52 protein-coding genes and 1 tRNA gene are annotated in these 56,145 nt (G+C 70.4%); 38 read left to right on the top strand and 15 right to left on the bottom strand.

The annotated features are described in order from the left end of the window. The coding region (locus ACFDS6_RS04110; RefSeq protein ID WP_375270837.1) for an ATP-binding cassette domain-containing protein at positions 1-848 on the bottom strand (848 nt) is incomplete at its 3' end. Positions 849-954: 106 nt separating this feature from the next. On the opposite strand from ACFDS6_RS04110, the gene ACFDS6_RS04105 reads away from it, so the two are divergent. The 5 genes from ACFDS6_RS04105 (at position 955) to ACFDS6_RS04085 (ending at position 3,809) form a co-directional block, all read left to right on the top strand. Beyond that, positions 955-2,397: a M20/M25/M40 family metallo-hydrolase gene (locus ACFDS6_RS04105; RefSeq protein ID WP_375270836.1), complete on the top strand. Its 1,443-nt coding sequence runs from the start codon at positions 955-957 to the stop codon at positions 2,395-2,397. A 140-nt stretch (positions 2,398-2,537) separates the two neighbouring features. Continuing rightward, positions 2,538-2,801 (top strand): hypothetical protein, encoded by a 264-nt coding sequence (locus ACFDS6_RS04100; protein WP_375270835.1) that lies wholly within the window; start codon positions 2,538-2,540, stop codon positions 2,799-2,801. Positions 2,802-2,831: 30 nt separating this feature from the next. Continuing rightward, positions 2,832-3,083, top strand: a complete 252-nt coding sequence (locus ACFDS6_RS04095; protein ID WP_375270834.1) for a hypothetical protein — start codon at positions 2,832-2,834, stop codon at positions 3,081-3,083. Positions 3,084-3,224: 141 nt separating this feature from the next. Beyond that, positions 3,225-3,668, top strand: coding sequence for a DUF4126 domain-containing protein (locus tag ACFDS6_RS04090; RefSeq protein ID WP_375270833.1), 444 nt, complete (start codon positions 3,225-3,227; stop codon positions 3,666-3,668). 68 nt (positions 3,669-3,736) lie between these two features. Continuing rightward, a tRNA-Ile gene (locus ACFDS6_RS04085) sits at positions 3,737-3,809 on the top strand. Here ACFDS6_RS04085 and ACFDS6_RS04080 read toward each other — a convergent pair. Together ACFDS6_RS04080 and ACFDS6_RS04075 are read right to left on the bottom strand one after the other, a co-directional pair. Further along, positions 3,778-4,809 (bottom strand): WalW protein, encoded by a 1,032-nt coding sequence (locus tag ACFDS6_RS04080; protein WP_375270832.1) that lies wholly within the window; start codon positions 4,807-4,809, stop codon positions 3,778-3,780. The two genes, ACFDS6_RS04085 and ACFDS6_RS04080, sit on opposite strands and share 32 nt — an antisense overlap. Next, positions 4,806-6,506, bottom strand: coding sequence for a sensor histidine kinase (locus tag ACFDS6_RS04075; RefSeq protein WP_375270831.1), 1,701 nt, complete (start codon positions 6,504-6,506; stop codon positions 4,806-4,808). The genes ACFDS6_RS04080 and ACFDS6_RS04075 overlap by 4 nt, the downstream gene beginning before the upstream one ends. 195 nt (positions 6,507-6,701) lie before the next feature. Here ACFDS6_RS04075 and ACFDS6_RS04070 point away from each other — a divergent pair, with 195 nt between their 5' ends. Next, complete coding sequence (locus ACFDS6_RS04070) at positions 6,702-7,163, top strand: Lrp/AsnC family transcriptional regulator (protein WP_375270830.1); 462 nt, start codon at positions 6,702-6,704, stop codon at positions 7,161-7,163. A gap of 48 nt (positions 7,164-7,211) precedes the next feature. Here ACFDS6_RS04070 and ACFDS6_RS04065 read toward each other — a convergent pair whose 3' ends face one another. Then, positions 7,212-8,486, bottom strand: a complete 1,275-nt coding sequence (locus ACFDS6_RS04065; RefSeq protein WP_375270829.1) for a hypothetical protein — start codon at positions 8,484-8,486, stop codon at positions 7,212-7,214. A 148-nt stretch (positions 8,487-8,634) separates the two neighbouring features. On the opposite strand from ACFDS6_RS04065, the gene yaaA reads away from it, so the two are divergent. The 4 genes from yaaA to ACFDS6_RS04045 all read left to right on the top strand — a co-directional run bounded on the left by yaaA (position 8,635) and on the right by ACFDS6_RS04045 (position 13,314). Continuing rightward, on the top strand, positions 8,635-9,390 hold the full coding sequence (gene yaaA / locus ACFDS6_RS04060) for a peroxide stress protein YaaA (protein WP_375270828.1): 756 nt from the start codon (positions 8,635-8,637) through the stop codon (positions 9,388-9,390). Further along, on the top strand, positions 9,387-10,070 hold the full coding sequence (locus ACFDS6_RS04055; protein WP_375270827.1) for an SDR family NAD(P)-dependent oxidoreductase: 684 nt from the start codon (positions 9,387-9,389) through the stop codon (positions 10,068-10,070). Before yaaA ends, ACFDS6_RS04055 begins: the two co-directional genes overlap by 4 nt. Before the next feature lie 110 nt (positions 10,071-10,180). Then, positions 10,181-12,955 carry a DNA gyrase subunit A gene (gyrA, locus tag ACFDS6_RS04050; RefSeq protein ID WP_375270826.1) on the top strand — a complete coding sequence of 925 codons (2,775 nt, stop codon included), beginning with the start codon at positions 10,181-10,183 and terminating at the stop codon, positions 12,953-12,955. Next, on the top strand, positions 12,952-13,314 hold the full coding sequence (locus ACFDS6_RS04045) for a DUF952 domain-containing protein (protein WP_375270825.1): 363 nt from the start codon (positions 12,952-12,954) through the stop codon (positions 13,312-13,314). Before gyrA ends, ACFDS6_RS04045 begins: the two co-directional genes overlap by 4 nt. Here ACFDS6_RS04045 and ACFDS6_RS04040 read toward each other — a convergent pair. Then, a complete protein-coding gene (locus ACFDS6_RS04040; protein ID WP_375270824.1) occupies positions 13,311-13,742 on the bottom strand; it encodes a DUF488 family protein in 432 nt (143 codons plus the stop codon). The genes ACFDS6_RS04045 and ACFDS6_RS04040 overlap by 4 nt on opposite strands. A 135-nt stretch (positions 13,743-13,877) precedes the next feature. Between ACFDS6_RS04040 and ACFDS6_RS04035 the strand changes: the two genes are divergently transcribed. The 3 genes from ACFDS6_RS04035 to ACFDS6_RS04025 are packed head-to-tail and all read left to right on the top strand — an operon-like array spanning position 13,878 to position 17,461. Then, positions 13,878-15,251: a glycosyltransferase family 39 protein gene (locus tag ACFDS6_RS04035; protein ID WP_375270823.1), complete on the top strand. Its 1,374-nt coding sequence runs from the start codon at positions 13,878-13,880 to the stop codon at positions 15,249-15,251. A gap of 12 nt (positions 15,252-15,263) precedes the next feature. After that, entirely contained in the window at positions 15,264-16,253 is a 990-nt protein-coding gene (locus ACFDS6_RS04030; RefSeq protein ID WP_375270822.1) for an aspartate carbamoyltransferase catalytic subunit, read from the top strand. Next, on the top strand, positions 16,250-17,461 hold the full coding sequence (locus tag ACFDS6_RS04025; RefSeq protein ID WP_375270821.1) for a dihydroorotase family protein: 1,212 nt from the start codon (positions 16,250-16,252) through the stop codon (positions 17,459-17,461). Before ACFDS6_RS04030 ends, ACFDS6_RS04025 begins: the two co-directional genes overlap by 4 nt. Positions 17,462-17,489: 28 nt before the next feature. Here ACFDS6_RS04025 and ACFDS6_RS04020 read toward each other — a convergent pair whose 3' ends face one another. Further along, positions 17,490-18,815 (bottom strand): tetratricopeptide repeat protein, encoded by a 1,326-nt coding sequence (locus ACFDS6_RS04020; protein ID WP_375270820.1) that lies wholly within the window; start codon positions 18,813-18,815, stop codon positions 17,490-17,492. 213 nt (positions 18,816-19,028) lie between these two features. Between ACFDS6_RS04020 and ACFDS6_RS04015 the strand changes: the two genes are divergently transcribed. From ACFDS6_RS04015 to ACFDS6_RS04005, 3 genes are all read left to right on the top strand, one after another. After that, complete coding sequence (locus tag ACFDS6_RS04015; protein ID WP_375270819.1) at positions 19,029-20,123, top strand: SPOR domain-containing protein; 1,095 nt, start codon at positions 19,029-19,031, stop codon at positions 20,121-20,123. 312 nt (positions 20,124-20,435) lie between these two features. Next, on the top strand, positions 20,436-21,668 hold the full coding sequence (locus ACFDS6_RS04010; protein WP_375270818.1) for a M20 family metallopeptidase: 1,233 nt from the start codon (positions 20,436-20,438) through the stop codon (positions 21,666-21,668). 13 nt (positions 21,669-21,681) lie between these two features. Continuing rightward, positions 21,682-22,200 (top strand): biliverdin-producing heme oxygenase, encoded by a 519-nt coding sequence (locus ACFDS6_RS04005; RefSeq protein WP_375270817.1) that lies wholly within the window; start codon positions 21,682-21,684, stop codon positions 22,198-22,200. Between the two features lie 18 nt (positions 22,201-22,218). Here ACFDS6_RS04005 and ACFDS6_RS04000 read toward each other — a convergent pair whose 3' ends face one another. Then, a complete protein-coding gene (locus ACFDS6_RS04000; RefSeq protein WP_375270816.1) occupies positions 22,219-24,333 on the bottom strand; it encodes a histidine kinase dimerization/phosphoacceptor domain -containing protein in 2,115 nt (704 codons plus the stop codon). Positions 24,334-24,572: 239 nt separating this feature from the next. Here ACFDS6_RS04000 and ACFDS6_RS03995 point away from each other — a divergent pair, with 239 nt between their 5' ends. Beyond that, on the top strand, positions 24,573-25,697 hold the full coding sequence (locus ACFDS6_RS03995) for a CaiB/BaiF CoA transferase family protein (RefSeq protein WP_375270815.1): 1,125 nt from the start codon (positions 24,573-24,575) through the stop codon (positions 25,695-25,697). A 19-nt stretch (positions 25,698-25,716) separates the two neighbouring features. On the opposite strand, the gene ACFDS6_RS03990 is transcribed toward ACFDS6_RS03995, so the two are convergent. Beyond that, complete coding sequence (locus ACFDS6_RS03990) at positions 25,717-27,012, bottom strand: sugar MFS transporter (protein ID WP_375270814.1); 1,296 nt, start codon at positions 27,010-27,012, stop codon at positions 25,717-25,719. 98 nt (positions 27,013-27,110) lie between these two features. On the opposite strand from ACFDS6_RS03990, the gene ACFDS6_RS03985 reads away from it, so the two are divergent. Beyond that, positions 27,111-27,647, top strand: a complete 537-nt coding sequence (locus tag ACFDS6_RS03985) for a (2Fe-2S)-binding protein (protein WP_375270813.1) — start codon at positions 27,111-27,113, stop codon at positions 27,645-27,647. Positions 27,648-28,002: 355 nt separating this feature from the next. On the opposite strand, the gene ACFDS6_RS03980 is transcribed toward ACFDS6_RS03985, so the two are convergent. Next, positions 28,003-29,331, bottom strand: a complete 1,329-nt coding sequence (locus tag ACFDS6_RS03980) for an MFS transporter (protein ID WP_375270812.1) — start codon at positions 29,329-29,331, stop codon at positions 28,003-28,005. A gap of 110 nt (positions 29,332-29,441) precedes the next feature. On the opposite strand from ACFDS6_RS03980, the gene cyoA reads away from it, so the two are divergent. The 10 genes from cyoA (at position 29,442) to ACFDS6_RS03930 (ending at position 38,753) form a co-directional block, all read left to right on the top strand. Next, positions 29,442-30,587 carry a ubiquinol oxidase subunit II gene (cyoA, locus tag ACFDS6_RS03975; protein WP_375270811.1) on the top strand — a complete coding sequence of 382 codons (1,146 nt, stop codon included), beginning with the start codon at positions 29,442-29,444 and terminating at the stop codon, positions 30,585-30,587. 6 nt (positions 30,588-30,593) lie between these two features. After that, the gene (gene cyoB, locus ACFDS6_RS03970; protein WP_375270810.1) at positions 30,594-32,600 is read left to right on the top strand and encodes a cytochrome o ubiquinol oxidase subunit I; all 2,007 of its coding nucleotides are present in this window, start codon (positions 30,594-30,596) and stop codon (positions 32,598-32,600) included. A gap of 3 nt (positions 32,601-32,603) precedes the next feature. Further along, positions 32,604-33,239, top strand: coding sequence for a cytochrome o ubiquinol oxidase subunit III (gene cyoC / locus ACFDS6_RS03965; RefSeq protein ID WP_375270809.1), 636 nt, complete (start codon positions 32,604-32,606; stop codon positions 33,237-33,239). Then, complete coding sequence (gene cyoD / locus ACFDS6_RS03960) at positions 33,236-33,682, top strand: cytochrome o ubiquinol oxidase subunit IV (RefSeq protein ID WP_375270808.1); 447 nt, start codon at positions 33,236-33,238, stop codon at positions 33,680-33,682. Before cyoC ends, cyoD begins: the two co-directional genes overlap by 4 nt. Continuing rightward, positions 33,679-34,365: an SURF1 family protein gene (locus ACFDS6_RS03955; RefSeq protein WP_375270807.1), complete on the top strand. Its 687-nt coding sequence runs from the start codon at positions 33,679-33,681 to the stop codon at positions 34,363-34,365. Before cyoD ends, ACFDS6_RS03955 begins: the two co-directional genes overlap by 4 nt. Positions 34,366-34,433: 68 nt before the next feature. Then, positions 34,434-35,663: an ATP-binding protein gene (locus ACFDS6_RS03950; protein WP_375270840.1), complete on the top strand. Its 1,230-nt coding sequence runs from the start codon at positions 34,434-34,436 to the stop codon at positions 35,661-35,663. Beyond that, positions 35,660-36,190, top strand: a complete 531-nt coding sequence (locus ACFDS6_RS03945; protein ID WP_375270806.1) for a response regulator transcription factor — start codon at positions 35,660-35,662, stop codon at positions 36,188-36,190. Before ACFDS6_RS03950 ends, ACFDS6_RS03945 begins: the two co-directional genes overlap by 4 nt. Before the next feature lie 78 nt (positions 36,191-36,268). Continuing rightward, the gene (locus ACFDS6_RS03940) at positions 36,269-36,841 is read left to right on the top strand and encodes a cysteine hydrolase family protein (RefSeq protein WP_375270805.1); all 573 of its coding nucleotides are present in this window, start codon (positions 36,269-36,271) and stop codon (positions 36,839-36,841) included. A gap of 44 nt (positions 36,842-36,885) precedes the next feature. Continuing rightward, complete coding sequence (locus ACFDS6_RS03935; protein WP_375270804.1) at positions 36,886-38,025, top strand: glycosyltransferase; 1,140 nt, start codon at positions 36,886-36,888, stop codon at positions 38,023-38,025. Further along, entirely contained in the window at positions 38,022-38,753 is a 732-nt protein-coding gene (locus ACFDS6_RS03930; protein WP_375270803.1) for a heparin lyase I family protein, read from the top strand. The genes ACFDS6_RS03935 and ACFDS6_RS03930 overlap by 4 nt, the downstream gene beginning before the upstream one ends. 21 nt (positions 38,754-38,774) lie before the next feature. Here the strand turns inward: ACFDS6_RS03930 and ACFDS6_RS03925 are convergent, their stop codons facing one another. The 3 genes from ACFDS6_RS03925 to ACFDS6_RS03915 form a co-directional block, all read right to left on the bottom strand. Beyond that, a complete protein-coding gene (locus ACFDS6_RS03925; RefSeq protein ID WP_375270802.1) occupies positions 38,775-39,497 on the bottom strand; it encodes a sugar transferase in 723 nt (240 codons plus the stop codon). 86 nt (positions 39,498-39,583) lie between these two features. Then, positions 39,584-40,780 (bottom strand): polysaccharide deacetylase family protein, encoded by a 1,197-nt coding sequence (locus tag ACFDS6_RS03920; RefSeq protein WP_375270801.1) that lies wholly within the window; start codon positions 40,778-40,780, stop codon positions 39,584-39,586. Next, positions 40,777-41,769: a GNAT family N-acetyltransferase gene (locus tag ACFDS6_RS03915; protein ID WP_375270800.1), complete on the bottom strand. Its 993-nt coding sequence runs from the start codon at positions 41,767-41,769 to the stop codon at positions 40,777-40,779. Before ACFDS6_RS03915 ends, ACFDS6_RS03920 begins: the two co-directional genes overlap by 4 nt. 117 nt (positions 41,770-41,886) lie before the next feature. Here ACFDS6_RS03915 and ACFDS6_RS03910 point away from each other — a divergent pair, with 117 nt between their 5' ends. The 8 genes from ACFDS6_RS03910 to ACFDS6_RS03875 all read left to right on the top strand — a co-directional run bounded on the left by ACFDS6_RS03910 (position 41,887) and on the right by ACFDS6_RS03875 (position 51,484). Next, positions 41,887-42,918 carry a lipid II:glycine glycyltransferase FemX gene (locus tag ACFDS6_RS03910; protein ID WP_375270839.1) on the top strand — a complete coding sequence of 344 codons (1,032 nt, stop codon included), beginning with the start codon at positions 41,887-41,889 and terminating at the stop codon, positions 42,916-42,918. After that, positions 42,911-43,567, top strand: a complete 657-nt coding sequence (locus ACFDS6_RS03905; RefSeq protein WP_375270799.1) for a GNAT family N-acetyltransferase — start codon at positions 42,911-42,913, stop codon at positions 43,565-43,567. Before ACFDS6_RS03910 ends, ACFDS6_RS03905 begins: the two co-directional genes overlap by 8 nt. Continuing rightward, entirely contained in the window at positions 43,564-45,165 is a 1,602-nt protein-coding gene (locus tag ACFDS6_RS03900; protein ID WP_375270798.1) for a lipid II flippase MurJ, read from the top strand. Before ACFDS6_RS03905 ends, ACFDS6_RS03900 begins: the two co-directional genes overlap by 4 nt. Continuing rightward, positions 45,162-46,256 carry a glycosyltransferase gene (locus ACFDS6_RS03895; protein ID WP_375270797.1) on the top strand — a complete coding sequence of 365 codons (1,095 nt, stop codon included), beginning with the start codon at positions 45,162-45,164 and terminating at the stop codon, positions 46,254-46,256. Before ACFDS6_RS03900 ends, ACFDS6_RS03895 begins: the two co-directional genes overlap by 4 nt. Before the next feature lie 61 nt (positions 46,257-46,317). After that, the gene (locus ACFDS6_RS03890; RefSeq protein ID WP_375270796.1) at positions 46,318-47,067 is read left to right on the top strand and encodes a polysaccharide biosynthesis/export family protein; all 750 of its coding nucleotides are present in this window, start codon (positions 46,318-46,320) and stop codon (positions 47,065-47,067) included. A gap of 31 nt (positions 47,068-47,098) precedes the next feature. Beyond that, positions 47,099-48,970 (top strand): hypothetical protein, encoded by a 1,872-nt coding sequence (locus ACFDS6_RS03885; protein ID WP_375270795.1) that lies wholly within the window; start codon positions 47,099-47,101, stop codon positions 48,968-48,970. Then, positions 48,948-50,285, top strand: a complete 1,338-nt coding sequence (locus ACFDS6_RS03880; protein WP_375270794.1) for an O-antigen ligase family protein — start codon at positions 48,948-48,950, stop codon at positions 50,283-50,285. The genes ACFDS6_RS03885 and ACFDS6_RS03880 overlap by 23 nt, the downstream gene beginning before the upstream one ends. Continuing rightward, complete coding sequence (locus tag ACFDS6_RS03875) at positions 50,282-51,484, top strand: glycosyltransferase (RefSeq protein ID WP_375270793.1); 1,203 nt, start codon at positions 50,282-50,284, stop codon at positions 51,482-51,484. Before ACFDS6_RS03880 ends, ACFDS6_RS03875 begins: the two co-directional genes overlap by 4 nt. Positions 51,485-51,497: 13 nt before the next feature. Here the strand turns inward: ACFDS6_RS03875 and ACFDS6_RS03870 are convergent, their stop codons facing one another. Continuing rightward, on the bottom strand, positions 51,498-52,388 hold the full coding sequence (locus ACFDS6_RS03870; RefSeq protein WP_375270792.1) for a JmjC domain-containing protein: 891 nt from the start codon (positions 52,386-52,388) through the stop codon (positions 51,498-51,500). Next, positions 52,385-53,491 (bottom strand): GNAT family N-acetyltransferase, encoded by a 1,107-nt coding sequence (locus ACFDS6_RS03865; RefSeq protein WP_375270791.1) that lies wholly within the window; start codon positions 53,489-53,491, stop codon positions 52,385-52,387. The genes ACFDS6_RS03870 and ACFDS6_RS03865 overlap by 4 nt, the downstream gene beginning before the upstream one ends. Positions 53,492-53,614: 123 nt before the next feature. On the opposite strand from ACFDS6_RS03865, the gene ACFDS6_RS03860 reads away from it, so the two are divergent. Together ACFDS6_RS03860 and ACFDS6_RS03855 are read left to right on the top strand one after the other, a co-directional pair. Continuing rightward, entirely contained in the window at positions 53,615-54,742 is a 1,128-nt protein-coding gene (locus tag ACFDS6_RS03860) for an SET domain-containing protein (protein WP_375270790.1), read from the top strand. Positions 54,743-54,927: 185 nt separating this feature from the next. Further along, positions 54,928-55,284, top strand: a complete 357-nt coding sequence (locus tag ACFDS6_RS03855) for a hypothetical protein (RefSeq protein WP_375270789.1) — start codon at positions 54,928-54,930, stop codon at positions 55,282-55,284. Between the two features lie 19 nt (positions 55,285-55,303). On the opposite strand, the gene ACFDS6_RS03850 is transcribed toward ACFDS6_RS03855, so the two are convergent. Continuing rightward, positions 55,304-56,145, bottom strand: an 842-nt coding sequence (locus ACFDS6_RS03850; RefSeq protein WP_375270788.1) for an ATP-binding protein, incomplete at its 5' end; no start/stop codon positions are given.

The following is a 56,145-nucleotide window of genomic DNA, read 5'->3' as shown; positions in this document are numbered from 1 at the left end:
GTCTGGCGCATCCAGGCGAGCTCGTCGGCGATCGCGCGCTGGCGTCCCGCCTCCTCGCGCTCTTCCTGCTCCAGCCGCTTCGACTTCTTCTCCAGATAGCCCGAGTAGTTCGACTCGTAGGTGTAGTAACGCCCGCGATCGAGCTCGAGCACCCAGTTGACGACATTGTCGAGGAAGTAGCGGTCGTGGGTGACGAGGATGACGTTGCCGGTATATTCCTTGAGGAAGTTCTCCAGCCACGACACGCTCTCGGCGTCGAGGTGGTTGGTCGGCTCGTCGAGCAGCAGGATGTCGGGCTTTTCCAGCAGCAGCCGGCACAGCGCGACGCGGCGCTTCTCGCCGCCCGACAGGTTGGTGACGGGCGAGTCGGACGGCGGGCAGCGCAGCGCCTCCATCGCCTGCTCCAGCTGGCTGTCGAGGCTCCAGCCGTCGGCCGCGTCGATCTTCGCCTGGAGCTCGCCCATCTCCTCCATCAGCGCGTCGAAATCGGTGTCGTCCTGCGGATCGCCCATCTCGGCCGAGATCGCGTTGAATCGTTCCACCATGTCGGCGACCGGACCCGCGCCCAGCCGAACGTTCTCGATCACCGTCTTGCTGTCGTCGAGCTTGGGCTCCTGCGGCAGGTAACCGACGCGCACGCCCTCCGCCGCCCAAGCCTCGCCGGTGAACTCGGTGTCGATCCCGCCCATGATCTTCATCAGCGTCGACTTGCCGGCGCCGTTCGGACCGATGATCGCGATCTTTGCGCCGGGAATGAATTGCAGGTGGATGTTGTTGAGCACGGGCTTGTTCGCGCCCGGGAAGGTCTTGGTCAGACCCTTCATGACGTAGGTGTACTGGACGGCCATGGGTCGCCTTCTCGCGTGATGATGCTGCGGGGAAATTCGTTCCGCTCGCATGTAAGGCTCCCGCGCGGCGTTGGCAAACCGGCAGGTGCCGGTTACGCCTGTCACCATGAAGCGCCTCCTGCTCGCGGCGACCGCCGCCGCCGCCACATCCGCCTCTGCCTCGGCACAGACCCCGCCCGCGCCCTCGCCCGCCGGACAACCCGCGATTACTCGCCCGGCACCGACCCCGCCCGCCCCGGTCGACGCGCGCGTGGCAACTTTGCGCGACGCCGCACTCAAGGACGAGGTCGCCTATGACATCGTCGAAGGGCTCACCACCGAGGTCGGGCAGCGGCTCGCCGGCACCGAGGCCGAAGCGCGTGCGCGTACCTGGGGTGCTGCCAAGCTCAGGGCGCTCGGCTTCAAGAACGTACGGATTGAGACGTACCAGATGCCCGTTTGGGTGCGCGGCGCCGAAGAAGCCGAAATCGTTGCGCCGTTCGCGCAGAAGGTGAAGCTTGCCGCGCTCGGCAACTCGGGCTCGACCGGCACGCAGGGACTGACCGCCGAACTGGCCGTGTTTCCCAGCATGACCGAGTTCCTCAACGCACCCGCCAGCGCGATCCGCGGCAAGATCGTCTACATCGGCAACTCGATGCAGCCGACGCAGGACGGCTCCAGCTACGGTGCGAACGGCCCCGCGCGCTTCACCGGACCCGCGCTCGCCGCCGCCAAGGGTGCCGTCGCGATCGTGATCCGCTCGATCGGCACCGACACGCACCGCTTGCCGCACACGGGCGTCACCAATTTCCCCGCCGGCACCGCCGCGATCCCGGCCGCCGCGCTGTCGGTCCCCGATGCCGAGCTGATCGAGCGCATGGCGAAGCGCGGCAAGCCGATCACCATGCGCCTGCTCCTCACCCCGCAGCAGACCGGCAGCCACGAATCGGGCAACGTCATCGCCGAAGTGCCCGGCACCGACCCGAACGCGGGCGTCGTGCTGATCGGCGGCCACCTCGACAGCTGGGATCTCGCGACCGGCGCGATCGACGACGCGAGCGGCGTCGCGATCACCACCGCCGCGGCGAAGCGCATCCTCGACTCCGGCCGCCGCCCGCGCCGCACGATCCGCGTCGTCTGGTTCGGTGCGGAGGAGGTCGGCGGCTTCGGCGGCGAGGATTACGCGAAGAAGCACGGAGCCGAGCGCCACGCGATCGCGGCCGAGAGCGACTTGGGCGCCGACCGGGTCTGGCGCTTCGAGACGACGCTGCCCCCCGCCGCCAGGCCGGTCGCCGATCGCTTGGCGAGCGCGCTCGCCCCGCTCGGCATCGTGCGCGGCACGGGACCGGGCGGCGACGGCTCGGACATCGAGGCGACGATCGCGCTCGGCGTCGCCGGCGTCGATCTCAACCAGTCGGGCCTGCGCTACTTCGACGTCCACCACACGCCCGACGACACGCTCGACCGCGTCGATCCGGCGCAGTTGCAGCAGAACGTCGCCGCCTGGACGACGATGCTCGCGGTCGTCGCCGACGCGCCCGAAGAGATCGGCGCGGTCACCCGGCCGTGATGTCAAGCACGCAACCACTCGTCGCAACCTGTACGCCAGATGAATTTTCCTTATTGACCCCCTGAACTACTAGGGTATTCGGGCGTTTCGCGACGGCATTGGGGTCGGCCGCGATTGTTGTGATGCTTGGGAGCATTCGTATGAAGAAGATCCTGCTCGTTGCCGCTGCCGCCGGCCTGATGTCTGTCGCCGCTTGCTCGAAGTCGCCGGAAGCTTCGGCCGTCGAGAACAACGCCGAGATGGTCGCCGACAACATGGAAATGATGGCCGACAACGTCGCCGACATGTCGAACACCACCGCGAATCCGTTCGCTGAGGACAATGCCGAGGCAGTTGCCGAGAACATCAACGACGCGGCCGACAACGTCCGTGACTCGGCCGACGCCGCGACCACCAACATGTAATCAGGTCGGGACCGGACTCGGACGCTGCTGATGCGAGGTTCATTCCTTCTGCTTACCGCGCTGGCCGCGGTGAGCGGGTGCAGCAAGCAGCCCGAGTCGGTCTCGGTCGAGAACAGTGCCGAGGCGCTGTCCGCCAATCTCGAGCAGATGGCGAATGAGCTGGAGGCAGCCGCCGCGGGTCAGGTCAACGCGACCGAGCGCGCGACGCTGTCCGAAGCAGCGGCGACGCTCGACAATGCGTCGGACGTCGTCAACGTGTCGGACACTGCAGCCAACCTGTAGCGCGGCCGCACGCACTGTTCACCGGATCAAGGGCGCTTTCCTTCGTGGAAAGCGCCCTTTTTCTCGTCGCGCACTCGCCCGCCTCACTGAACCCGATCGCACCCCGGCGAGTTGTCGGGTGGAACGTTGATCGGAGAAGATATGCGGAAGGCGATCCTGATGGGCCTGGTTGGTGGCCAGCGCGCGATGACCCCGCTCGCGACCGTGGCGATCGCTGCCGCGCGCGGGCAATTGCCGGCGGACAATGGCGCGCCCAAGCTGCTCGCCAACCCGCTCGTCGCGGCGGGCACGCTCGCGCTCGCGGTGGGTGAGATCGCCGGCGACAAGCAGAAGACCGCACCCGACCGGATCGTGCCCGTGGGCCTCGCCGCGCGCTTCATCACTTCCGCCATCGCCGGCGCGGCACTTGTCCCCAAGCGCCGGCGCTGGATCGGTGCCGCGGTCGGCGGCGCGTCCGCGGTCGTCGCCTCCTATCCCGGATGGCGAACCCGCATGGCGTGGCTGCCCAAATACGGGCAGACGCAGACCGGTTTCGCCGAGGATCTGGCCGTCCTCTCATCGGCCGCGGCGATCGTCCGGCGATAGCGCCGGCACCGCCACGCCGCGCTTGCCAAGCCGCCGCGCATGCCGCTACCTGCGGCGAGCGCGCGCGGGGGCCTGTAGCTCAACGGTTAGAGCTGGCCGCTCATAACGGCTAGGTTGCGGGTTCGAGTCCTGCCGGGCCCACCGCGCGCGCTTCGTCGCTCGCGTCCAGCACCTGCTGCAACGATGCCGGCGCGTAGCCGCGGGCGTGCAGCGCCTCGATCACCTCGTCCCACCAGGCGTGGAACCGCTCCAGATCGCGCGGGGTCCGCACGTAGGGCGTATGTCCCGGCACCAGCGACGGCGAGTGGAAGCTCAGTTGCAGCAGCCGCTCACCCGCCTGCGACGCCACCTCGATCGCACGTACCGCCTCGCGCACCGGCGTTCCCTCCGGCGTCAACGGCACCCGGGACAGCAGGCACGTCCGCGCGAACAGGCCGCGTGCCCGCGGCACGCGCCCGAGCAGCGGGTGCAGATGCGCGCCGTGCCGCCGCAGCACGCCGGTGTAGATCGTCGACAGCGGAAGCTCGATCATGGTCGGAACGTCGAGCTGAAAGGCACCCGGCTCGACCGCAGTGAAATCGGGTCCGCCTTTGCGCGAATAGTCGAACCGCGCGCGCATCGACGCGTCGGCGCGGAACCCGCGCGTGGCCAGCGCGGCGATCGTGTGCGGCCCGACCCCGTAGCGACCGGCGCGATAGACGCGCGGCCGGCGCGAGAACGCGCGCTCGATCATCGCCACCAGTCGATCGAGCTTCGCCGCCTCCATCTCGCGCGGCAGGCTGCCCGCGAACGTCTCGACCGGCGCGTTCGCCGCGCCGAACGGCGGCGTGACCCAGCTGTGGAGTTGCGCGCCGATCTCAGTCGCGGGATCGGACGCCAGGATGTCGCGCAGCACGGCCGAGGCGGGCGCGCTCGCCGCGATGACGTAATCGACCAGGTAGATCGGGCTGACACCGCGCGCCGCGAGCCTGCGGTGCATCGCGGGCAGCGCCGCGACCGCCGACACGTCATAGTCGTCGCTCGCGCCCGGCAGCGACCAGTCGAACTCTTCCTCCGTGTCGATCGTCACGACGAAGCGGCGCCCGAACGCCGCCGGCCAAGCGACCAGTGAGCCGCGCGGGGTCGAGAAGCGCACGGTCACGGAATGAGCGTCGACACGGCATCCTTGCGCGACACGCTCGCCTGCGGCAGCGCGACCGTCAGTCGCGCCGGCTCGAACGATAGCTGCCCTCCGAGTTCCGCTGCCAGATTGCGCACCAGCCGGAGCGCGAAGCCGACGCCCAGCAAGGGAGCGCCGTCCGCATCATCGTTCTGCTCGTCCAGGTGCAGCAGCGCCGCGTCGTCGCGCCCGACGAACGCCGCGGGACGATCCACCGAGACGTGCACCGTCTCTCCCACGCTCCCGACCGCGACCTGCAACGCCTCCCCCGGCGCGCTCGCCGACAGCAACGTCGCGATCAACCGTGAGATCACCCGTTCCACCGCGATCGGATCGGCCGCGACCCGAGCGTCGGCGGCGTCGGGCACGAGCAGCGTGACCTCGCGCCGCGTCGCCAGCGGCGCCAGATCCTCCGCCACCCGCGACAGCAGCGGCGCCAGCGCGATCACGTCGGCGCGCAGGTCGAGCGCGGCGGCCTCGATTCGCGCCGCCATGTCGAGGTCCTCGATCGCGCCGATCAATCCCGACACCTGGCTGCGGATCGCCGCGGCGCGCTCCCGGTACGTCTCTGGCACGGGGCCGAGCATCTGCCGCTCGATCAGTTCGGAGAAGCCCGCGATCGCGTTGGTCGGCGTCCGCAACTCGTGCACCAGGCGGCGCAGGCCCTCGGCGCCGCGCCGGTCGATCGTGACCTCCGCCGGACGCGCGCGCACCGCGTCCTCCTCGATCCGCGGACGCCGCGCGCTGCCGCGGTAACCCAGGAAGCGGCCGCTGCTCTGCTCGAACACCGGCACCCCCGCGATGCGCCAGTCGCCGCCCAGCGGCGAATTGCCCGCGATCACCAGCCGCGCGTCGGCGAATGCCGCGCGCTTGCGGAACGCGCCCGCGGCGACGCCGTCGACGCCGGTCCGCGCCACGCCCGCGTGCGCCAGGTGCGTGCCGATCACCGCCCCGCGCGGTGCGCTGTCGATCCAGCGGATGATGCCGTCGGCATCAGTCTCGAACCGGAACGAGGCGACCTGCGCGGCCTCGGCCTCGTTGGGCGCGAACGGTGTGTTCCGGCCGCGCTGAAATTCCTCGATGCGGTGAACCAGATCGGCGATCTCGAACCGCTCGCTCGCGTTCGTCGCTTGTGCCGGCTGCTCGCGATCCCGCGCCGCGCTGCTGGGTATGATCGGGATGACCAGTTCAGGAGCCCGCGTCGCGGCGCTGACCCGCTCATCCTGCACGGGCAGCGCGGATCGCGGACGCTGATCGCTGAGCGAGAAATCGGTGCTGCCGAGGCTCTCGAGCGACCGGGTGGCGATCGGCGGCAGGTCGCGCCGCTGGCGCAGCACGCTGCGCCCCATCGGCGACAGCCGCGGGATCAGCAGCTCCCACTCCTCCGGCGCGAGCTGCGCGATCCGCAGCACTGCGGCGGCGACCTCGGGCTCGTCGTCCGCGAACAGCGCGACCAGCGCGACCGGCGGATCGGCCAGCGCCAGCCCGCGCGCGACGCTGCTACGCGTTGCGGCGGGCACCAGCGCGCGCAGCGTGCGCAGCCGGTCGAGCAGCAGGTCGTCGGCGGGCGCGCGACCGCGCGCGATCAGGTCGGTCAACTGACGGAAGGCGGCACGCGCGCCGAACGAGGTCGACACGTCGGCGGCGAGAACCGTCTTCAGACTGTCATCGAACCGCACGCGACCCTCCTTGCAGGGCTGACAACGATCGCCGCGCGACCTGACCACAACTGACTACATCGTCGCTACCTTCGCGTCATCAACGCTGATCGTGCGTCGTGTCGCAGCTTGGCACAATTGCGTTACGGCGCAATTATCCTATAGCGCCGCGTGACCTATGTGTCGTCATTGCGCGTGAGAGTTTAGGATTTGTTTATGGCGTTGGACAAGATCGACCGCGAGATCCTCGCATTGCTCCAGGATGATGGTCGCATGACCAACGTCGACCTGGCGGAGCGTGTCGGATTGACCGCACCCCCGTGCCTGCGCCGCGTCCGCACGCTGGAGCAGGCGGGCGTGATCCGCGGCTACCACGCCGATTGCGATGCCGCGAAGCTTGGCTATCCGATCACCGTGTTCGCGATGGTTAGCCTGCGCAGCCAGGCCGAACAGGACCTGGCGCAATTCGAGGATCATATCGCCAACATCCCCGAGGTGCGCGAGTGCCACATGCTCAACGGCGAGATCGACTTCATCCTGAAGATCGTCGCGCCCGACCTGGAAAGCTTCCAGCGGCTGCTGACGACGCAGCTCACCGCCGCGCCGAACGTCGCCAGCGTCAAGTCGTCGCTGACGATCCGCACCGCCAAGGCGCAGACCGGCGTGCCGATCGCCTGACGTGAAAAGGGGCGACCCGCGGGCCGCCCCTCCTTTGAGTTCGCTCGATTAGCCGACCGGCGGGTGATCGAGATACTCGATCCACAGGCCCGCCATGTCGGCGCGCGGCTGCCCCTTCACGCTCTCGAACGCGGTGCGCGCACCGGCCTTGTCGCCCGAATAGGCGAGCGCGATGCCAAGCCGCGTGTTGACCGCGTCGGCGTCGACCTGACCCTTCTGCAGCGCGACGCGGTACAGGTCGATCGCCTTGGCGTAATCGCCGGTACCGAAGAACGCGTCGGCCGTGCCCGAGGCGAGCTTGCCGTTCGCCGCCGCGCGCGCGCGCGTGTCGAGCGCCGACAGCGAGCCTTCGTTGGAGATCGACCGGTTGGCCGCCGCCAGCAGCGACGTCGCGTTCGCGCTCGACGCCGGGATCTTGCCCGACGACTTGCCCTCGGTCAGCACCGTCTTGGCCTCCCACGGGATGCCCAGGTCGATCGCGTATTGCGCGTAGATCTCGGCGTCATACTGATCGGCCAGCGCCTTGCCGTGACGCAGCAGCCGGTACAGATCGATCTTCTGCCCCTTGTCCAACGTCGCTACCCCGCCCGAGGTCAGCCCGAACGTCGTCACTGCGTCGCGCCAGTTCTTGGCGGTCGGATACGCCTCGACGTACTTTTTGAGCCACGCGTAGGTGATCGCGCCGTTGCGCTTCTGATTGCTCTTGGCGATCATGTAGCGGTACAGGTCCTCGCCCGGCTTCTGCCCGGCCGCCTTCTCCGCCGCGATCACCTTGTCCATCTCGGTCGAGGCACCCGCCAGGTCGCCGGCCTCGGCCTTGGACTTGACCAGCTGCAGCGTCATGTTGGGGTTGCTGTACCCGGCCGCCTGCGCCGCGGCGAAATACTGCGCCGCGCTCGCATTGTCCTTGGCGTTGGTCGCGATGCGGCCGAGCTCGTAATTGTAGCGCCCGAGGTCGGCGGGCGGCGTCTTGGGATTGGACACCAGCGCCTTGAGCGGCACCGCCAGCGCGGCGTCGCTGCCCTGGTTGGCGGAAATCTTCTTCGCCTCGACATTCAGGCGCAGCGCGGCCGCGATGTAGCGCTCTTCGTCGGTCTTGGCCGCTGCGTCGACCTGTGCCAGCGACGCCTCGGCGGTGGCGAGGTCGTTAGCCGCGATCGCGGCCTGCGCGGCGGCGGCGGGCGCCTGTACTTCCTTGCTGAGCTTCAGCCCCGCTCCCTCGGCCTTCTTGTCCTTCTTCTGCGCGGCGGCGGGCTGAACCGCCAGCGACGCGCCACCCGCGAGCAGCGCGGCTGCGAATAAAGCGTTGGTGAACCTCTTCATCGACTATTCTCTCCGATACGGCCGCGTGTGCCTGCTGCCGCGATGCTCTAGTGATCCTGCGTCGCGGGTTCAAGGAAGGGACGATGCGTACCCTTGTCGCGCTGAACCTCGATTGAACGCGCCCGTTCCGCCCGCTAGCGGATCGGGGATGATCGCCCTGCTCTCCCCCGCCAAGACGCTCGACCTCGACACGCCCGCGCCGTTCGACGCCACGCGCCCGCGCTTCGCCGACGAGGCCGCGACCCTCGCCAAGGCCGCCTCGCATCTCACGCAGAAGAAGCTCGCCGAGTTGATGCACATCAGCCCCGCGCTCGCCAAGCTCAACGCCGACCGCTTCCGCGACTTCGCCCACGCCGCCGAGCGTCCCGCGATCTACACCTTCGCGGGCGACGTCTACACCGGGTTCGAGGTCGCGACGCTCGACGAGCCCGCGATCCGCTTCGCGCAGGATCACCTGCGTCTGCTGTCCGGCCTCTACGGCCTGCTCCGCCCGCTCGATGCGATGCGGCCCTACCGGCTGGAGATGGGCACCCGCTGGGCACCCAGGCGCAAGAAGCTGACCGACTGGTGGGGCACGCGCATCGCCGACGCGCTCGCCGACGATCTGGCCGAGGAGGGTTCGGGCACGATCCTCAATCTCGCCTCCAACGAGTATTTCGCCGCGGTCGAGGGCAAGCTGCCCGCCGACACCCGCGTGATCGCGGTCGATTTCCGCGAGGGCGACGGCCGCTTCATCAGCTTCCACGCGAAGAAGGCCCGCGGCACGATGGCGCGCTGGATGGCCGAGCACCGCGTCACCGACGCCGACGCGATGCGCGGCTTCGACAGCGACGGCTATTCCTTCGACGCGGACGCGAGCAGCGACGACCGCTGGACCTTCGCCCGCACCGGCGCACCGGCATGAGCGCGCCGAAGAACGCCGTCGTCATCGGCGCGTCGGGCGGGATCGGCGCCGCGCTGGTCGAGGCTCTGGAGGACGAGGACGTGCGCGTCCTGCCGCTCGCGCGCTCGTTCACCGGCGACCGACACCTCGACCTGGAAGATGAGGCGAGCATCGCCGCCGCTGCCGCGCGCGCGGGCTCGCCCGACCTCGTGATCGTCGCAACCGGCCTGCTCCACGACGCCGAGCACGGCCCCGAGAAGGCGATCCGCGAGCTCGACCCCGCCTGGCTCGCGCGGCAGTTCGCGGTCAACGCGATCGGCCCCGCACTGGTCGCCAAGCACTTCCTGCCGATCATGCCCAAGACCGGGCGCAGCGTGCTCGCCTTCCTGTCGGCGCGTGTCGGCAGTATCACCGACAATCGCCTGGGCGGCTGGTACGGCTATCGCGCGTCCAAGGCCGCGCTCAACCAGCTCGTGCGCACATTGGCGGTCGAGGACAAGCGCCGCAACGATCGCGGCCTCGTCGTCGCGCTCCACCCCGGCACCGTCGACACTGCGCTGTCACAGCCGTTCCGGCAGTCCGGGCGCGACCTGTTCAAGCCCGACCGCGCCGCGGTGCAGCTGCTCGACGTACTCGACGGGCTCAAGGTCACCGACAGCGGCCGCCACTTCGCTTGGGACGGCAGCGAGATCGCACCCTGAGACCACGTGCCTTATACGCTCCCGCGCGCGCCCGTACGCGCGCGGGGGTGGTCAGCACGCGCGTGCTCGGCTAGGCTGCGTCTTTTCCCGATCATAGCGAAGAGCATCCCTTGACCGACGCGACCCTGCTCGCCGATCCTTCCGACATCGCGCCCATCTCCATCGTTGAGGAGATGAAGACCTCCTACCTCGATTACGCGATGAGCGTGATCGTGGCGCGCGCGCTGCCCGACGTGCGCGACGGGTTGAAGCCGGTCCACCGTCGCATCCTGTATTCCGCCAACGAGAGCGGGTTCCTCTACAACCGCCCGTATCGCAAGTCGGCGCGCATCGTCGGTGACGTGATCGGTAAATACCACCCGCACGGCGACACCGCGATCTACGACGCCCTGGCGCGCATGACGCAGGACTGGTCGATGCGACTGCCGCTGATCGACGGTCAGGGCAACTTCGGCTCGATGGACCCCGATCCCCCCGCCGCGATGCGCTACACCGAGGCGCGGCTCGCCAAGGCGGCGAACTACCTGCTCGAGGACCTCGACAAGGACACAGTCGACTTCCAGCCGAACTACGACGGGTCGGAGCGCGAGCCGACCGTCCTTCCCGCGCGCTTCCCCAACCTGCTCGTCAACGGCGCCGGCGGCATCGCGGTCGGCATGGCGACCAACATCCCGCCGCATAACCTGGGCGAGGTGATCGACGCGTGCTTCGCCTACCTCGACAACGGCGCGATCACGACCGAGGAACTGATGCAGATCGTTCCTGGCCCCGACTTCCCGACCGGCGCGATCATCCTCGGCCGCGCCGGCGCGCGCTCGGCCTATGAGACCGGGCGCGGCTCGATCATCGTCCGCTCACGCCACACGATCGAGGAGCGCGGCGGGCGCGAAGGTCGCCGCTCGATCGTGCTCACCTCGATCCCCTACCAGCAGGGCAAGAACGCGCTGGTCGAGAAGATCGCCGAGGCCGCCAAGGACAAGCGCATCGAGGGCGTCAGCGACATCCGCGACGAATCGAACCGCGAGGGCGTGCGCATCGTCATCGACCTGAAGCGCGACGCGACGCCCGACGTCGTGCTCAACCAATTGTGGCGCCACACGCCCGCGCAGGGGTCGTTCGCCGCCAACATGCTCGCGATCCGCGGCGGACGCCCCGAGCTCCTCAACCTGCGCGACATCATCGCGGCGTTCATCACCTTCCGCGAACAGGTCATCACCCGCCGCTCAAAGTTCGAGCTCGCGAAGGCGCGCGAGCGCGCGCACATCTTACTCGGCCTCGTCATCGCGGTCACCAACCTGGACGAGATGGTGCGGATCATCCGCGGCTCGTCGAGCCCGGCCGAGGCGCGCCAAAAGCTGCTGTCGCGCGACTGGCCGATCGCCGAGATCGCGCCCTACATCCGCCTGGTCGAGGCGACCGACGTCGAGGTGACCGGCGACAGCTACCGCCTTTCGGAGACGCAGGTCCGCGCGATCCTCGACCTGCGCCTCCACCGCCTGACCGCGCTCGGCCGCGACGAGATCGGCAACGAGCTCGAGGGCCTCGCCGCGTCGATCGCCGAGCTGCTCGCCATCCTGTCCGACCGCGTGAAGCTCTACGGCGTGCTGCGCGACGAGCTGCGCGAGGTGCGCGACCAGTTCGCCACCCCGCGCCGTACTGAGATCGCCGCCGCCGCCGACGGCATCGAGGACGAGGATCTGATCGAGCGCGAGGAGATGGTCGTCACCGTCACGCTCGAAGGCTACATCAAGCGCACCCCGCTCGACGCGTTCCGCGCGCAAGCACGCGGCGGCAAGGGTCGCGCCGGCATGGCGACCAAGGACGAGGACGTCGTCACCAAGCTGTTCGTCACCTCGACGCACACGCCGGTGCTGTTCTTCTCCACGCTCGGCCGCGTCTATCGCATGAAGGTGTGGCGCCTGCCCGAGGGTGGCCCGGCGACGCGCGGTCGCCCGATGATCAACCTGCTCCCGCTGGAGCCCGGCGAGACGATCTCCACCGTGCTGCCGTTGCCGGAGGACGAGGCCGACTGGGGCAAGCTCCACGTCATGTTCGCGACCGCCAAGGGCAGCGTGCGGCGCAATTCGATGGACGCGTTCACCAACGTGCCGTCGAACGGCAAGATCGCGATGAAGTTCGAGGGGCCAGACGCCGACGACCGCTTGATCGGCGTCGCCTTGCTCGACGAGGGCGACGACGTGCTGCTGGCGACGCGCCAGGGCAAGGCGATCCGCTTCGCCGCCGAGGAGGTGCGCGAGTTCCAGAGCCGCAATTCGACCGGCGTGCGCGGGATCGCATTGAAGGGCGACGACGCGGTGATCTCGCTGTCGGTCCTGCACCGCGTCGACGCCACGCCGGAGGAGCGCGAGCAATATCTGCGCAACGCGCCGTGGAAGGAGCGCGACGGCGAGCTCGACATGGAGCTGACCTTGTTCGAGCGGCTGCGCGGCGCCGAGCAGTTCATCCTCACCGTCTGCGCCAACGGCTACGGCAAGATTTCATCGGCCTACGACTATCGTCGCACCGGCCGCGGTGGCCAGGGCATCACCAATATTGACAACGTGCGCCGCAACGGCCCGGTCGTCGCCAGCTTCCCCGCGAGCAAGGCCGAGCAGCTGATGCTCGTAACCGATCAGGCCAAGATGATCCGCATGCCGCTCACCAGCTTGCGCATCATCAGCCGCGGGTCTGCCGGCGTGCGGTTGTTCAACGTCGCCGATGACGAACACGTCGTCTCCGCCGCGCGGATCGACGAGGAGCCCGAGCCCGAGGACGCCGCCGAGGCGATGGTCGCGGAGGAGCTGGCCGAAGTCGCGGAAACCGCCGCGCCTGATGACGGCTCGATCGGCGACGATGCCGCGGCCGGACCGGAGGATGGCGAATGAGCGACGCTGAGAAGAGGCCCCTCACCGCCTACAAGGTGCTGACCGCCGACCAGATGGCGACGCTGGAACGCGACGGCACCTTCGCCGGCGCACCGGTCGATTTGGAGGACGGCTTCGTCCACCTCTCCACCGCCGACCAGCTGGCGGAGACGGTCGGCAAGCATTTCGCCGGGCAGGACGATCTCCACCTCGTCGCGGTCGACCTGGCGGCCTACGCCGACGCGCTACGCTGGGAGCCGTCGCGCGGCGGACAGCTGTTCCCGCACCTCTACGCCCCGCTGCTGCTCGAGACCGCGATCGCCTACTCGCCGCTCCAGCGCCACGACGACGGCAGCATCCGCCTGCCCGTCGCCGGCTAAGCGTAGAGGTTCACAACCGGCCGCCCCGCTCCCACCGCATCCAGCAACAATGTGCGGTGGCAGTGGCACGGGTCGCGCTCGTAGCACAGCAATGCGCTCGGCATCTCGTCGGCGAGCGCCAGCATCCGCGCCGCCGCGACCTTCGCCTCGGGCAGCTCCAGCTGCGCGTCGTACACCGCGGTCAGCATCGCCACGTCGCCCTTCTTCGCCGCGTCGCGCCCCGGCTTGGGCGTGCCCAGCGCCTTCAGGTGGACGTAGTCGATCCCCTCGGCCTTGAGCGACGCCGCCAGCGTCGACTTGGAGAAGCCCGGCCGCCGGGACAGCGGCAGCGCGCGTACGTCGATCACCCGCCGCACGCCCGCTGCCCGTAGCGCCGCGACGAACGCGTCCATTGTCGCGCCTTCGTAGCCGATCGTAAAGATGGTCATCCAACCCGTCCTGATTGCCTGATCGCTCCGAACGTGGGGCTCGCCTACCCCCACGCACAACCTAGTCTCGCCTAGCCGCGCACCCGGTTCGTACCGCTCCGAACGCATTGCCTTAATGCTTGCGTGTTACCTATCATGTCCATGCGTTCCCCGCTCGCCTCCGCGATCCACGACAAGCGACTGATGATCGCGTGCGTCTTCGCGCTCGCACTGGTGATCCGCGTCGGCTTCGCGCTGGCGATGCCGTACGACAGCGGCGACTGGGTACTCTACCGCAACGTGGCGGAGAACATCTACAGCGGCTGCGGCGTCGCGGTGACGATCCCGGGCGTCGGCGACTGCGTCCCGCATTTCGGCGGCAACCAGCTGCCGCTCTTCCCCGCCTTCGCCGCGCTGATGTGGCGTGTCTCGGGTCACAGCAATTTCGCGATCCTCCTCGGGCAGAGCGTCCTGTCGGCGCTGGCGATCGCCTATCTCGCCTACGCCGCCCGCCGCGCCTTCTCACCCGCCGCGGCGTGGCTCGCCGGCGGACTGCTCGCCGCCTCGCCGATCGACGCGATCTACGCCGGCAATCTCGAAACCGAACTGCTGACGCTCGCCGCGACGATCTGGGTCGTCGCCGAACTGCTGCTGAGCCTCGCCGCCGACCGGTTGCGCCTCCTTCCGCTCGCGCTGGCGGCCACTGCCGCGGTGTGGCTGCGAATGGACTCGGTGCTGCTGCTCGGGCCAATCGCCCTCGTCGCGCTCTACCTCGCGACACCGCCGCGGCTGTTCCGCGCCGCCGCGCACTGGGGCATCGTCACCGCGCTCGTCGCCGCCACCTGCCTCGCCTGGTCCGCGCGCAACGTCGCGGTCGGCCTGCCCGCGCTGCCGCGTCCCTGGGTCAAGACCGACGGCACCTACTGGTCGCGCGGCTACACCGACTGGGTCACGACCTGGGTCGTCGGACAGCAGGAACGCGGGCAGGCGCTCTACTTCGACCTGCGCGACACGCGGCACTTCCGCCTGCCCGCTCACGCCTACGCGCTCCCCGGCGAGCGCACCGAGGTCGCGCGCCTGATCGCGCTCACCCGCGCGACGCCAGGCACCGACCTGCCCACCGCCGCCGACGCCGGCTTCGCGCGCCTCGCGCGCGCACGCGAAGCGGCACTCACCCCGGCCGACAAGCTCGCCCGCTTCACCGCGCGCGTCCGTGCGCTCTCCGCGCGCTGGTTCTGGCCCTTCGCGCGCGACGTCGGCGACGGCCGCGACCACGTCAGCGTGACCGACCTCTACCGCTTCGCCCTCGTCCTCGCCGTCATCGCCGCCGCCGCGTTCGGCAGCGCGCGCGTCCGCCTGCTCGCCGCCGCCAGCGCGCTCTACGCCGCGATGCGCGTCGTCTTCTTCGCCGCCGGCGCCAACACCGAGCTGCGCTACCTGGTCGAACTAGCCCCCTTCTTCGAGGTTACCGCCGCCGCCTTCGCCGCGCAGCTCCTAGCGCGCCTTGCGCCGCCACGCGCCACGCCATAATCACCCGCTTCGATGCAACGCTCGGACCACCGCCCCGGAACCCTGATCCCAGGCGGCGCGGTATTCCCACACCGCCACCTGACCGGGATCGACGGCCTGGAGCCGCACGAGATCACCTTCCTCCTCGACGAGGCGGAACAATGGGTCGAGGCGAACCGCGCCCCCACCACGCCCGGCAAGCGGCTGGAGGGCCTGACGCAGATCAACGCCTTCTTCGAGAACTCGACTCGAACGCTGTTGAGCTTCGAGATCGCGGGCAAGCGCCTCGGCGCCGACGTCGTCAACATGCACGCGGCGCAGTCGTCGGTGAAGAAGGGCGAGACGCTGATCGACACCGCGATGACCCTGAACGCGATGCGCGCCGACGTGATCGTCATCCGCCACATGAGCTCGGGCGCGGTCCGCCTGATCGCCGACAAGGTGGACTGCCCGGTGCTGAACGCGGGCGACGGCCGCCACGAACACCCGACGCAGGCACTGCTCGACGCGCTCACCATCCGTCGCCGTCTCGGCAGCATCGCCAACAAGCGCGTCGTGATCTGCGGCGACCTGCTCCACAGCCGAGTCGCGCGCTCCAACATCCTGGCACTCACCGCGCTCGCCGCCGAGGTCCGCGTCTGCGCGCCCTCCACGCTGATGCCGCCCGAGATCGAGCGGATGGGCGTCACCGCCTTCACCGACTTCGACCAGGCGATCGCGCACGCCGACGTGGTGATGATGCTGCGCCTCCAGACCGAGCGCATGTCGGGCGGCTACGTGCCGTCGGTGCGCGAATATCACCTGCGCTACGGCCTGACGATGGAGCGGCTCGAGCGCCACGCTCCCGACGCGCTCGTCATGCATCCGGGGCCGATGAACCGCGGGGTCGAGATCGACTCGGCCGTCGCCGACCACGTCGAGCGTTCCGCGATCACCGAGCAGGTCGCGATGGGCGTCGCGGTCCGCATGGCGTGCCTCGACGTGCTGACCAGACGCGCGCGCGGGGTGGAGGGTTGGGCATGACCACGCTCTACCTTCACAACGCGCGTATCGTCTGCCCGGTCGCGGGCGAGCGGAACGGCGACCTGCTGATCGCGGGCGGCGTGATCGCCGACTGCCCCATCTCCGACGACGCGACCCGCGTCGATTGCGGCGGCAAACTCGTCCTGCCCGGCATCGTTGACGTCGGCGTCGCGACGATCGACCGCGCCGCGTTCCGCGCCGGCGGCATCACCCGCGTGGCGCTGATGCCCGACCAGTCGCCGGTGCTCGACGAGCCGGGCATCGTGCAGCGCTCCGCGCTGATCGGCCGCCCCGACTTGTGGATCCATCCGATCGCCGCCGCGACGCGCGGCCTCGCGGGTACCGACCTCGCCGAGATGGCGATCTGCGCCTCGGCCGGCGCGCGGGCGGTCGGCACCGGGCGCGCGTGGATCGCCGATTCGGGCGTCATGCACCGCGTGCTCGCCTACGCGCGCGACCTCGACCTGCCCGTCATCGCGCACGCGGAGGACGGTGGCCTGGCCGCCGGCGCGGTCGCGAGCGAGGGTGAGACCGCGACCCGCCTCGGCCTGCCCGCCGCGCCGTCGCTCGCCGAGCCGCTGGCGATCGCGCGCGACCTGATGCTCGCCGAGCAGACCGGCGCGCGGCTTCACCTGCGACAGGTGACGACGGCGGCGGGCTTCGCGCTGGTCCGCGCCGCCAAGGCGCGCGGCGTCCGCGTCACCTGCGGCATTACGCCTACGCACCTACTGCTGTCCGACAATGCGATGAGCGATTTCCGCACCTTCGCGCACCTCTCGCCCCCTTTACGCTCGGAGGACGATCGCAAGGCAGCGCTCGGCGCGCTCGCCGACGGCACGATCGACCTGCTGTGCTCGGGTCACGACCCGCGCGGACCGGAGGAGAAGCGCCTGCCGTTCGCCGATTCGACCGCGGGCGCGGCGGGCGCGGTCACGCTGCTGCCGCTGGCACTCGGGCTCGTGCGCGACGGTGTGATCGGCTTCAAGCGGCTGGCCGAGCTGCTGGCGCACGCCCCCGCGCGGTTGCTCGGCGTCGAGACGGGCTCGCTCGTCCCCGGCATGCCCGGCGACGTCATCCTGGTCGACCCGCACGCCCCGTGGCAGATCGACGCCGACGCGACACCCGGCGTCGCGGGCAACACGCCGTTCGACGGTTTGCCGGTACAGGGCCGCGTGCTGCGCGCGTGGAAGGGCGGGCGCGAACTATAGCGCGCCGCCCTGAGTTACCCCGACCGCCTCAGCGCGAGGCGACCTGCACGCCCTTGCCACTCTTGACCCAGGCGGCGACCTGATCGCCCGCCTGCTGCCGCACGAAACAGCGTCCGCCCCTCACGCGGTAGCTGCGGCACATCCGATCGGCGTCGCCGCGCGCGAAGCCGCCGACCGACAGGCGATAATAGTTTGCGCCCTTGACCGACGCCGACATGCCCGCCGGGGTCAGGTTCGCGAACCCCGCGTAGTGGCGCGACGCACGCGCCCAGCCGTCGCGCGCGACCGCGGCATTCTCGTACGCGCCGAGCTGGACGTACCAGCGTCCGGGTGCGGGCGCCCTGGCGACGGCGGGCTGCTCGCCGCGCGGCTTCGAGACCGGCTCGCCGGTGCGCACCTTGTAGCTGCCTTCGGCCCTGATCAACTGGGCGAGCCGCACCGGTTCCGGCGCGCGCGCGGTTGTCTCGACCGCTGCTGCGACGGGAGCCTGCGCGACTGTCACCTCACCGACCGCGGGCTGCGGCTCGGCGTCCGCGACCTGTTGCGCGTCGGGGCGCCCGGGCATGAACTGGTCGACCGGGTCGACCGCCGCCGCGCGCACCGGTGCTACCGCCGCGTTCAGCGCGATCGCGACCGGCTGGCCGGGGTCCTCGACCGGCGTGATGCCCAGCAGGCTCGCCACCTGCGCCGACGACGAGGCGGGATGCGCGAACGTCGCCCACTCGACCATTCGCGCGTCGGCCTGCGCCGGCGTCATGTCCATGCCGATCAGCGTCCGCGCCTCCTGCCAGCGCCCGCCCAGCGCGAGCGCCAGCGCCAAATTCTGCCGCGTCTTCGCGTCCGCCTCCGGCGAGCGCGTCGCCGCGGTCAGCACCTCGATCGCGGTCGCGGGATCGCCCGCCAGCGCCACCGCCAGCCCGCGGTCTGCCGGCGCGATCACGGCCGAGTGCGCGTCGAGCGTCTGGCGCGCCGCGTCCCATTGCCCCAGCGCCGTCTGCGCCAGCGACAGGTTCAGCGCCGCCTTGCCGTTCGTGGGCTGCAGCGACAGCACGTCGCCGTAGGTCGCGCGCGCGGACTCGAACCGCCCGGCGCGCAGGTACGCGTTGCCCAGGATCATGCGGTAACCCGCGTCCGCCGGGCTGTTCGCCACCGCCGTCTCGGCGTAGCGTACCGCCTTCTCCCACTTGCGCTTGCCCAGCAGGTCCGACGCCTTGCGCGCGTAGCCCGCGGCCTTCTTCGGATCGGTGCGCTGCGTCGCCGCTGCCGGGTCGATCGCCTGCACGACGACCATCCCGCCGCCGCCCAGCAGCAATGCCGATAGACCGATGCCGGCCAGTGCAGGAAGCTTCACCATATTCAAACCCCACGCTCGCGTGCGTCCGCGCGGGCGCACATGATCCCGGCGAACGGCACGCGGGCGTTCCTGCGCGCCATCCGCCTCGTGGTGAATGGAATACCAGCATCGGCTCAATTAACCGTTAACGCCGCCCCAACATGGTTAAGCCACTTTCACCATCGGGCCGCGTCGGGCATGGTGGGCGGAATGGTTCGGGGTTGGGACGAAGCGATGAAGACGCGACTGGTGGTGATCGCAGCGGCGTTGATGGGCACGATGGCGGCGTCGCCCGCGCTCGCCGACGTGAAGGCGGGGGTGGAGGCGTGGAGCCGCGGCGACTATCCCGCCGCCATCGCGCAGTGGCGCGCGCCCGCCGCCGCGGGCGACGCGGACGCGCAGTTCAACCTGGGTCAGGCGTACAAGCTCGGCCGCGGCGTCGCCGCCGACCAGGCGCAGGCGATCGAGTGGTTTCGCAAGGCCGCGGCGCAGAACCACCCGCAGGCGACCGACAATTACGCGCTGGCGCTGTTCCAGGACGGCAAGAAGGCCGACGCGCTGCCGTGGCTGGAGAAATCGGTCGCGCGCGACGAGAAGCGCACCGAGCTCGTGCTCGGCACGATGTTGTTCAACGGCGACGGTGTGCCGCGCGACTGGACCCGCGCCTACGCGCTCGTGACCCGCTCGTCGCAGCAGGGTCTGCCGCAGGGCTCGCAGACGCTGGCGCAGATGGACAAGTACATCCCCGAGGAGCAGCGCCGCCAGGGTATCGCGCTGGCGCAGCAGATCGAGTCGCGCGCGCGCTCGACGGGCGGTACGCCGCCGACGGCGGTCGCCTCGGCGGACGCCGGCGCGCGCCCCGCACCCGCGCCGACCCGCGGCGCCCCTGCGCCAGCCCCGACCCGCGTTGCACCCGCGCCCGCCCCGACCCGCGCCACCGCCGCGTCGACTCGCCCCGGCACCTCCTACGCGCAGCCCGGTCGTCCGGCGACGCAGGAGCGCGCGCGCACCGAGCAGGTCGAGCGTCCGGCGCGGGCTCCCGCAGCCACCCAACCGCCCGTCCGCAGCGTAGCCGCGAAACCCGCACCCGAGCGCGCGGCACCGCCCAAGGCGAGCGGCGGCGCGTACCGCATCCAGCTCGGCGCCTTCGCCAACGACGGCAACGCGCGCAGCCTGTGGTCGCGCGTAGGCAGCCGCGTCGGCGGCACGCCCAGCTTCGCGCGCACCGGCGGCATCACCCGACTGCAGGTCAGCGGCTTCGCCAGCAAGGCCGAGGCGCAGCGCGCCTGCACCCGCGCGGGCAGCGGCTGCGTCGTCCTGCCGCGCTGACCTAGTCCGCTCGTGCCGACTTAACCTCCGTACAGGTCAGCACCCTGCCGCTGCACAGCACTCCCGTCATCCCGGACTTGATCCGGGATCCCGCTTCTTCGTGTCGGCCGCCGTGATGCGAAGCCCGCCGGGCAGAAGTCCAGCACCAAACCTTTCCTCTGTCCTACACGCACCATCCCTGCTCTCGCCCCCTCTTCCCGCCCCATCCGCTTGCCCGCACGCAGCCGCGTTGGCGTCACCTTAGCGTGACCTTCCGCCCGCTTGGCGACGGCGGCGCTCTCGCCTAGAACGGCCGGCAAAGGAGCCGTTCTCATGACCGCCACCCTCGCCACCCGCACCGACTGGAGCGCGCTCGGCGCCGCGCAGCTCGCCGACACGATCGCGCTGCGCCGCGCGATCCACGCCGAGCCTGAGGTCGGCCTCCGCTGCCCGCGCACCACCGAGAAGGCGAAGGCCGCGCTGGCCGGCCTCCCGCTCGAGATCCACGACAGCACCTCGACGACCGGCTTCGTCGCGATCCTGCGCGGCGGACGCGCGGGCGGCGCGGGCTCGAACGGCCGCACCGTGCTGCTGCGCGGCGACATGGACGCGCTGCCGATGACGGAGGAGACCGGCCTGCCTTTCGCCTCCACCATACCCGGCGCGATGCACGCCTGCGGCCACGACGCGCACACCGCGATGCTCGCCGGCGCCGCCAAGGCGCTCTGCGCGCGCCGCGACGAACTATCGGGCACGATCGTGTTCATGTTCCAGCCCGGCGAGGAAGGGCACCACGGCGCACGCTGGATGATCGAGGACGGGCTGCTCGACGTCGCCCGGCCCGAGGCGGCGTTCGCGCTCCACATCTCGCCCAACGCCCCCGCCGGCGTGTTCGTCAGCCGCGAGGGCGCGCTGCTCGCCTCGACCGACACGGTGCTGGCCACGATCAAGGGCCGCGGCGGACACGCCGCAATGCCGCACGAGTGCGTCGATCCGATCCCGGTCGCTTGCGCGATCGTCACCGCGCTTCAGAACCACGTCGCGCGCCGCGTGCCCGTCGCCGACCCCGCGGTGCTGACGATCACGCAGATCCACGCCGGCTCGTCGCACAACATCATCCCGGGCGAGGTCAAGCTGATGGGCACGCTGCGCACGCTCTCCCCCGCCACGCGCGAGGCGATGCGCGCCGCCTTCGCGCGCATCTGCGAGAACGTCGCCGCCGCGCACGATTGCACCGCTGAGGTCGGGCTGGAGGAAGGATATCCGGTCACGATGAACGACCCGCGGGCCACCGGGCTGATGCGTTCGCTGGCCGCCGAGATCAGCGGCGAGGACGGCTGGTCGGTGATGCCCGCGCCGATGATGGGCGGCGAGGATTTCTCCTACGTGCTGCGCGAGGTGCCCGGCGCGATGGCGTTCATCGGCGTCGCACCCGAGGGTACCGATCCGCGCACCAACCCGCCGCTTCACAACACCCGCATGATGATCGACGAAGCCGTCATGGCGAAGGGCATCGCGATGCATTGCGCGCTCGCCGAGCGGTTCGTGGAGAACGGCCTCGACTGACACCATCTCAGCGGTGGCGCGCCTGCGCGCCGCTACCCGCGCCTCGCACGACTCGGTTGACGCCGCCTTCGGCGCCTACGACCTGTCCGATCGCGACGCCTATCGCCGCTTCCTCGTCGCGCACGCCCGCGCGCTGCCCGCCGCGGAGTCGGCGCTCGGCGCGCTCGCCTTCGCGCGAACGCTGCCGCCGCGCACCCTGCTGCTGGCGCGCGACCTCGCCGATCTCGGCGAGTCGATGCCGCCTGCCCTGCCCTTCGCGCTCAACAGCGAGGCAGCCCTGTGGGGCGCACTCTACGTGGTCGAGGGGTCGCGGCTCGGCGGAGTTATGCTGGCGCGATCGGTCGGCGCCGACCTGCCGTCGCGCTACCTGTCCGCCGCGCACGGCCCCGGACAATGGCGCGCGATCCGCGAGGCGATCGACGCGGCGGGTGCGGACGCCCCGCCAGAATGGCACGACGCGCTTCTCGCGGGGGCCGCGGCGACGTTCGACCTCTACGCCGTCGCGGTCGAATCGAGCGCCCGCGCGGCGTAACGGCCGCCTTTCAGCGGATCAGTCGTCCTCGATCGGCGCGGTCAGCACGGCGCGCAGGCCCGGCTGGTTGTCCAGATACTCGACCTCGCCGCCGATCCGCTGCACCACCGCGCTCATCATCCGGCTGCCGAACCCGACGTTGTCGCCCTGCTTGCCGCGTCCCTGATCGGCCACGATCAGCCGCAGCTTGTTGCGATGCTGCTCCAGTACGATGTCGATCGGCCCGACCTGTCCCGCCGGATAGGCGTATTTGGTCGCGTTGATCACCAGCTCCGCCGCGATCAGCCCGACGTTCACCGCGCGGTCGGTCGGGATCAGCACCGGGGCCAGATCCATCGACAGGCGATTGCCCCATTCGCGCCCTAGCGACGCGCGCATGTCGTTCAGCAGTTCGCTCAGGTAGCGGCTGAGGTCGATCGTCGCGATCTGGTCGTCGCGGTAGAGCCGGCGATGAACCAGCGCGACCGCGGACAGCCGCGAACGCGCTTCCTGCAACTGGTCCGCCACCTCGCCCGGCCCGGCGGCGCGCGCCTGCAGCATCAGGAACGAGGCGACGAGCTGCAGGCTGTTCTGCACCCGGTGATCGACCTCGCGCATCAGCAGGTCCTTCTGCGCCAGCGCCGCGTCCTTCTCCGCCAGCGCGCGGTTCAGGTCGGCGTTGACCCGGCGCAGCTCGCCCAGCAACCCCGCCTCCCGCAGCATCCGGCGCAGCCGCTGCGCGGCGTCGACCTGCTCCAGCGTCCAGCGCCGCGCGCGCCCGCGCACCTGCTGCGTCCAGCTCTCGAACGAGGTACGCGGGGTCAGCGTCGCGTCGGGGTCGACCTTCACCGCCTTGTGCGGATTGCCCGCCCACTCGACCTCTTCAATATGCTCGGCGCGCAGCCAGATCAGCGTCCAGCGCTCCTGCGGCACGGTGATCGACAGCACGCCGGTGAACGGCGCGATCAAGCCGGCCTCGTCCCACTCGGCGCCCAGCTCGCGCGTCGAGAACACGCCGCCGTCGTCGCGCTTGCTCAGCCAGCGCGCGAGGTCTCGCAGCTTGTCGTCGGTCGGGCAGACGCCGGTCGTCTCCACCGTGTCGCCGACGATCGCGAACCCGTCCGCGCCCATCATGCGGCGCATGTCCTCGCGCCGGCGCGCCAGCACGCGCTCGGCCCGCTCGTCGCCGAACAGCGCCGGGACCAGCGTGTCCTCCTCCGCGCGCAGCGCCAGCCGCTCGCGGTAGCTCTCGGCTTCCTCCTTGGCGGTGATCTGCCGCGACAGCCCGCCGGCCAGCGCCGCCGCGACGGTGCGCACGTCGCGCGACAGGCCGCGCGGGGCGTGGTGATGGCACGCGATCAGCCCCCACAACATGCCGTCCTTGACGATCGAGATCGACGCCGAGGCACCCACCTCCATGTTGCGCAGGTATTGCAGGTGGATCGGCGACACGCTGCGGATCGCTACGTCGCTCAGGTCGACGCCCGCGAACGCCGCCGGACGGATCGGCTGCGGATCATAGTCGATCGTCGGGATCACGCGCGTGCGATTGCGCACGTACAGCGCGCGCGCCTGGCGCGGGATGTCGGTCGCGGGGAAATGATGGTTGAGGAACGTGTCGAGCGCCGCGTCGCGATCTTCCGCCACGACATAGCCCGCCTTGTCGTCGAGGAAGCGGTAGACCATCACGCGGTCGAACCCGGTCAACGCGCGGAACGCGACCGCCGCGCGCTCGCACAAGGCCTTGAGCGTGCCCGTCCGCTCGAACCCGCTCGCGATCGCGTCGAGCCAGCCGAGCGTCTCGGCCGGGCTGCGTGCCTCAGGGTCGACCGGCTCCAGTTCGGCGAGCAGGTACGCGCCCGAGCGATGGAACGCGATGTCGTGCCCCGACACGACGCCGCCGATCACGGTGCCGCCCGGTCCCACCGCCGCGTGCGACAGCACGCTCGCCACGTCGATCCCGAGCACGTCCGTCAGCGTGCGCCCGAGCCAGTCGAGTGCGAGCCGCCCCTCGATATCGCCCGCGCCGGCGAGGATGCGCAACGTCTGCGGATCGGCGATCAGCAACAGGCCATGGGGCTGCACCGCACCGGGAACGTGGATCGGCTCGCGATCACAAGCCGTCAGATCGACCTGTGCTCCGACCTGCCGCACCGCCATTCCATCGCCCGCCAAACGTCGCTCCTGTTCCCTAACCGTTCGCTCTTAATCTACTTTGGTCGGCATTCGCTAGTGTTATGGCAAGATTACGGTCCCATTTCCGATCACGGCTCGGCGGCATCATCTCTCTGCCCGCTCCGCAGCACGAGCGCGTCAGGAAACTCACACCGTAACATTTGTTGTGTCCGCGTCCGGTGCTCCGTACATTGCCACGGTTAAAATGGGAGAGACCGATGGCCACGCCACCGCTCGATGGCATCCGCGTGATCGAATTTGCCGGCATCGGCCCCGGGCCGTTCGCGGGCATGATGCTCGCGGATCACGGCGCCGAGGTCATCCGCATCGACCGCAGCAAGCCGGGCACGCCTTCGCTCACCAACGATGCCAAGGACCCCCTGCTACGCAGCCGCAAGTCGATCGCGCTCGATCTGAAGGACGCCGACGCGGTCGCCGCGGTCCGCCGCATCGTCCGCGACGCCGACGCGATCATCGAGGGTTTCCGCCCGGGCGTGATGGAGCGGCTCGGGCTCGGTCCCGACGTGATGCTGGCCGACAATCCGCGTCTCGTCTACGGTCGCATGACCGGATGGGGGCAGAGCGGGCCGATGGCGCCCGAGCCGGGCCACGACATCAACTATATCGCGCTCTCGGGCGTGCTTCACGCGCTCGGCCGCTTGGGCGAGAAGCCGACGCCGCCGATCAACCTCGCGGGCGACTTCGGCGGCGGCGCGATGTTCCTCGTCTTCGGCATGCTCGCCGCGCTCCTCCACGCGCAGCGCACCGGGGAGGGCCAGGTGGTCGACGCGGCGATGACCGAGGGTTCGTCGCTGCTCATGTCGATGATGTGGGGTTTCCGCGCGATGGGACGGTGGCGCGACGAGCGCGGCACCAACCTGCTCGACACCGCCGCGCCCTTCTACGACACCTACGAGACGCGCGACGGCGGATACGTCGCGCTCGGCGCGATCGAACCGCAATTCTACGCCGAGTTCCGCCGTGTCGCTGCGCTCGACGACGCTAGATGGGACAGGCAGATGGACCCGCGCGGATGGCCGGCGCTCAAGGACGAGCTGACTGCGCTGTTCCTCACCCGTACGCGCGACGAGTGGGTCGCGTTTTTCGCCGGGCACGACATTTGCTTCGCGCCCGTGCTCGGCTTCGACGAGGCGGCGGCGCACCCGCACAATGTCGCGCGCGGCGCCTTCGTCACCGCCGATGGCGTCCAGCAACCGGCCCCCGCCCCGCGCTACTCGGCCAGCAGCACCGTCGCCCCGCGCATGGCCGGAACGCGCGACGATGCCGCGGTGTTACGCGACCTCGGCTTCGACGGCGACGAGATCGCGGCGCTCGGCCACTGACCGACCCAGTCGCGGCGGCTCAGGCCGGCACCGCCTCCACCCCCGACTTGCGCGTGAACACGCCGTAAGCGGCGATCACGAGGTAGCAGAGTGCCGGCAGGATCAGCGCGAACTGCAGGCTGCCACTCGTGTCGGCGAGCTGTCCGGTCAGGTAGGGCACGATCGCGCCGCCGACGATCGCGGTCGCGATCACGCCCGATCCTTCCGCCGCGCGCCGACCGAGCCCCTCGCTCGACAGGCTGAAGATCGTCGGGAACATGATCGAGTTGACCAGCCCGATCGCCAGAAGCGACCAGCCCGCGATCGCACCCTGCACGTTGGCGGAGATCAGGATCAGCGTGATCGCCCCCGCCGCGACCGCCGCCAGCACCTTGCCGGGTGACACCTTGGTCAGCACCCACGCGCCGATGAACCGCCCGATCAACGCCCCGCCCCAGTAGAATGGCACGTGGTCGCCCGCGACCTTGTCGGCGACGCCCCACACGTCGGGCTGCATCAGGTAATTGACGATCAGCGACCCGATCGACACCTCGGCGCCCACGTACAGGAAGATGCACGCGACGCCCCAGGCGAAGCGCGGGCGCTTGAGCAGCGTCAGCGCGTGGAAGATGCTGGTCGCCTCTTCCTGCTCCTCATTCAACCGGTTGCGCCGCGTCCACACGACGCCTGCGATCACCAGCAGCGCGACCGCGAGACCCAGGTAGGTGTGGACGATCGTGCGCGAGCTCTCCGCGCGGTAGGCGTCGAGCGCGGCACCGCTCAGCGTCGACGCGCTCTGGTCGGCGAGCCCGCCCAGGATCAGCGCCGATCCCGCGAGCGGGAAAAGCGTGGTGCCGAGCGAGTTGAACCCTTGTGCGAAGGTCAGCCGGCTCGACGCGCTTCGCGGCTTGCCCAGCAGCGAGATCAGCGGGTTGGCGACCACCTGCACGATGGTGATCCCCGCCCCCAGCACGAACAGCGCAACCAGGAACAGCCCGAAAGCGGCGTTCGCCGACGCCGGGATGAACAGCAGGCACCCCGCCGTCATCGTCACCAGCCCGATTGAGGCCGTGCGCATATAGCCGAAGCGCCGCACGATCCCGGCGGCGGGCAGCGAGAACAAGGCATAGGCGAAGAAAAACGCGGTCTGCACCAGCATCGCCGACGCGTGCGTCAGCGTGAACAGCTCCTTCAGCTTGGGGATGATGATGTCGTTCAGGCTGGTGATGCCACCGAAGATGAAGAACAGCGCGAACACGAACACGCGCAGGTCGGGCGCGTCGTATCCGTGACTCGCATCGCCGCTCGCCGACGGAGCGTTGTTCATTGCCTGCATGCGCCCTCTACTCCCCGGCGGACCGCGCACCCGCGCGCCGCCTGTTCTCGCTTCAACTAGCGGGTGCCATGGCCGCGACTTGCGCTATGGTCCCCATCATGGCGCGTCTAACTGTCAACAACGAACCGGTCGAGTATCTGATGGTCGCGGATACGCCGCTGCTATGGGCGCTGCGCGACGGCTCCAACCTGACCGGGGCCAAGTACGGCTGCGGCGCCGGCAGCTGCGGGGCGTGCACCGTCGACGTCGACGGTCGCGCGGTGCGATCGTGCCAGCTACCGCTCTCCCGCTGCGAGGGCGCGTTCGTCACCACGATCGAGGGGTTGTCGCGCGAGCGCGACCACCCTGTTCAACTCGCGCTCGTAGCGGAGAACGTCGTGCAGTGCGGCTTCTGCATTCCCGGCATCGTCATGGCGGCTGCCGCGCTGCTGAAGCGCAATGCGATGCCCGGCGAGGCGGAGATCGCGGCGGCGATCACCAACATCTGCCCGTGCGGCATCTACCCGCGGCTGGTCGAGGCGATCCAGCGCGCGGCGCGCGCGCAGCGCGGCGACGAGCTGATCCCGGCGGGCGCACAACCGGGCATCGACCCGGCCGAGGCCGCGCGCGCGGTGCCCGCGCTCACTTCTCGGTGATACGGCTGGTGGCGCGCGGTTCCGGCATCTGCGATTAGGTGACCAGCGCCACCGCGATGGTCGCGGCCAGCTACCAGTAGAAACTCTATTCAAGGTCGTCCTGCTCGATAGTGAGCGCAACCGCTTCGTGGTGCCGCCGAACAGTGCGAGGTGACCGCATAGGCGAAGGGGACGCCAAGCGCGCGAATGTGCGCGGTAAACAGCTTCGCCTTCCTCACCCCGCCAATTGAGGTACCGTGAAGGCCGAATGGGCTTACCCATCTACCAGCTCACCCGTTGACGCGGCGCGGTATGCAGCGCGGGAGCGGACAGACCCGGCGACGCCGCGCAGCTGCGCCGCGTCGCCGAGCCTCGCTCAATCGAGCCGGTTGGCGAGCTCCTTGTTGAGCCCCAGCGCCACCAGCGTGCCGACCGCGCCGGACAGCAGGTAAGTGCCCGCGGCGACGAGCCCGAACTCCTCCGCCAGCACCAGCGCAGCGAGCGGCGCGAAGCCGGCGCCGAACAGCCAGGCGAGATCGGACGTGATCGCGGCGCCGGTGTAGCGCGCGCGCTTGGGGAAGTTGCTGGTCACCGCGCCCGACGATTGCCCGAACGACAACCCCAGCAGGATGAAGCCCACCACCATGAACACCGTCTCGCCCGACGTGCCGGCGTCGAGCAACTGCGGCGCGAACCCGCTGTACACCGCGATCGCCGCCGCAGTGTAGCCGAGCAGCGAGCGGCGTCCGATCCGGTCGGCCAGCAATCCCGACACCACGATCGCGCCGACGCACACCGTCGCGCCGAACATCTCTATCAGCAGGAAGCGCGTGATGTTCTCGCTGGTGTTGAGCGCGACCCACGACAGCGGGAACACCGTCACCATGTGGAACAATGCGAAGCTCGCGAGCGGCGCAAACGCGCCGATCACGATGTTGCGCCACTGCGCCTTCAACGTCGCAGTGACCCGCGACGGGGTCAGCTCGCGCGTCTTGAACATGTCGGTATATTCGGGCGTGACCACGATGCGTAGCCGCGCGAACAAAGCGACCACGTTCAGCGCGAACGCGACGAAGAACGGGTAGCGCCAGCCCCAGGACAGGAAATCGGCGCTGGAAAGCGTGCCAAGCGAGAAAGCGAACAACCCCGCCGCGACGATCAGGCCGAGCGGCGCGCCGATCTGCGGCACCATCGCCCACCAACCGCGCTTCTTCTCCGGCGCGTTGAGCGCGAGCAGCGAGGCGAGACCGTCCCACGCCCCGCCGAGCGCCAGCCCCTGCCCGATGCGGAACACCGCCAGCAGCAGCGGCGAGAAGATGCCGACGGACGCGTAGCCGGGCAGGAACGCCATCGCCACCGTCGAGGTGCCGAGCAGGAAAAGCGCGATCGTGAGCTTGGTACCGCGACCAAGCTCGCGGTCGATCCGCATGAACAGCTGCGTCCCGATCGGCCGCGCGATGAAGGCGAGCGCGAACAAGCCGAACGACCAGAAGGTACCCGTCACGCGGTCGAGCTGCGGGAGAACGATCTGCGGGAACACCAGCACGGAGGCGATGGCGTACACGAAAAAGTCGAAGAACTCGCTGGTGCGGCCGATGATTACGCCGATCGCGATCTCGCCCGGGTTAACCTCATGAGCGTCGCGCGCGTTCACGACGCGGGCATCGCGCTCGGCGGGCGCGGACGAGGCGATCGACTGGGCCATAGATATGAAACTCCGAAGCTACCCGTATGCTTTAGGTTCCATGTCGGCGCGCGGGGATAGGACAAATTGTCCTATTTAATCGCCGAGCAACGGAGCCTAGCTCGACCGTGATGAAGAACCGGCCTCTCGTACCCTGGCGCCGTTCCCGGCTCGCCGCCCCGCTGGCCCTCGCTGCGGCGCTGGCGCTGTCGGGTTGCGACCTGGTGGTCATGAACCCCGCGGGCGACGTCGCGCGCCAGCAGGCCGAGCTGATCCTGTGGTCGACCGCGCTGATGCTGCTCATCATCATCCCCGTGATGGTGCTGACCGTCCTGTTCGCGTGGAAGTACCGCGCGAGCAACAAGGACGCGGAATACGCGCCCGACTGGGACCATTCTACCGGGCTGGAGCTCGTGATCTGGGCCGCGCCGCTGATGATCATCATCGCGCTGGGCGCGCTCACCTGGGTGTCGACCCACCTGCTCGACCCCTATCGCCAGCTCGGCCGCCTCGCGCCCGAGAAGCCGCTCGCCGCCAGCGACCGCCCGCTCGAGGTGCAGGTCGTGTCGCTCGATTGGAAGTGGCTGTTCATCTACCCCGAGCAGGGTGTCGCGACGGTCAACGAACTCGTGCTGCCGCTCAACCGCCAGGTGCGATTCCGCATGACCTCGTCCTCGGTGATGAACACCTTCTGGGTGCCCGCGATGGCCGGCATGATCTACACCATGCCGGGCATGGAGACGAAGCTCCACGCCGTGCTCGATAAGCCCGGCCGTTACGAGGGCCGCTCGGGCAATTACAGCGGCGCGGGCTTCTCCGGCATGACGTTCTGGACCTACGCGGTGGACGACGCCGGCTTCGCGCGCTGGGCGTCGCAGACCCGCGCGGCGCAGGCGCGGCTCAACGACGCCAACTACCTGAAGCTCGAGCAGCCGAGCGAGAACGTCCAGCCGCTCCGCTTCGGCGGCGTGCAGGACGATCTGTTCCGCCGCATCACGCAGATGTGCGTCAAGCCGGGGGTGCCGTGTATGAGCGACGTGATGGCGCACGACATGGCGGAACCGGGCAGCCACGCCCCCGTCAACGATCGCCCGCCGGTCGATGCGCCCAAGGGCGCGCTGCGCAAGGACCCGAATGAGAAGGGCTCCGCGCCGCACATGTCCGCGCCGCGCGGCCCGGCCGAAGGCTCGACCGATCGCGGCGCGCAGAGCAACCGAAACATGACCCGCCTCGAACCCGTGCGCCGTCCCGGCGTCGCGGCCACGGCACAGGGCTGAACCGCTATGTCCGACACTCTGCTCAAGACCATCTTCGGCCGGCTGACGCTGGAGAGCTTCCCGATCCACGAGCCGATCATCCTCGGCACGTTCATCGCGGTGATGCTCGGCGGCGTCGCGCTCGTCGGCGCGATCACCTATTTCAAGCTTTGGAAGTGGCTGTGGACCGAGTGGTTCACCTCGGTCGACCACAAGAAGGTCGGGATCATGTACATGATCCTGGGCACCGTCATGCTGCTGCGCGGCTTCTCCGACGCCATCATGATGCGCGCGCAGCAGGCGATGGCCTTCGGCGCGAACGAGGGTTACCTGAACGCGCACCACTACGACCAGGTGTTCACCGCGCACGGTGTCATCATGATCTTCTTCGTGGCGATGCCGTTCGTGACGGGCATCATGAACTATGTCGTGCCGCTGCAGATCGGCGCGCGCGACGTCAGCTTCCCGTTCCTCAACAATTTCAGCTTCTGGATGACCGCGGCGGGCGCGGTGATCGTGATGGCCAGCCTGTTCGTCGGCGAGTTCGCGCGCACCGGCTGGCTCGCGATGGCGCCACTGTCGGGGCTCGACTACTCGCCCGATGTCGGTGTCGATTACTACGTCTGGGCACTGCAGATCGCGGGCATCGGAACGTTGCTGTCGGGCGTCAACCTGATCGCCACGATCGTCAAGATGCGCGCGCCGGGCATGACGATGTTCAAGATGCCGATCTTCACCTGGTCGGCGCTCGTCACCAACGTGCTGGTCGTCGCCGCCTTCCCGGTGCTGACCGCGGTGCTCGCGATGCTCAGCCTCGACCGCTACATCGGCACGCACTTCTTCACGAACACCGGCGGGGGCAACCCGATGATGTACGTGAACATGATCTGGATCTGGGGCCACCCGGAGGTCTACATCCTGATCCTGCCCGCGTTCGGCGTATTCAGCGAGGTCACCTCGACCTTCTGTGGCAAGCGGCTCTTCGGCTACACGTCGATGGTCTACGCGCTGCTGGTGATCTGCATCCTCGCCTATCTCGTGTGGCTGCACCACTTCTTCACCATGGGCTCGGGTGCCAGCGTCAACAGCTTCTTCGGCATCACCACGATGATCATCTCGATCCCGACGGGTGCGAAGATCTTCAACTGGCTGTTCACGATGTACAAGGGGCGGATCCGCTTCGAGCTGCCGATGATGTGGACGGTCGCGTTCATGCTGACCTTCGTGATCGGCGGCATGACGGGCGTGCTGCTGGCGGTGCCGCCGGCCGACTTCCAGCTCCACAACTCGCTGTTCCTGGTCGCGCACTTCCACAACGTGATCATCGGCGGCACGCTGTTCGGCATGTTCGCGGCGATCAACTACTGGTTCCCCAAGGCGTTCGGCTTCAAGCTCGACGATTGGTGGGGCAAGGTCAGCTTCTGGTCGTGGGTGGTCGGCTTCTGGGTCGCGTTTACCCCGCTCTACGTGCTCGGCCTGATGGGCGTGACGCGCCGGCTGCGCCACTTCGACGATCCGTCGCTGCAGATCTGGTTCATCATCGCCGCGGTCGGCGCCGCGATGATCGCGGTGGGCATCGCGTCGTTCCTGATGCAGATCTACGTCAGCTTCCGCGACCGCGAGCGGCTGCGCGACTGGACCGGCGATCCGTGGGACGGCCGCTCGCTCGAGTGGGCCACCTCCTCGCCGCCGCCGGCGTACAATTTCGCCTTCACGCCGGTGATCCACGACCTCGACGCCTACTACGACATGAAGACGCGCAACGCCGAGCGGCCGGTCACCGGCTTCCTCGACATCCACATGCCCAAGAACACGGGCACGGGCGTCATCCTGGGCGGTCTGTCGGTCGCGTTCGGCCTGTCGATGATCTGGTACATGTGGTGGCTGTCGGCCTTGAGCTTCGTCGCGATCCTGGCGGTCTCGATCTTCCACACGTTCAACTACGACCGCGACTTCCACATCCACGCCGATGAGGTGCAGCGGACCGAGGACGAGCGCACGCGCATCCTCGCCAACGCAGCCGCGGGGGCCTGACGCATGACCAGCACGACCAACGTGCCCCCCGGCGCACAGGACGCGGTGACGTTCTACGACACCGATCCGCACGAGCACCCGCCGGGGCAGAGCACCATGCTCGGCTTCTGGCTCTACCTGATGAGCGACTGCCTCATCTTCGCGATGCTGTTCGCGGCGTGGGGGGTGTTTGGTGCGAGCTACGCCAGCGGGCCGCGCCCGTCCGAGCTGTTCGAGCTGCCGCTGGTCGCGGTCAACACCGCGATGCTGCTGTTCTCCTCGATCACCTACGGCTTCGCGATGCTGGCGGCGGACGAGAAGAAACAGGGCGCGACGCTCGGCTGGCTCGCCATCACCGGCGTGTTCGGCCTGTGCTTCCTCGGCATCGAGCTGTACGAATTCTCCAACCTGATCGCCGAAGGCGCCGGGCCGTGGCGCTCGTCGTTCCTGTCGTCCTTCTTCACGCTGGTCGGCACGCACGGCCTGCACGTCACCTTCGGCATCATCTGGCTGGTCACGCTGATGGTGCAGGTGTCGCGCAAGGGGCTGATTGACGCCAACATGCGCCGGCTCCAGTGCCTGTCGCTGTTCTGGCACTTCCTGGACGTGATCTGGATCGGCGTCTTCACCTTCGTCTACCTTCTGGGAGTGCTGCGATGAGCGCGAACACGCAACAGCCGGCAGCCGCCGGCCCCGACGTGGCACCGCACGCGCAGGCGCAGGATCACGGCCACCACCACGACCACGTCGACGGCGGTGCCGCGCACGGTTCGCGCAGCAGCTACGTGACCGGCTTCGTGCTGTCGGTAATCCTGACCGCGATCCCCTTCGGTCTCGTCATGTCGGGCGTGATCGCCGACAAGTCGGTGGTGGCGGGCATCTGCATGGTGCTCGCGATCGTGCAGATCGTCGTGCACATGATCTACTTCCTCCACATGAACCGCAAGTCGGAGGCCGGCTGGACGCTGATGTCGCTGATCTTCACCGTCATCATCGTGGTGATCGCGCTGACCGGTTCGCTGTGGGTCATGTTCCACATGAACCAGAACATGATGCCGCCGATGCAGCCGATGTCCGCGGCGGAGATGTCGGACCGGATGTGAGCCTCGCGCGCGTCCGCGTCCTGCCGCTGCTGGTCGGCGCCGCCGCGATCGCGGTGCTGATCGCGCTGGGAATATGGCAGGTCGAGCGGCGCGCGTGGAAGCTCGCGCTGATCGCGCAGGTCGAACGCCGCCTCGCCGCCGCGCCGGTCGCCGCGCCCGGTCCAACGCGCTGGGCGATGATTGGCAAGGACGACGCCTACACCCGCGTCGCCGCGACCGGCCGCTTCCTGCCGAACGACGACACCTACACGCAGGCGGCAACCGATTACGGGCCGGGTTACTGGGTGATGACCCCGCTCGACACCGGCGGCTGGACGCTGCTGGTCAATCGCGGCTTCGTGCCCGCCGCCGAGCGCGGCCGGCATCCCGCGCCCGCCGGGGTGCAGCGCGTCACCGGCCTGCTGCGCGTGACCGAGCCGGAGGGCGGCTTCCTGCGCACCAACGACCCCGCCGCCGACCGCTGGTACTCGCGCGACGTGTCCGCGATCGCCGCCAGGCGCGCCCTGACCCGCGTCGCACCCTATTTCGTCGACGCCGACGCTGGCGGCACCGGCTGGCCGCGCGGCGGGCTGACGGTGATCCGCTTCCCCAACAACCACCTCGTCTACGCGCTGACCTGGTTCGGGCTCGCCGCGCTGGTCGCGTTCCTGCTCGCGCGCTCGCTGCGCGACGACGCGGACTGAGCGCGCGCGTGGCTCGCCGCGGCACGCCCGTCGACACCGGTCCGGACGACGCGCTCAGGCGCAACTTCATGCTGCTGGTGCAATTGCGCTGGCTCGCGGTCGGCGGACAGGTCGCGACGATCCTCGCGGTCCGCTACCTGCTCGGCATCCCGCTGCCGGTTCACACCATGCTGATGACGGCGATGCTGCTCGTCGTCCTGAACCTGCTGGTGCTGATCGCGGAGCGGCGGCGCACCCCCACCAACCTGCAACTGCTCGCCGGGCTGAGCGTCGACGTCGCGTGCCTGACGCTGCAACTCTACCTGAGCGGCGGCGCGACCAACCCGTTCGTCACGCTGTTCCTGCTCCAGGTCGTGCTCGGCGCGGTGCTGCTGGAGGCGTGGTCTAGCTGGCTGCTCGTCGCGGTCTCCAGCGCCGCCTTCGCCGCGCTGACCTTGTTCTTCCGCCCGATCGCGCTGCCGATCGCCTACGCCAGCCGATTGTCGCCGCCGTTCCTGTTCGCGTCGTGGTTCAACTTCACGCTCGCCGCGGTGCTGCTGGTCGCGTTCGTCACCCGCATCGCGCACAATCTGCGCGACCGCGACGCGCGTCTCGCGCGGCTGCGCCAGCGCGCGGTCGAGGAGGAGCACATCATCCGCATGGGCCTGCTCGCCAGCGGCGCGGCGCACGAACTCGGCACCCCGCTCGCCTCGCTGTCGGTCGCGCTGGGCGACTGGACGCGCGAACCCGCGATCGCCGCGAACGCCTCGCTCGCCGCCGAGGTCGAGGACATGCGGACCGAGGTCGCGCGCTGCAAGGATATTCTCGCCGGCATCCTGTTCGCCGCCGGCGAGGTGACCGGCGAGGCACCCGCGCGAACTGAGCTGCGCCGCTTCGTCGGCGGCATCGTCGCCGACTGGACCGGTCCGGCCCGTGCGACGCTCGACGACCAGCTCGCGCGCGACGCCACCATCGTCGCCGACCGCGCGCTCGCGCAAGCGCTGATCAACCTGCTCGACAATGCCGCGGAGGCCGGCGCGACGCGGATCGACGTCGCGCTGCGGCAGGAGCACGACCTGCTCGTCTTCGTCGTTCGCGACGACGGCCACGGCTTCCCGCCGTCAATCCTGGGCAACATCGGCAAGCCGTACCAGAGCAGCAAGGACCGCCGCGGCGCGGGGCTCGGCCTGTTCCTGTCGACCAACGTCCTGCGCACGCTCGGCGGAACGCTGGACGCGCGCAACCTGTTGAGCGGCGGCGCGGAGGTGACCTTGCGGCTGCCGTTCGACGCGCTTCTGTTGGAGGACGCAGCATCGTGAGCCAGCTGCGACTGCTGATCATCGAGGACGACGCGGTGTTCGCGCGCACGCTCGCGCGCTCGTTCGAGCGTCGCGACTACCGGGTCGAGGTGCTGAACGGGCCCGAGCGGCTCGACGAGGTCGCCGACGCGCTCCGCCCCGACCACGCGGTCGTCGACCTGCGGCTCGCCGGCGCGTCCGGGCTCGCCTGTGTCGAGCGGCTCCACCGGCGCGATCCCGCGACGCGCATCGTCGTGCTGACCGGTTACGCCAGCATCGCCACCGCGGTCGAGGCGATCAAGCTCGGCGCCACCAATTACCTGACCAAACCCGCCAACACCGACGACATCGAGGCCGCCTTCGCGCGGACCGAGGGCGACGCGCAGGCCGATCTGTCGACGCGCCCCACTTCGATCAAGACGCTGGAATGGGAGCACATTCACCAGACGCTCGCCGACACCGGCTTCAACGTGTCGGAGGCCGCGCGCCGGCTCGGGCTGCACCGCCGCACGCTGGCGCGAAAGCTCGACAAACGGCACATGCCGTGACGCCCGAGTAACCTGCGTCATCACGCGCGCGCCGCGCCCATGCCTATGCGCGTGATCCAACGATCAGGAGAGAATCGCATGGCGGATGCCGCGCTGCTCATCATCGACATGCTCAACCGCTTCGACTTCGCCGACTCGCGCCCGCTCGTCGAGGCGGCGCACCGGGCGGCGGGCGCGGTCGAGCGCTTGCGCGAACAGGCGCACGCCGCCGACGTCCCCGTCATCTACGTCAACGACAATTACGGCGACTGGCAATCGACCCCCGATCAGCTGATCGAGCAACTGATCGACGACAATCCGGAAGGTTGCGCGATCGCGCGCCGGCTCGCGCCGGGCGAGCGCGACTATTTCGTCATAAAGCCCGAGTTCTCCGGCTTCTACGCGACGAACCTGCCGGCGATCCTCCCGCGGCTGGGTATCTCGCGGCTGATCCTGACCGGCGTCGCCGCCGACATCTGCGTGCTGTTCACCGCCGCCGACGCGCACATGCGCGAGTACGACCTGTGGGTGCCCGCCGACGCCGTCGCCGGCATCAGCCCGGAGCGGACCGCCTGGGCGATCGACATCATGCGCGACACGCTGAGCGCGGAGGTTCGCGCAACCGCCGACCTGTCGCTCGGTGACTGGGTCCGTTCAGCGCCGCACGACTGAGCCTCATTAGCCCAAAATCAACCACCGCCGGGTAGACGCGGCTGATGCAGTCGGCCGCCTGGATCCTGCTCGCCCTGCCGCTCGCGGTGTTTCTCGGCTATCCGGCACTCGTGCTCGGCGCGGCGGCGCTGCGTCCGCCGCGGCGCCTGCCCGCTGGCGCGTCCGACCACCCCTCGCTCACGGTGCTGATCTGCGCGCACAACGAGGCCGGAACGCTGGGGCCGAAACTCACCTCGGTCACCCGCGCGCTGGCGAACTGGCCGGGTGAGGCGGAGCTACTCGTCGCCGATGACGGTTCAAGCGACGACACGGTCGCGATCGCGCGCGCCGCGGGCGCGACGGTGATCGTCTGCCCGCGCGGCGGCAAGGCGGCGGCGCTCAACCGCGCGGTTCCGCAGGCACGTGGGCGGGTGCTGGTGATGACCGACGCCGACCCGCTGTTCGACCACGCCACCCTCCCCGCGCTGCTCGCCCCCTTCGCCGACCCGCGCGTCGGCGCGGTGGCCGGTCGCGTCGAGACGCTACGCACGCGTCGCGCCGGCCGCTTCTCGGTCGCCGACCGCCTTTTCCGCCAGTACGAATCGCGCCTGCGCGAGGCGGAGGACCGGCTGTTCGGCTGCGTCTCCGCCGACGGCGGGCTCTACGCGATCCGCCGCGCGCTCGTGCCGCACGTCGTGCCCGACGCCACTGACGACTTCTACGTCAGCACCGCCGCGGTCGCCGCCGGCTATCGCATCGCCTTCGCCGACGACGCGCGGGTGTGGGAGCACAGCATCACCGGCGGTCGGCAGCAGTTCCGCCGGCGCGTCCGCATCACCGTCCGCGGTCTGACCGGATTGTGGCGCCGCCGCGCGCTGATGAACCCGTGGCGCACCGGCTGGTACGCACCCGCGCTCGTCCTCCACAAGGTCGCGCGGCGGCTGGTGCCGCTCACCCTGCTGCCGCTCTGGCTGCTCGCCGGCGTGCTGGCGCTAGGCGGCAGCTGGTGGTGGACGCTCGTCTCGCTCGCGCTCACCGCGACGGTCGCGATCGGCGTCGCGGGGGCGCTCGGGCTCCGGCTGCTCGGCCCTTTGCGCGTCGTTCACGGCGCGACCCTTCACCTCGCCGGCCTCGCGCTCGGCACGTTGCTGTTCGTCGCCGGTCGCCGCTACGCGCAGTGGACCCCGCAGAAGGACGCCGCGTGACCCGCATCGCCATCCCCCTCCTGCTCGCCACCGGGGCGCTGATCGCGGCCGTCGTGGCGTCGCGGTCCACCGCGCAATCCGACCTGGCAAGCTTCGCCGACGATTTCGACCGCGGCCTGTGCGTCGGCCGCTGCGCCGCCTCGCCCTGGGCGATCGCGCAGCAGATCCGCGGCAGCGTCCGCGCAGCGCCCGCGCCGGCGCGCGCCGGGCTGGCGCTGGTCGCCCGCGCCGAGCCCAAGAGCGACGGTGTCGCGAAGGCCGACATCGTCGCCCGCCTGCGCCCGGTCGGCGCCGGTCGCCGGATCAGCGTCGCCTTCGACCTGCGCGTGCCCGCCGGCACCCCGCTCAACTCGCTCCAGCTCGTCGATCTCGAATGCGCCACCTGCGGCGAGGGCGGCAATCCAGGCATCCGCCTGTACCTGCGTCGCGGCCGCCTGCGCGTCGACCGCTCGAAGATCGGCGTCGAGCACGCCTGGACGCGCGACGAGGCGCCGACACTCGCCAACGATCGCTGGCACCATATCGTGTGGCAGGTCCGGGTCTCGGCCGGCAATGATGGCGAGACACGCGTGCTGCTCGACGGAGAGGAAGTACTCGCCGCGCGCGGCGCCACCGCCGCGGACCTGCCGCGCGTCGCGATCGACCGCGTTCAGATCGGCATCACCGCCAACAGCAACGCGGTGCCCGCCACCGCCTGGTTCGACAACGTCCGCGTCGTCGTAAGCTAGCCGGGTCCGCGTCGTCGTGCGCTAGCAGGCGCCATCGCCGCGCTTGACCGCGCCGATCGTGCGCATGATCAGGTCGATGTCCTGCTTCGCCGACAAGGATTTTATATAGCGCATGTCGAGCTCCGACCGCTCGTCGAAGTCGATGTTGGCCCGCCCCGACACCTGCCACAGCCCGGTCAGTCCCGGCTTCACCGCGAGGCGCGGCAGGTGCGCCATGCGATAGGTGCCCGCGGAGAAGGAGGTCGGCCGCGGCCCGACCAGCGCCATGTCGCCCAGCACGACGTTCCAGAGGTTGGGCAGTTCGTCGAGGCTGGTCTTGCGCAGCACGCGCCCGATCCGCGTCACGCGCGGATCGTCGACCAGCTTGAAATCGGGCGAGTCGGCCGCGTGGACGTTGCGCGCGCGCAGCTTCTCCTTCAGCGCCTCCGCGTCGACCACCATGGTGCGGAACTTGAACAAGCGGAAGCGCCGCCCGAGGTAGCCGGTCCGCTGCTGGATGAACAGCACCGGTCCCCGATCGTCCAGCTTGATCGCGATCGCCACCGCGACGAACACCGGCATGAGCACGATCGCCGCGACCAGCGCCACCGCGCGATCGAACAATGGCTTGAGGTGCCGTGCGTACCCGCGCCGCTTAAACTCCAAGTGGAGCGGAACGCCGCGCATGTCGCACTCGAACCGCACGCGCCGGGCCAGATCCTTGCGGCGTTCGGCCTGGGGGATAGCGGGCGCGGGGTCGGTCATGCGGGTCGAATCTGCTCTCGTGACGGTCGGGTCGTGCCGATCAATGGTTGAGCGAGCGTCACCGAACAAGGTTAGCATGGCCGGCTTCAGGCAAAATCGCGTCCGAACCGGCGGCGCCACACGAAAATCGCGCGTCGCGTCAGCTGCATCGGCGCGAGCAGCAGGTACCAGTAATGATTGCCCTGCATCAATCGCACCGCCGCGCGCAGGTACACGCCTTCTGCCGCCAGCCAGCGAAAGCCCAGCGCGCGATCGTTGACGTGGATACGCGAGATCGTGTCGGCGGGCTCGTCCGCGGTGTTGCGTCCCCTGCCCCCCGTGGTCGCGCGGTAGCCGAGCGCGCGGGCGATCGTGCGGCCTTGCGCGCACAATTTATTCTCCGGCCAGCAGAACAGCCGCGGCGTGATGCCCAGCTCGCGCTCGAACGTCGCGCGACACGCGCCCAGGTCGCGCGCAATCCGCTCGTGCAGCGTGTCGACGCTCTCGCGCACGCCGTCGCGCAAGGCCGGTTCAGCGAGCGCGAGGCCGGAGGCGGGGATTGTGCTGCCGACCGGCACAGCCTCGGGCAGCGCGCGGCGGTACCAGTCGTGCTTCGATCCCGGCGTCGCGTCCCACTGCATCCACGCGTGCGTGCGCCAGTTCGCCGCGTCGAGCACCCCGACGACGCGCTCGCCGGTCGGCACGCGCGCGTGCGCCACGCCGTGCGGCTCGACCTCGAAGCGCGGATCGGCCTCCAGCGCGGCGAGCTCGTCCCACGTCATGTACCCGTCGAGCGGACCGTCGTCGCGGACGCCGCGCGCGGGATCGACGAAGTCGAGCGAGGCGAAGAAGGTTGCGGGCGCGTCATGCGCGCGCAGCAGCGGCGCGGCGCAGCGCCAATTGTCGAGATACCCGTCATCGAAGTGCAGCGCGACGGTATTGGCCGGGGTCGGCGCCCCGGCGCTGCGTCGCTCGGTCAGCGCGCGGCTGCCGACGATCGTCACGCCCATTCGCCTGAGCGTGCGCAGGTGCCGCTCGAACGTCGAGGGATGCACCGCGATCTCGCGCGACCACGGCAACCAGGCGGGGTCGGGGCTGACCGAGTGGTAGGTCAGCACCGCGACCCCGGGCGGCGCGATCATCTGCGGGTGCGCGACCGCGAGTCCCCCGGCGAGGATCGCCAACGCCGCCCAGCCCCACGGCGCCGGCAGCAACACCCATGCCGCGAGCGCGATCGTCCCCGACGCCGCGACGATCGTCGCCCAGCGCCGCGTGCGCGCGATCCGCTCAACCTTGCGGGTCACGCCGCTGCCCGGCGCGCGTCGCGCCACGCCTTCGCGCGCGCGCGCGCCGCGTCATACGCGAACAGTGTGGCACCCCGCGGCCCCCGCGCGTAGATCGTCACCCGGTACAGTGGCGCGCACGCGTCGGCGAAGCGCAGCTTGTACGGCGCCGGGGTCATGCCATTGCCCATCTTGTCGTAGCAATCGATGCCAGGTTGCTCGAAACACTGGCGGATCATCCAGGATGCCAGCACGTGACCGAGCGAAAGCGACGCGAATTCCTCATCGTAGGCGACCTTGAGCAGGAACAGCCGCCCACCCCCCAGCACGCCGAACTCGAACGCCACCAGCCGCTCGCCCAGCCACAGCAGCCCAATCTGCAACGCCCCCGCCGCCGCCGCCCGCTTCGCCAGCGCGGTGTAGAAGCGCGTGGCGGCGGGATCGTCGAGGATCGCGCTGCGCTCGCGGCCCTTCCAGCCCGCCTGTTCCAGCGCCAGCATCCGCTGCCACAGGTCGCCGGCGGTCGGGTCGGTCGACAGTTTCTCGAACCGCATCCCCAGCTTCGCCGCGGCGTCGTTCTCGCGTCGCAGCAGCGTGCGAATGCGCTTGCTGCGCCGCCCCAGCCAGTCGTCGTAGCTGCCGGTCGTGTCGATCAACGGCGCGAGCGCGTGCGGCGCCACGCGGACGCGCACGCCGCGCCAGCGCGTCGCCGCCTCCAGCAGGCGCGACCCTTCGGGCAGGTAGTCCAGCTCGACCGCGGCCGCGCGCGCGTGCGCCAGCAATCGCTGCGGCAGGTCGTCGTGGAGCGGCATCGCGTCGCTCACGCCGTAGTGGACGCTGTGCGGGTTGGTCGCGCTGCGCAGCACGCGCAAGCTGAGCGGCCCGATCCGGCGTTGCGCCGCGACCACGTGCAGTCCGCCGACCACATCGGCGGGTCCGAACGCTTCCGTCCAGCAGTCGAACCAGTTTGATCCGAAATGGAACGGTACCTCAGAACTTACCGCCAGCATTTAACCACTCTGCAAGTCCCTCCCGATATCCCGGTGTTTATCACGTTTCTTCCGAAGAATTGGTGAATGGACGGATCGGCCATATCTCGTGACGCGACAAGGACAGTGTTGAGCGAGATGCTCGATGCCGGCGATGCCGCGGCCTTCGACGCCTTCATGTGCGCGGCCCCATTCGGCGCTTACCAGCAGACCCGCGCCTGGGCCGCTGCGGCGCCTCGCCACGCGCGCCGCGGCTGGCGCTTCTTCATCTGCCGCTCGGGCGACGAGATCATCGGCGCGGCGGTGGTGCGCGCGACGCGCCTCGCCATGGGCGCCTGGCTCGCGACCGTGCAGCGCGGCCCCGTGGTCCACGATCCCTCTAAGCTGCCCGCGGTTCTCGCCGCGCTGCGCGACGCGTTGAAGCGTGCCGGCTGCTGCTCGGTACAGCTCGCCCCGCGCGTGCGCGGCCGCCAACTGCCCCTGATCGCCGAGGCGATGCGCGCGGCCGGCTTCGTGCCGCTGCCCGCGCAGCAGCAGTCGCTCCACCACGCGACCGGCATCGTGTGGCTCGACAAGCCGGAGGCGGAGATCCTCGCCGGGTTCAAGCAGCGCGGACGCCGCGCGATCCGCGCCGCGGAGAAGGCCGGGATCACCGTCCGCGCGGTCACGGGCGAGGCCGATCTGGACACCTACCAACAGCTACTCGACCGCTTCGCCGCCGAGCGCCGCGACTACGACATGGCGGGGCAGCCCGACGCCGGCGGTCAGGCGCAACTGGTGGCGAGCTGCGGCGGCGCGATGCTGCTCGCCGAACGCGACGGCGTACCTGTCGGCGCGCACGCCTTCGCCCGCCAAGGCGACGAGGCGATCTGGCTCTCGCTCGTCACGCTCGACCGCGACGGGGCCTCGCCCGGCTACCCGCTGCTGTGGCACGGCATGGGCGCCGCGAGGGCAGTCGGCTGCGTCGGCTACGACCTCGCCGGGCTGCCCGACGGCGAACCGCGCGACGCGGGCGAGGCTGGACGCGTCCAGTTCAAGACCGCCTTCGCGCCGCACCGCCGCATCATGCCGCCGATGCAGATGCTCGTCCTGCAACCGATCCAGCACACACTGCTGTTCGGTGCGCGCGGCGCGTATCGCCGCCTGCGTCGGGTGAGCGGTCGTGGCTGAGGCCGCGCTCATCCCATCGAACCCCTGGTCGCGCCTGCGCCGGCGGCTCGGGAAGGCGTGGGCCGACCACGTGTATCGCTCCAGCGAGAGCGTGGTGCTGGAATGTCGCCGCGAGTGGATCCGCGCCGGCCTCGGCAAGACCACCGGCCTGTCGTTCGTCACCGCCACCGATCCGGGCGCGCTGCCGCCGCTCTGCGATTGGCTGTCCGGCCGCGCGCCCGCCTTCCAGGACATGTGCCGCGCGGGCAAGGTGGGGCTGTTCGTCCTGCGCGACGGTGCGGCGGTGGGATGCGCCTGGCTCGCGCTCAGCGACCACCACGATCCCGCTTCGCGCGAGTTCTACGCGGTGAGACCGGGCGAGGCCTATCATTACTGCTGGCTGGTCGAGCCGGCTGAGCGGCGCCGCGGCGGCGGGCTCGCGCTCGCGCGCTACGCGCTCCACGTCATGCAGGAGCTCGGGATCGAGCGGCAGTTCGGCGTCATCGACCGCGACAATCGCGCATCCTACCAGGTCCAGCGTCACTTCGGCTACCGCGAGTGCGGCATTCGCGTCCGCCACTTCCACCTGTTCCACCAGCGCTGGACCCGCGTGTCGTCCTACACCGGTACGCTGGGCCTCAACGACACGGCGGGCGCGCGCGCGCGATGACCGCACCCGCCGCCTATCGCCCGCGCAGTTCGATGCGCACGCTGGTGCGCTCCGCCGGGGTCGTGTCGGCGATCCGCGGGCTCGATTTCGGGCTGTCGTTCCTCGTCTCGGTGCTGCTCGCCAACCGCTTCGGCGCGTCGGGACAGCTCGACGCCTTTTTCCTCGCGCGCCGCACCACCGTCGGGTTCGCCGACACGATCCGCAAGCTGATCGGCCAGGTCGTGCTGCCGCCCGTGATGGCCGCGGTCGATCGCGGGCAGCCGCTGTCGATCTACCTCCTGCCGCGCCGCATCGGCTGGTTCCTGCTCGTCTTCGCGCTGGTCCTCGCCGCCGCCATGCTCGCGCCCGATCGGCTCGTCGGGCTGTTCGCGCCCGGCTTCCGCGGCGCGCAGGCGACGCTGACCGCGCGCATGATGACGATCATGCTGCCTCTGCTGCCGATCGCTGTGGTCGCCTCGTTCCTAGCCGCGATCCTGCAGGCGCGGCGGCGCTACCTGCTCAGCGAGGGCACCAACCTCGTCCAGCGCGCGATGCTGCTCCTCGTGCTCGCGCTGCTCGTGCCGCCGCTCGGCATCGTCGCGGGCGCGTGGACGATGCTGGCGAGCGGCGTCGTCGGCTTCCTGATCCTGCTCGCCGGCGCCTGGTCGATCGTGCGCCCACCCGCCGCGGTGCCGAGCGTCGCCACGCCCCCGGCCAAGCCGATGCCGACCGCGGGCGGCGGCATCGTCGCCGCCCTCGTCATCAACGCCTATTTCCAGGCAACGACGCTGCTCGACTTCGCCTTCGCCTCGACCGCCGCCGACGGCGCGGTCGCCTCGCTCGAGTACGGCTCTAGGCTCGTCTCGCTCGTCCCCGGCCTCGTCATGTCGAGCCTCGCCACCGTGCTCGCGCCCGAGCTGATCCACGCTGTGCAGCAATCCGATCGCCGCGCCGCCGCCGCAGGTATCCAGCGTTTTCAGCGCATCTCCGTGTTCGCGCAATTGCCCGTCTCGGTCGGCATGATGCTGGGCGCACCGCTGATGGTCGGCGCGTTGTTCGGACACGGCGCGTTCGGCGCGCAGGCGATCGCCACTGCGGCTGCCTGCACCACCGGCTACGCCGCCGCGCAGATCTTTCTCGCACCATCGAGTGCGATCACCAGCGCGATCTACGCCGACCCGCACGCCTCCCCGCTCGCCGACCTGATCCGTATCGCGCTCGCCGGCCTGATCATGCGCGTCGCCGCGCTCGCGCTCGCCGCGCCGTTGTGGGGCGCGGGCGGGATCGCCTGGGCCGCCGCGATCGCCACCGCGGGAACCTTCGTGGTGGCGCAGGCCGTCGCGGTCAGGCGCTTCCACCATTTCGCGACCGGGCCGCAGATCGTCGACCTCGCGCGAAGCGCGCTGAGCGCAGCTGTTGCCGCGCTGGCCGGCACGGCGCTGCTGTGGCTCGTGCCTGCGCCGCACGCCTTGTGGGGCCAGCTGCTGCTGCTCGCGCTGCTCGGCGTGGTGGTGCTGCTCGCCTACGCCGCCGCCGCGATCGCGCTCCACGTGCCCGAGGTCGCGCAGGTGCGCGAGATCGTCGGCAAGCTCCTCGCCAAGCGCCGGCGCCGCGCGTGACGCCGCGCCGCGTCGCCTTCCTGCTGCCGCACTTCCGGCCGGGCGGCGCGGAGCGCGTCGTGCTCAACTGGATCGCCGCGCTCGATCGGGACAGGTTCGAGCCGGTCCTGATGCTCGGGCGCGTCGACGGCGCCTTCCTCGACCTGCTGCCGCGCGAGACGCAAGTCGTCGCGATCGGCGGCGATCGCGCGCTGTCCCGCCCGTGGCGCATCGCGCGGCGGTTGCGCGAACACGGGATCGACGTCGCTTACTCCGCCACCAGCGCGATGAACCTCGCGCTGCTCGCCGCGCCGACGCGCACGCCGCGGATCGTGTCGGAGCACACGCCCCCCGCCGCGTTTCTCGCCGAGGCGAAATGGCCGCTGCTCCGCGGCACCGCGACGCGCCTGCTCCGCCGCCGCGCCAGCGCGGTTGCCGTCCCGACGCGGGCGATCGCCGCAGAGATCGCGGGCGCGCGGGTCCGCGTCGTCCGCAACCCCGTGCTCGCCGCCGTGCCGGCCCCGCTGCCCGCCTTCGATCCCGCCACGCGCCACCTGGTCGCCGCCGGTCGCCTCGTCCCCGCCAAGGGGTTCGACACGCTGATCGACGCCGCCGCCCGCCTCGCCGCCGCGGGCGAGCGCTTCATGCTGGCGATCCATGGCGACGGCCCCGAGCGCGCGGCGCTAGAGCGGCAGATCGCGCGCGCGGGGCTGAGCGGCACCGTGACACTCGCGGGCCACACGCCCGATCTCGCGCCCGTCCTCGCGCACGCCGCGCTGCTCGTCTCCTCGTCGCGCCGCGAAGGGTTCGGCAACGTGCTGATCGAGGCGATGGCGGTCGGCACGCCCGTCCTCGCGACCCGCGCGGGCGGACCGGAAACCTTTATCGAGCACGATCGCAATGGCTTCCTCGTCGAACCGGGCGACGCGGCCGCGCTCGCCGCCACCATCGCCTCACTGCTGCACGACGCAGCGCGGCGCGCGCGAGTGCGCGCCGCCGCCCGCGACACCGCCGCGCGCTACACCGTGGCGGCCTCGACGGATGAGTTCACCGCGCTGCTCGACGCGGTGCTCGCCCGTTCACGACCAACTTCAGGGTCAAGGGCCACTTAACGCTAAAGTTACGCCGCTTCGGTACCGTTCGTCCCACTTCGATCTCGCGAGATGTCCGCGCATGCGCTCCACCTTCCTGCTTCTCTCCACTGCCGCCGCGACGCTCGCCGCCTGCGCGGGGCCGGTGCGCTACGCGCCCGCGCCGGCGGTGCCGCTGACCGCGGGCTCGCTCGATCTCGCGCGCGACGCGTCGCGCATGGTGGAGGCGCGGCTCGACCAGGACGGCGACTTCCACGCCGGCGACCTCATCCGCCTGACCTTTCCCTACACGCCGCAGCTCAACACCGACCAGCGCGTCCAGCTGTCTGGCGCGATCAGCCCGCCGCTGCTCTCGCCGACCCAGACCCGCGGGCTGACCGCCACCCAGCTCCAGGCACGCCTCCAGGCGCTGTACCGCCCCAAGCTCGCGCGGCCCGAGGTGTCGGTCGCCGTGCTCGAGTACAATCGCCCGCCGCCGCCGCAGGAGATCTTCGTGCTCGGCGAGGTCGCCAGACCCGGCAACTTCCCGTACCGCGACGGCACCACCCCGTTCGAGGGGATCGCGCGCGCCGGTGGCGGCAACCGCGACGCCGATCTGTCGCGCGTCGTCGCGCTGACCCCGATCGGCAACCAGCTGGTCGCGCGCATGCTCGACCTGTCCGCGACCCTGAACGGCAGCCGGCGTCCGATCGACTTCCTGCCGCCCTACACGATCCTGATCGTGCCCCCGACCGCGATCGCGCGCGACGTCGACCGCTCGCGCCAGATCCGCGCAATTATCGGCTACAACGGCATCAATATCGGCTCCGCCGTCACGTTGATCCAGCCGTGACGAGCGGCGTCGTCACCTGCAGAGCCGCGGCATGAACGGCATCGGCGCCACCTACCTGCGCATCGTGCTGTCGCGCTGGAAACTGATCCTCGCGCTCGTGCTCACCTGCACGCTGCTCGCCTGGGCGGTCAGCCAATTCTATCTCGCGCAGAAACCGAAGTTCGAGGCCGCCGCCCGGCTCAACATCGTGCCGACCGCGGAGGAGCTCGGCTACGCCAGCCGCTTCGTGCGCGGCTCGACCTTCGACGGCGGCAGCGTGCTGCTCGGCACCTACGCCGAGTTCGCGCGCACGCGTCCCGTCGTCGCGCCGATCGTCGACCGCTACATCGCCGAGCACGCCGCCGCCGCCGGGCAGAGCAGCGCCGCGTGGATCAGGGCCAACACCGGCGCGCCGTCCTTCTCGCCCGGCCGCATCCTGTCGATCCTCAACTACGGCGAGGCGCCGCCGCTGCCCTTGCGCGAGGACATGATCGAGTCGCTGCTCGAAGGCACGACGATCGAGACGGTGGAGGGCACCTACCTGATCCGCATCGCGGTCGAGTGGGACGATCCCCAGTCCGCCGCCTGGTTCGCCAACGCGCTCGCCGACGCGATCATCGCGAGCGCCGACACCGCGTCGCGCAACTCGGGGCGCGAACTCGCCGGCACGATCGAGGACCGGCTGGACCAGAAGCGCGCCGAACTCGCCGCGGTGCTGAAGCGCTCGCGCGACCTCAAATCCTCGATCGGCGTGGTCGACATCGACCGGCAGAAACAATCGCTGCTGGAGGCGCGCCTGACCGAGCAGGCCGCGCTCACCACCGATCGCGCCGCCAGCGACGCGGCGGCGAGCCAGGTCGCCGCGCTCCGCCGCCAGGCCGGCGGCAAGCTGTCGAGCGCGCAGGGCGTCCTCGACCAGACGCTCGCGGTCGAGGCGCCGCGCGCCTCGGGGCTGGAGCGCAGCGTCGCGATCCGAGAGGGGCGCATCGCGCAGCTCGACCGCCAGATCGCCGGATTGGGCGGCTACGAGGATCGCGTAAAGGCGCTCGACGATCAGGCGACCGCGCTCCAGGCCGAGGTCACCGCGCTGACCGAGCGCGTCAGCTTCAGCCAGACCGAGAACCTCGCCAACGGTCCGCGCATCCAGCTGATCGAGCGCGCGGTGCCGCCGCTGGTGCGCTCCTCGCCCAAGATCTTCTTCAACACCGTGCTCGGCTTCATCGCCGGCTGCGCGCTGTCGGCCTGCGCGCTGCTGCTGCTCGGCGCGGCACCCGCCAGGCGCGACGACCCGGACGAGGAATGCGACGACGAACGCGACGCACCCGCGCTCGACCACGTCGCCGCCGAACCGCGCCGCGCGATCGCGGACGTCCACCCGATCCGCCCCGAGCCTGCCCGCGCGGCGAAGCGCGCCGTGGCACTGGCGAGCGCTGCGGTCGCGGCCGAACCCGACCCCGCACCCCAGCCGCCGCAGGTCCATCACGACCACCATCTGCCGCACGCGCTGCCGCGCCCGGCCGATCCGCAGGGCTATTCCGCCGCCGAGATCGCCGAGGTCGGGCGCGTCCTGACCGACGACGCCGCGCTCCGCTTCGACGACGACCGGCCCGTGTTCGTCGGCGCGATCGGCAGCGACCGCGACGCGCAGCACTTGTCGCAGGTCGTCCACGGCCTGTTGCGCCGTACGGGCCGGCGCCTGCACATCGTCGACGGCACGCAGCCGGACGCGCGCTGGGACGCCGCCGCCAAGCCGTTCGTCTATCTCGGCGGCCTGTCGCAGGGCGCGCGCGACGACACGCTGGCGCGCCTGCCGTCCGATGCCTTGCTGCTGCTGGCGGCGAGCGGGGACGAGCGTATCTACTGGCGCGAGCAGGTCGACACCGCGGCACTGCCGAGCGCGCATGTCATCGAATTCGAGCGCTGAGCCCGCGATCGCGCGCCGGCGCGCGGCGATCTCCCGTGCCCCCGCCTCGGCGGAGACTATGCGCGCGCTCGCGATGGTGCCGCTCGTCGTCTACGCCGTCCTGACGCAACTCGACGCGGTCGCCAACCGGCTGTCTGGCGGGTCGCCGATCGGCACCACCGAGCTGACGCTCGCCGCGCTGCTCGGCATGACCGCGCTGATCTTCATCGCCCCCGCCGACCCTGCCGCCCCCCCGCGCGCGCGCGGCAACACCGGCGCGCGTCTGATCGCGCTGATGTTCTGCTGGGCGGTGGTCAGCTGGACGCTGTCGGCGCACAAGCCGGAAGGGCTCAGCTACCTGTCGAAGCTGTTCGTCGCGATCCTGCCCGCCTTGTGCACGCTCGTCATCGCCGACCGGCCGTCGCGCATACGCCTGCTGCTGTGGGCGATCATCGCCGCGGGCACCGTGTCGGCCGCGATCATCGTGATCGAGTCGCGCACCGGCACGCGTCTGGTATCGACCTCGATCGCGGCGACCACCGCGGGGTTCGAGGGCGTCGCGCGCTCGGCCGGCGGGTCGGACCAGAACCCCACGACCGCGGCGCAGATGCTGCTCGTCTCGGTCGCGCTCGCCGCGGCGCTGATCTTCTCGGGCGAGCGTCGCTTCCGCCTCGTCTACGCCGGGGTGGTCGCGCTCGGCGCGCTCGCGCTCGTGCTCGGCTCGGCGCGCAGCGCGATCATCGGCTTGGGCGTCGCCTTCGCGCTAATCGCGCTGTCGTTCCGGGCAAAGCCGTACTTCCCGCTGCTGATCGTCGCCGGGATCGTCGCCTGCGTCGCCGCGATCCCGTTCCTGCCGCCGACGCTGCTCGACCGCTTCACCGCGGTGACCGACTTCGGCCGCGACCAGACTCTGTACCGCCGCATCAGCTACCTGCGAATCGGCTTCGACCTGCTCCAGCAATCGCCGATCTGGGGCATCGGCCCGGGCAATTTCCCGCTCCACTACATCCTGCCCGACTATCGCTGGATGCCGGGGCGCGAGCTCTTCCCGCGCGAGCTCCACAACACTTACCTCGACGCCGCGGTCGAGTACGGGCTGGTCGGCTTCCTCGCCTTCGCCGCCGCGCTCGGCTACGCGCTCCTCGCCGCGTGGCGCGCGATGGGCGCTCGCGACGCATTGCTCGCGCGCTGCGCCTTCGCGGTCGCGGTCGCGCTCGTCGCCTTGATGGCGGCGTGCTTCTTCATGCCGCACAAGAACCTGCGCTACCTGTGGCTGGTGGTCGCGATCGCGGTGCAATGCGGGCGCCTGCGCGCGGCCGAGAAGGTGTCTCCATGAAGCTCGCCGTCATCGTCACCGAATTCCCGAAATCGACCGAGACGTTCATCTACCGCGACCTCATGAAGTTCATCGAGGCGGGGGTCGACGTGCGCCTCTACCACGTCGCGCCGTTCCGCCACGCGCAGCCGCTCCACGGCTTCGCCGCGCCGCTGGAAGGCCGCGCGGTCGACATCGGCTTCGTTCAACCCGCCGCGCTCGCGCGCGCGCTGGCGCGGCGCCCGGCCGCGCTCGCGGCCAGCATTGCGCGCATGCTCCACGCCTATCGCCGCCACCCGCGCATCGCCGCCAAGTCGCTGGCACTCGTGCCCAAGGCGCTGGCGATCGCCGAGGATGCGCGCGCCTGGGGCGCGACCCACGTCCACGCCGAGTTCGCCGGCCACCCCGCCACCGCCGCGTGGCTCGGGCATCTGGCGGGCGGCCTGCCCTATTCGGTCAGCTGCCGCGCGCACGACGTGTTCCGCACCCAGGCGCTGCTGGCGGAGAAGATCGGCGCGGCCGCCGCCGTGCGCACCGTCAGCGAGTTCGGCCGCGACTTCCTGCGCGCCAACGTCGCCGGCATGGCCGCGCGCGACATCCACGTCATCCACTCCAGCGTCGACGTGACCCGCATTACGCCCGTCGCCGACCTACCCGCGACCGACCCGTTCCGCATCCTCTACGTCGGCGCGCTGGAGCCCAAGAAGGGCGTCCAGCACCTGCTCGATGCGCTGGTGCTCGCCGGCTCCGCGCTCGGCGAGTGGCGCTGCGACCTGATCGGCCACGGCCCCGACGCGGACACCTTGCGCGCGCGCGCCGCGCAGCTCGGCCTCGCCGACCGCGTCCGCTTCCACGGCGCGCAACCGTTCGAGGTCGTGGCGGAGGCGTATCGCACCGCCAGCGTCTGCGTCGCGCCCAGCGTCATCGGCCCCGACGGCCGGCAGGAGGGCATCCCCAACGTGATGATCGAGGCGCTCGCCTATCAGCGCCCCGCGATCACCACCGCGATCTCGGGCATCCCCGAGCTGATCCGCGACGGCGAAACCGGCCTGCTGGTCCCACCCGGCGACTCGTCCGCGCTCGCCGCCGCGCTCGCCCGCGTCCACGACGATCCGCTAGCCGCGCTCGCGATGGCGAAACGCGGCCGCGCTCACGTCGAGACGGAGTTCGACTTGGAGAAGAACGCGCGACGCCAACTCGCGCTGTTCTTCCCCGAATAGGCGCACGGCCGCCTCAATATGCGGCGCGGTCGCTGCCCTTGCCCAGCGCGCGCTTGACGTTCGCCGCCGCGCTCTTGACCATCCGGTGCCCCGCGATTTTGGCCGCGTCCATGCCCGGATTGGCGCCAGGCACGCCCGGCTCGACGCCTAGCGCACGCATCCGCTGGTTGACGCGGTGCAGCCGCGCCTCGCCGTCGCTCAAGCCCGATCGCCAGGTAATGCTGAACGAGATCGACGGCACGGGGCCGTTCTGCACCCAGTGCGGCGCCTTGACCGGCACGTAGACCGCGTCGCCCGGTCCCATCGCGAAATCGCGCGCCTTCGCGTCGAAGCTCGGGTCGTGACGCATGTTGCGGTGGCTGCCGCCACGGTGGAACGCCTCGTGCACCTGCTGCGGCACGATCTCGTCGTCGCCGGCCGGATAGACGCGCATCGTCTTGCTGCCGGCGATCTGGAGCAGGATGTTGTGCTCCGGGTCCATGTGGAACGGCGTGACCGATCCCGGCGCCGACAGGAAGATGAACGCCTCGCGCCGGCGGTACGGACCCGTCATCAGGCTGGTGACCGGCGCGATCTCCGCCAGGCACGCGTCGATCAGCCCGGCGTAATCGGGATCGACGTCGACCTTCTTCAGCACCATCCAGCAACCGTTGGTCGCGATCGTGCGGACGATCTCGCCCGGCGACAGGTCGGCCTGGCGAACGCCGGACGGGTCCTGATCGACCTTGAGGTTCCCCAGGCTCTGCTCGACGTGGCTCGCGGGCAACCGCTCAGCCAATGCGGCGAGCGCGGGCAGCGCGAACAGCGGGTGGTCGTGCAACTGGTGCCGGACCGGCGCGGCCTTGGCCGGATACGCGACGGAGAAGTCGGTCAGCCCGTCGTCGGCGAACAGCGTGTGCGTCATGCAGGGGTTCCTTTCGGGATCGAAGAGGTCGACGCGCGCGCGCGCCGCGTACGCCAGCGATCGCTGCCGAGGCACAGCAATCGCGAGAAAGGATTGTCGAACGGCACCGCCAGCGACACGATCCGCCGCCGCTCGGGCCAGATCCGGTCGATCATCGGATGCCCCGCGCGCGCGCAGCTGTCGACCCGGGCGAGCCCGCGCCGGTCGAGCGCGTGGGCGAGATATTCCATCTCGATCAGCACGCCGGGCGAGAAGCTCGCCCATTCTTCGTCGTACGCGATCTTGAGCTGGAACGCCTCGTCGCCGCGCTCCAGGTTGGCGAGGGTCGCGATCACCTGACCGCCGACGCTCATGCGGTGGAAATCGAGCGTGCCCTCCTCGTGCGCGGCGCGCAGCAGGTCGCGGAAACACCGCTCGGTCGCCGGGTCCGCCGCCGCCGCGACGCCCTCGCGCCCCTTCCACCCGGTCTGCTCCAGCGCGAACAGCGCGTCGATCCACGCGTCGACCGGCTCACCCGCCGCCAACCGCTCGAACACCAGCGCACCGCGATCGTTCAACCGCGCGCGCAGCCGGCGATGCTCCTTCAACACCTTGCCGCGCACGTGCTCGGCCGCGTGTGCCGCGCTCGACGCCCCGCCGTGCAGCACCGCGCGGCCGTAATCGCGCGTGCGATAATGGGGTCGACCCTGCTCACCCAGCACCGCCAGCAGCGCCCGCGTCCCCGCGCTGTCCGCGTCGAGCGCCGACAGCCGCAGATACTGCCCCGGCATCCGCGCCAGCATCGGCAGCCCCGCGCGCCAGAACGCCGCCTCCTCGCCCGCGCGCAGCAACGGCTCGCCCAATGCGCGGACGCGCTGGTCCCAATTCTCCACGCACAGCGCCACCCCGCGCGCGCGCCGCGTCGCGATCGGCAGCGCGCCGATCAGCGTCTGGTTCCGCCACACCAGCAGCACGCGCGGCCGCACCGCCTCGGGGAGGTCGACGCACGCCGCCACCGCCGCGGGCGCGTAGAACGGATTGGCCGTGCCCGCCGCGCGCGCCAGGTCATGCCACGCATCCTCGGGCACCTGCTGCCAGTCCAATAGTTCGGCGCGCTCGGCCATGATCCTCGCTCGGGTTTCCCGCTCCGGCATAGCGGCCAAGTCTCACCAATCGGTTCACGCGCACCCGCTGGACGCGGCAGCGCGCGGTCGTTACGCTCGCGTTAACCCTCCTCGGCAGCGAGCATGTACCCCGACCTTTGGTTCCTCCTCGCCGTCTTCGCCAGCTTCACCGGCTACGCGATCTATCTGGCCGGGCTCCAGCGGCGCCTGGTGGAGCCCAATCGCGCATCCTGGCTGATCTGGGGCAGCGCGACGCTGATCGAGGCGGTTACCTATACCGCAGTCAACCCCGGCACGCCGCAGTCGCTCGTGTTCCTGTTCTCCGCCGCGGCGTGCCTGACGATCGCGGTCGCCTTGTGGCGGCGCGCGCGCTGGTCGGCGCCCGACGCGCTGGAGGGGGTGTGCATGGCCGCCTCGCTCGGCGCGATCCTGCTGTGGCTCGTCTTTCGCGAGGCGTTCTGGGCGCACATGCTGGTCGTCGCGGTGGTGCCGGTCAGCTTCTGGCCGACGTGGCGCAGCGTCTGGGCCGACCGCGCGCGCGAACGGTCGCCCGCCTGGGGCCTGTGGTCGATCGGCGACCTTGCCACGCTGATCCTCGCCACCCGCATCGGCGGACAGGGCGTGGGCGAATACGCCTACATCCTGGTCGAGCTCGCCTGCCACGCCAGCGTCTGGTTCATGATCGGGCTCGCGACGGTCAATCCGCTCCGCTCGTTCGGCTGGCGCGAAGGGCGCTTGCGCGTGCTCGACGCCTACGCACCCGCGAACCCGTTCGCGATCCGCGACACGCATCTCGGCAAGTCGGTGTTCGCCGCGCAGGGTTTCCGCGCGGGCGAGCCGATCGTCGCCTTTACCGGCCGCCGCCTCGCCGCCGACCGCCTGCCGCGACGGTTGTCGGGTCGCACCGATCGCTTCGTGCAGATCGCGCGCGACGCGTACCTCGGTCCGTCGGGCGCGATCGACGACCTGATCAATCACAGCTGCGCCCCCAACGCCGGCCTGCGCTTCGACGGCGACGCGCCCGTGCTGGTCGCGATCCGCGACATCGCGGTGGGAGAGGAGATCAGCTGGGATTATTCCACCACGCTCGCCGATCCCGACTGGCGCATGGCCTGCGCGTGCGGCGCGCCCGAGTGCCGCGGCACGATCGCCGCCTTCGACACGCTCCCGCCCGAGCGGCAGCGCTGGTACCTCGACCGCGGCCTCGTCGCGCCGTACCTGCGACGCGACCGAGACGACGTCGCCGCGTGAGCGGCAGCACGGGTCGACGTCCATTTACTGACAACTGCCCCGATCGACTCCGCTGAGCAGAATCTACCCCGATCGGGTGCAACAATACCGCGGATACCGCGGACCTGGCCGGCGGTTCTCCGCTAGACGTCACGATCGCGGTCGAACCGATCGCCCGGCGTGATGTCCAGTGGGAGGATGACCTGATGTCCGATCGTCTCGTACCCGGCACGTTGGCCGCGATCGCCGTCGCATCGCTCGGCCTCTCCGGCTGCGTCGACCCGTCGGCGAAGATCGCCGGCTCGCTCGAGGGGTACGGGTTCCAGCCCGCGCAGTCGCGGTGCGTCGGCGACCGGTTGGAGGCGAACCTCTCGATCGGGCAGTTGCAGCAGCTCGGTCGCGCCGCCCGCGCCACGCGCGAGGGCGACACCACGCCCGGTCGCCTCACCGTGGGCGACTTCATCCGCGTCGCCGGCCAGGTGAAGGATCCCAAAGTCGCGCTGGAAGTCGGCAAGGCCGCGGCCGGGTGCGGCATCCTGACCGATCCCGCATCCCCACTCTGAGTGTGGAGCGGGACGGCGCTCAGGCGGCCTGGTCGAGCGCCGCCACCTGCGCACGTTTGAGCGTCAGGATCGCGCTCGCGCCCGCACCCCGTCCCTCGCTCTCCAGCCGCAGCGCGCCCTCCATCGCGGTCATCGAATTGGCGCACCAGTGCAGCCCCAGCCCGCCCGACTTGTGCGCGCGGGTCGAGTAACCGCGCTGGAACAGCGTCGCACCGACGTGCGACTCGAACCCCTCGCCGTCGTCGCTGATCCTGACCTCGATCGCCTCGTTCACCTGCGCGAACGACACGGTGATCCGCCCGCTCGCGCGCCCCGCCGCCGCGATCGCCTCCGCCGCGTTGGCGAACAAATTGCCGACCACCTGGCTCAGGATCACGCGGTTGGCCAGCACCGGGCACGGCTCCGCGGGATAGCTGAACGCGATCTGCGTCTTGCCCGAATAGCGCGCGATGGTGGCGTTCTGCGCGATCACGTCGGTCATGTCGCATTCCGACAGCTGCGGCCGCTCGTGCGCCGCCGCCTGCTGCTGCCCGATGATGTCGAGCACGTGGACCAGCGCGTCGCGCCCGATTCCCAGCTGCTCGACCTGCTCGGCGCGCGCCGCCGCCATCGCCGACACGCCCGCCGCGACGAACGCGCCCAGCTTGGCGCGCCGCGCCTCGGGCAGGTCCGCCCTCCCCAGTTCCTCCGCCGCGCGCGTCAGCAACGCCTGGTCGACCGGCGGTGTTCTGCCGATCCCGTGGCTGATCACGGTCGAGATCGGGGACAGCGCGTTGCGCACATTGTGCATCACCGCCACCGCGCTCTCCGACCGGCCGAGCGCGAAGCTCTGCGCCTCGATCTGCTCGCGCAGGTCCTTCA

The sequence above is a fragment of the Sphingomonas sp. genome (genome assembly GCF_042095875.1).
GTDB lineage: Bacteria > Pseudomonadota > Alphaproteobacteria > Sphingomonadales > Sphingomonadaceae > Sphingomonas.
The sequence above is the reverse complement of the archived record's forward strand: the minus strand, read 5'-3'. Positions and strand labels throughout refer to the sequence as shown.

Excerpts from the sequence above, each read along its gene's own strand:
- ACFDS6_RS04025 (WP_375270821.1), top strand. The coding sequence starts at position 16,250 with ATGACCACGCTCTACCTTCACAACGCGCGTATCGTCTGCCCGGTCGCG.
- ACFDS6_RS04070 (WP_375270830.1), top strand. The coding sequence starts at position 6,702 with ATGGCGTTGGACAAGATCGACCGCGAGATCCTCGCATTGCTCCAGGAT.
- ACFDS6_RS04105 (WP_375270836.1), top strand. The coding sequence starts at position 955 with ATGAAGCGCCTCCTGCTCGCGGCGACCGCCGCCGCCGCCACATCCGCC.
- yaaA (WP_375270828.1), top strand. The coding sequence starts at position 8,635 with ATGATCGCCCTGCTCTCCCCCGCCAAGACGCTCGACCTCGACACGCCC.
- ACFDS6_RS03980 (WP_375270812.1), bottom strand. The coding sequence starts at position 29,331 with ATGGCCCAGTCGATCGCCTCGTCCGCGCCCGCCGAGCGCGATGCCCGC.
- ACFDS6_RS03925 (WP_375270802.1), bottom strand. The coding sequence starts at position 39,497 with ATGACCGACCCCGCGCCCGCTATCCCCCAGGCCGAACGCCGCAAGGAT.
- ACFDS6_RS03870 (WP_375270792.1), bottom strand. The coding sequence starts at position 52,388 with ATGACGCACACGCTGTTCGCCGACGACGGGCTGACCGACTTCTCCGTC.
- cyoD (WP_375270808.1), top strand. The coding sequence starts at position 33,236 with ATGAGCGCGAACACGCAACAGCCGGCAGCCGCCGGCCCCGACGTGGCA.
- ACFDS6_RS03950 (WP_375270840.1), top strand. The coding sequence starts at position 34,434 with ATGCTGCTGGTGCAATTGCGCTGGCTCGCGGTCGGCGGACAGGTCGCG.
- ACFDS6_RS04010 (WP_375270818.1), top strand. The coding sequence starts at position 20,436 with ATGACCGCCACCCTCGCCACCCGCACCGACTGGAGCGCGCTCGGCGCC.
- ACFDS6_RS04100 (WP_375270835.1), top strand. The coding sequence starts at position 2,538 with ATGAAGAAGATCCTGCTCGTTGCCGCTGCCGCCGGCCTGATGTCTGTC.
- ACFDS6_RS03880 (WP_375270794.1), top strand. The coding sequence starts at position 48,948 with ATGTCATCGAATTCGAGCGCTGAGCCCGCGATCGCGCGCCGGCGCGCG.
- ACFDS6_RS04020 (WP_375270820.1), bottom strand. The coding sequence starts at position 18,815 with ATGGTGAAGCTTCCTGCACTGGCCGGCATCGGTCTATCGGCATTGCTG.
- ACFDS6_RS03860 (WP_375270790.1), top strand. The coding sequence starts at position 53,615 with ATGTACCCCGACCTTTGGTTCCTCCTCGCCGTCTTCGCCAGCTTCACC.
- ACFDS6_RS03990 (WP_375270814.1), bottom strand. The coding sequence starts at position 27,012 with ATGCAGGCAATGAACAACGCTCCGTCGGCGAGCGGCGATGCGAGTCAC.
- ACFDS6_RS03935 (WP_375270804.1), top strand. The coding sequence starts at position 36,886 with ATGCAGTCGGCCGCCTGGATCCTGCTCGCCCTGCCGCTCGCGGTGTTT.
- ACFDS6_RS04065 (WP_375270829.1), bottom strand. The coding sequence starts at position 8,486 with ATGAAGAGGTTCACCAACGCTTTATTCGCAGCCGCGCTGCTCGCGGGT.
- ACFDS6_RS04030 (WP_375270822.1), top strand. The coding sequence starts at position 15,264 with ATGCAACGCTCGGACCACCGCCCCGGAACCCTGATCCCAGGCGGCGCG.
- ACFDS6_RS03910 (WP_375270839.1), top strand. The coding sequence starts at position 41,887 with ATGCTCGATGCCGGCGATGCCGCGGCCTTCGACGCCTTCATGTGCGCG.
- cyoB (WP_375270810.1), top strand. The coding sequence starts at position 30,594 with ATGTCCGACACTCTGCTCAAGACCATCTTCGGCCGGCTGACGCTGGAG.
- ACFDS6_RS04015 (WP_375270819.1), top strand. The coding sequence starts at position 19,029 with ATGAAGACGCGACTGGTGGTGATCGCAGCGGCGTTGATGGGCACGATG.
- ACFDS6_RS03940 (WP_375270805.1), top strand. The coding sequence starts at position 36,269 with ATGGCGGATGCCGCGCTGCTCATCATCGACATGCTCAACCGCTTCGAC.
- ACFDS6_RS03900 (WP_375270798.1), top strand. The coding sequence starts at position 43,564 with ATGACCGCACCCGCCGCCTATCGCCCGCGCAGTTCGATGCGCACGCTG.
- ACFDS6_RS03985 (WP_375270813.1), top strand. The coding sequence starts at position 27,111 with ATGGCGCGTCTAACTGTCAACAACGAACCGGTCGAGTATCTGATGGTC.
- ACFDS6_RS04055 (WP_375270827.1), top strand. The coding sequence starts at position 9,387 with ATGAGCGCGCCGAAGAACGCCGTCGTCATCGGCGCGTCGGGCGGGATC.
- ACFDS6_RS03915 (WP_375270800.1), bottom strand. The coding sequence starts at position 41,769 with ATGCTGGCGGTAAGTTCTGAGGTACCGTTCCATTTCGGATCAAACTGG.
- ACFDS6_RS04040 (WP_375270824.1), bottom strand. The coding sequence starts at position 13,742 with ATGACCATCTTTACGATCGGCTACGAAGGCGCGACAATGGACGCGTTC.
- ACFDS6_RS03875 (WP_375270793.1), top strand. The coding sequence starts at position 50,282 with ATGAAGCTCGCCGTCATCGTCACCGAATTCCCGAAATCGACCGAGACG.
- ACFDS6_RS04090 (WP_375270833.1), top strand. The coding sequence starts at position 3,225 with ATGCGGAAGGCGATCCTGATGGGCCTGGTTGGTGGCCAGCGCGCGATG.
- ACFDS6_RS04035 (WP_375270823.1), top strand. The coding sequence starts at position 13,878 with ATGTCCATGCGTTCCCCGCTCGCCTCCGCGATCCACGACAAGCGACTG.
- ACFDS6_RS03855 (WP_375270789.1), top strand. The coding sequence starts at position 54,928 with ATGTCCGATCGTCTCGTACCCGGCACGTTGGCCGCGATCGCCGTCGCA.
- ACFDS6_RS04045 (WP_375270825.1), top strand. The coding sequence starts at position 12,952 with ATGAGCGACGCTGAGAAGAGGCCCCTCACCGCCTACAAGGTGCTGACC.
- ACFDS6_RS03890 (WP_375270796.1), top strand. The coding sequence starts at position 46,318 with ATGCGCTCCACCTTCCTGCTTCTCTCCACTGCCGCCGCGACGCTCGCC.
- ACFDS6_RS03885 (WP_375270795.1), top strand. The coding sequence starts at position 47,099 with ATGAACGGCATCGGCGCCACCTACCTGCGCATCGTGCTGTCGCGCTGG.
- ACFDS6_RS04095 (WP_375270834.1), top strand. The coding sequence starts at position 2,832 with ATGCGAGGTTCATTCCTTCTGCTTACCGCGCTGGCCGCGGTGAGCGGG.
- ACFDS6_RS03865 (WP_375270791.1), bottom strand. The coding sequence starts at position 53,491 with ATGGCCGAGCGCGCCGAACTATTGGACTGGCAGCAGGTGCCCGAGGAT.
- ACFDS6_RS03995 (WP_375270815.1), top strand. The coding sequence starts at position 24,573 with ATGGCCACGCCACCGCTCGATGGCATCCGCGTGATCGAATTTGCCGGC.
- cyoA (WP_375270811.1), top strand. The coding sequence starts at position 29,442 with ATGAAGAACCGGCCTCTCGTACCCTGGCGCCGTTCCCGGCTCGCCGCC.
- cyoC (WP_375270809.1), top strand. The coding sequence starts at position 32,604 with ATGACCAGCACGACCAACGTGCCCCCCGGCGCACAGGACGCGGTGACG.